Source organism: Sphingomonas donggukensis (assembly GCF_023674425.1).
In the GTDB taxonomy this organism is placed as follows: domain Bacteria; phylum Pseudomonadota; class Alphaproteobacteria; order Sphingomonadales; family Sphingomonadaceae; genus Sphingomonas; species Sphingomonas donggukensis.
The window spans coordinates 560864-617454 of sequence record NZ_CP098401.1 but is presented as its reverse complement, the minus strand read 5'-3'; the positions used below and the strand labels follow the sequence as shown (position 1 = coordinate 617454).

At 69.4% G+C, this 56591-nt stretch carries 56 protein-coding genes and 2 tRNA genes (2 of these 58 running past the window's edge); 31 read left to right on the top strand and 27 right to left on the bottom strand.

Annotation, left to right across the window (positions count from 1 at the left end):
* Together grxC and M9980_RS03070 are read right to left on the bottom strand one after the other, a co-directional pair.
* A protein-coding gene (gene grxC / locus M9980_RS03075; RefSeq protein ID WP_250753205.1) for a glutaredoxin 3 crosses the window boundary here: on the bottom strand, positions 1–38 show its 5' end (the start). The gene continues 217 nt to the left of window position 1, outside the view; 38 of the gene's 255 nt are visible here — the first part of the coding sequence; it begins with the start codon at positions 36–38; its stop codon lies off the left edge, out of view.
* 5 nt (positions 39–43) lie between these two features.
* On the bottom strand, positions 44–808 hold the full coding sequence (locus tag M9980_RS03070) for a ComF family protein (protein WP_250753202.1): 765 nt from the start codon (positions 806–808) through the stop codon (positions 44–46).
* 43 nt (positions 809–851) lie between these two features.
* Here M9980_RS03070 and M9980_RS03065 point away from each other — a divergent pair, with 43 nt between their 5' ends.
* The gene (locus M9980_RS03065; RefSeq protein WP_250753200.1) at positions 852–1676 is read left to right on the top strand and encodes a methyltransferase domain-containing protein; all 825 of its coding nucleotides are present in this window, start codon (positions 852–854) and stop codon (positions 1674–1676) included.
* Here M9980_RS03065 and M9980_RS03060 read toward each other — a convergent pair.
* On the bottom strand, positions 1656–2024 hold the full coding sequence (locus tag M9980_RS03060; protein WP_250755043.1) for a (deoxy)nucleoside triphosphate pyrophosphohydrolase: 369 nt from the start codon (positions 2022–2024) through the stop codon (positions 1656–1658). The genes M9980_RS03065 and M9980_RS03060 overlap by 21 nt on opposite strands.
* An 88-nt stretch (positions 2025–2112) precedes the next feature.
* Here M9980_RS03060 and M9980_RS03055 point away from each other — a divergent pair, with 88 nt between their 5' ends.
* Positions 2113–2313, top strand: a complete 201-nt coding sequence (locus M9980_RS03055; RefSeq protein ID WP_250753198.1) for a Flp family type IVb pilin — start codon at positions 2113–2115, stop codon at positions 2311–2313.
* A gap of 129 nt (positions 2314–2442) precedes the next feature.
* Positions 2443–2610, top strand: a complete 168-nt coding sequence (locus tag M9980_RS03050) for a Flp family type IVb pilin (RefSeq protein ID WP_250753195.1) — start codon at positions 2443–2445, stop codon at positions 2608–2610.
* A 91-nt stretch (positions 2611–2701) separates the two neighbouring features.
* On the opposite strand, the gene M9980_RS03045 is transcribed toward M9980_RS03050, so the two are convergent.
* The 4 genes from M9980_RS03045 to M9980_RS03030 are packed head-to-tail and all read right to left on the bottom strand — an operon-like array spanning position 2702 to position 6465.
* Positions 2702–3649 carry an acetyl-CoA carboxylase carboxyltransferase subunit alpha gene (locus tag M9980_RS03045; protein ID WP_250753193.1) on the bottom strand — a complete coding sequence of 316 codons (948 nt, stop codon included), beginning with the start codon at positions 3647–3649 and terminating at the stop codon, positions 2702–2704.
* 11 nt (positions 3650–3660) lie between these two features.
* A complete protein-coding gene (locus M9980_RS03040) occupies positions 3661–4557 on the bottom strand; it encodes a tyrosine-type recombinase/integrase (RefSeq protein ID WP_250753191.1) in 897 nt (298 codons plus the stop codon).
* Between the two features lie 5 nt (positions 4558–4562).
* The gene (locus tag M9980_RS03035; protein ID WP_250753188.1) at positions 4563–6344 is read right to left on the bottom strand and encodes a hypothetical protein; all 1782 of its coding nucleotides are present in this window, start codon (positions 6342–6344) and stop codon (positions 4563–4565) included.
* Entirely contained in the window at positions 6328–6465 is a 138-nt protein-coding gene (locus M9980_RS03030) for a hypothetical protein (protein ID WP_250753186.1), read from the bottom strand. Before M9980_RS03030 ends, M9980_RS03035 begins: the two co-directional genes overlap by 17 nt.
* A gap of 178 nt (positions 6466–6643) precedes the next feature.
* Between M9980_RS03030 and M9980_RS03025 the strand changes: the two genes are divergently transcribed.
* Genes M9980_RS03025 through M9980_RS03015 form a run of 3 tightly spaced genes read left to right on the top strand, consistent with a single transcriptional unit; the run spans position 6644 to position 8341 of the window.
* The gene (locus M9980_RS03025) at positions 6644–7120 is read left to right on the top strand and encodes a shikimate kinase (RefSeq protein ID WP_250755042.1); all 477 of its coding nucleotides are present in this window, start codon (positions 6644–6646) and stop codon (positions 7118–7120) included.
* Positions 7117–8217, top strand: coding sequence for a 3-dehydroquinate synthase (gene aroB / locus M9980_RS03020; RefSeq protein ID WP_250753184.1), 1101 nt, complete (start codon positions 7117–7119; stop codon positions 8215–8217). The genes M9980_RS03025 and aroB overlap by 4 nt, the downstream gene beginning before the upstream one ends.
* Positions 8201–8341 carry a DUF2256 domain-containing protein gene (locus M9980_RS03015; protein ID WP_250753182.1) on the top strand — a complete coding sequence of 47 codons (141 nt, stop codon included), beginning with the start codon at positions 8201–8203 and terminating at the stop codon, positions 8339–8341. The genes aroB and M9980_RS03015 overlap by 17 nt, the downstream gene beginning before the upstream one ends.
* A gap of 16 nt (positions 8342–8357) precedes the next feature.
* Here the strand turns inward: M9980_RS03015 and M9980_RS03010 are convergent, their stop codons facing one another.
* The 6 genes from M9980_RS03010 to M9980_RS02985 all read right to left on the bottom strand — a co-directional run bounded on the left by M9980_RS03010 (position 8358) and on the right by M9980_RS02985 (position 13777).
* Entirely contained in the window at positions 8358–8684 is a 327-nt protein-coding gene (locus M9980_RS03010; protein WP_250753180.1) for a DUF423 domain-containing protein, read from the bottom strand.
* Positions 8681–10480: a cation:proton antiporter domain-containing protein gene (locus M9980_RS03005; RefSeq protein WP_250753178.1), complete on the bottom strand. Its 1800-nt coding sequence runs from the start codon at positions 10478–10480 to the stop codon at positions 8681–8683. The genes M9980_RS03010 and M9980_RS03005 overlap by 4 nt, the downstream gene beginning before the upstream one ends.
* A complete protein-coding gene (locus tag M9980_RS03000; RefSeq protein WP_250753176.1) occupies positions 10477–10917 on the bottom strand; it encodes an iron-sulfur cluster assembly scaffold protein in 441 nt (146 codons plus the stop codon). Before M9980_RS03000 ends, M9980_RS03005 begins: the two co-directional genes overlap by 4 nt.
* Positions 10918–10956: 39 nt before the next feature.
* Positions 10957–11517, bottom strand: a complete 561-nt coding sequence (locus M9980_RS02995; RefSeq protein WP_250753174.1) for a CvpA family protein — start codon at positions 11515–11517, stop codon at positions 10957–10959.
* Positions 11518–11655: 138 nt separating this feature from the next.
* Positions 11656–13029: a DNA repair protein RadA gene (gene radA / locus M9980_RS02990; RefSeq protein ID WP_250753173.1), complete on the bottom strand. Its 1374-nt coding sequence runs from the start codon at positions 13027–13029 to the stop codon at positions 11656–11658.
* Positions 13030–13072: 43 nt separating this feature from the next.
* Positions 13073–13777: a glutathione S-transferase family protein gene (locus M9980_RS02985; protein ID WP_250753170.1), complete on the bottom strand. Its 705-nt coding sequence runs from the start codon at positions 13775–13777 to the stop codon at positions 13073–13075.
* 71 nt (positions 13778–13848) lie between these two features.
* Between M9980_RS02985 and M9980_RS02980 the strand changes: the two genes are divergently transcribed.
* Entirely contained in the window at positions 13849–14991 is a 1143-nt protein-coding gene (locus tag M9980_RS02980; protein ID WP_250753167.1) for a glycosyltransferase family 4 protein, read from the top strand.
* On the opposite strand, the gene M9980_RS02975 is transcribed toward M9980_RS02980, so the two are convergent.
* A complete protein-coding gene (locus tag M9980_RS02975) occupies positions 14967–15305 on the bottom strand; it encodes a DUF2218 domain-containing protein (protein WP_250753165.1) in 339 nt (112 codons plus the stop codon). The genes M9980_RS02980 and M9980_RS02975 overlap by 25 nt on opposite strands.
* The gene (locus M9980_RS02970; RefSeq protein ID WP_250753163.1) at positions 15302–15883 is read right to left on the bottom strand and encodes a PadR family transcriptional regulator; all 582 of its coding nucleotides are present in this window, start codon (positions 15881–15883) and stop codon (positions 15302–15304) included. The genes M9980_RS02975 and M9980_RS02970 overlap by 4 nt, the downstream gene beginning before the upstream one ends.
* Positions 15884–15986: 103 nt before the next feature.
* Here M9980_RS02970 and M9980_RS02965 point away from each other — a divergent pair, with 103 nt between their 5' ends.
* The 8 genes from M9980_RS02965 (at position 15987) to M9980_RS02930 (ending at position 23518) form a co-directional block, all read left to right on the top strand.
* Positions 15987–17294 (top strand): replication-associated recombination protein A, encoded by a 1308-nt coding sequence (locus M9980_RS02965; RefSeq protein WP_250753161.1) that lies wholly within the window; start codon positions 15987–15989, stop codon positions 17292–17294.
* Positions 17295–17339: 45 nt separating this feature from the next.
* Positions 17340–18734: a serine hydrolase domain-containing protein gene (locus tag M9980_RS02960; RefSeq protein WP_250753158.1), complete on the top strand. Its 1395-nt coding sequence runs from the start codon at positions 17340–17342 to the stop codon at positions 18732–18734.
* Positions 18731–19072: an MmcQ/YjbR family DNA-binding protein gene (locus M9980_RS02955; protein WP_250753156.1), complete on the top strand. Its 342-nt coding sequence runs from the start codon at positions 18731–18733 to the stop codon at positions 19070–19072. The genes M9980_RS02960 and M9980_RS02955 overlap by 4 nt, the downstream gene beginning before the upstream one ends.
* On the top strand, positions 19062–19931 hold the full coding sequence (locus M9980_RS02950; protein ID WP_250755041.1) for a hypothetical protein: 870 nt from the start codon (positions 19062–19064) through the stop codon (positions 19929–19931). The genes M9980_RS02955 and M9980_RS02950 overlap by 11 nt, the downstream gene beginning before the upstream one ends.
* Positions 19932–19949: 18 nt before the next feature.
* Positions 19950–20025 (top strand) — tRNA-Thr (locus tag M9980_RS02945).
* Between the two features lie 31 nt (positions 20026–20056).
* Positions 20057–21835: an aminodeoxychorismate synthase component I gene (gene pabB / locus M9980_RS02940; RefSeq protein WP_250753154.1), complete on the top strand. Its 1779-nt coding sequence runs from the start codon at positions 20057–20059 to the stop codon at positions 21833–21835.
* The gene (locus M9980_RS02935; protein WP_250753152.1) at positions 21832–22293 is read left to right on the top strand and encodes a SixA phosphatase family protein; all 462 of its coding nucleotides are present in this window, start codon (positions 21832–21834) and stop codon (positions 22291–22293) included. The genes pabB and M9980_RS02935 overlap by 4 nt, the downstream gene beginning before the upstream one ends.
* 43 nt (positions 22294–22336) lie before the next feature.
* A complete protein-coding gene (locus tag M9980_RS02930; protein ID WP_250753150.1) occupies positions 22337–23518 on the top strand; it encodes a cation:proton antiporter in 1182 nt (393 codons plus the stop codon).
* Between the two features lie 161 nt (positions 23519–23679).
* On the opposite strand, the gene M9980_RS02925 is transcribed toward M9980_RS02930, so the two are convergent.
* From M9980_RS02925 to M9980_RS02885, 9 genes are all read right to left on the bottom strand, one after another.
* Positions 23680–25167, bottom strand: coding sequence for an MFS transporter (locus M9980_RS02925; RefSeq protein ID WP_250753148.1), 1488 nt, complete (start codon positions 25165–25167; stop codon positions 23680–23682).
* A 104-nt stretch (positions 25168–25271) separates the two neighbouring features.
* The gene (locus tag M9980_RS02920; protein ID WP_250753146.1) at positions 25272–26627 is read right to left on the bottom strand and encodes an MFS transporter; all 1356 of its coding nucleotides are present in this window, start codon (positions 26625–26627) and stop codon (positions 25272–25274) included.
* Complete coding sequence (locus M9980_RS02915) at positions 26624–28075, bottom strand: tryptophan halogenase family protein (RefSeq protein ID WP_250753144.1); 1452 nt, start codon at positions 28073–28075, stop codon at positions 26624–26626. Before M9980_RS02915 ends, M9980_RS02920 begins: the two co-directional genes overlap by 4 nt.
* Positions 28076–28125: 50 nt before the next feature.
* Entirely contained in the window at positions 28126–29022 is an 897-nt protein-coding gene (locus tag M9980_RS02910; protein ID WP_250755040.1) for an alpha/beta hydrolase, read from the bottom strand.
* A complete protein-coding gene (locus M9980_RS02905; protein WP_422921404.1) occupies positions 29022–31061 on the bottom strand; it encodes a glycoside hydrolase family 97 protein in 2040 nt (679 codons plus the stop codon). The genes M9980_RS02910 and M9980_RS02905 overlap by 1 nt, the downstream gene beginning before the upstream one ends.
* A gap of 2 nt (positions 31062–31063) precedes the next feature.
* Positions 31064–32689, bottom strand: coding sequence for an alpha-amylase family glycosyl hydrolase (locus M9980_RS02900; protein ID WP_250753141.1), 1626 nt, complete (start codon positions 32687–32689; stop codon positions 31064–31066).
* Complete coding sequence (locus tag M9980_RS02895; protein WP_250753138.1) at positions 32686–34479, bottom strand: alpha-amylase family glycosyl hydrolase; 1794 nt, start codon at positions 34477–34479, stop codon at positions 32686–32688. The genes M9980_RS02900 and M9980_RS02895 overlap by 4 nt, the downstream gene beginning before the upstream one ends.
* The gene (locus tag M9980_RS02890) at positions 34476–35933 is read right to left on the bottom strand and encodes a tryptophan halogenase family protein (protein WP_250755038.1); all 1458 of its coding nucleotides are present in this window, start codon (positions 35931–35933) and stop codon (positions 34476–34478) included. Before M9980_RS02890 ends, M9980_RS02895 begins: the two co-directional genes overlap by 4 nt.
* 121 nt (positions 35934–36054) lie before the next feature.
* Positions 36055–38913: a TonB-dependent receptor gene (locus M9980_RS02885; RefSeq protein ID WP_422921379.1), complete on the bottom strand. Its 2859-nt coding sequence runs from the start codon at positions 38911–38913 to the stop codon at positions 36055–36057.
* 212 nt (positions 38914–39125) lie between these two features.
* Here M9980_RS02885 and M9980_RS02880 point away from each other — a divergent pair, with 212 nt between their 5' ends.
* The 7 genes from M9980_RS02880 to M9980_RS02850 all read left to right on the top strand — a co-directional run bounded on the left by M9980_RS02880 (position 39126) and on the right by M9980_RS02850 (position 46359).
* Positions 39126–40154 (top strand): LacI family DNA-binding transcriptional regulator, encoded by a 1029-nt coding sequence (locus M9980_RS02880; protein WP_250753136.1) that lies wholly within the window; start codon positions 39126–39128, stop codon positions 40152–40154.
* A 196-nt stretch (positions 40155–40350) separates the two neighbouring features.
* Entirely contained in the window at positions 40351–42669 is a 2319-nt protein-coding gene (locus M9980_RS02875; protein WP_250753134.1) for a VIT domain-containing protein, read from the top strand.
* Positions 42666–43415, top strand: a complete 750-nt coding sequence (locus tag M9980_RS02870; protein ID WP_250753132.1) for an archaeosortase/exosortase family protein — start codon at positions 42666–42668, stop codon at positions 43413–43415. The genes M9980_RS02875 and M9980_RS02870 overlap by 4 nt, the downstream gene beginning before the upstream one ends.
* Positions 43412–43906 (top strand): hypothetical protein, encoded by a 495-nt coding sequence (locus tag M9980_RS02865; RefSeq protein ID WP_250753130.1) that lies wholly within the window; start codon positions 43412–43414, stop codon positions 43904–43906. The genes M9980_RS02870 and M9980_RS02865 overlap by 4 nt, the downstream gene beginning before the upstream one ends.
* A gap of 34 nt (positions 43907–43940) precedes the next feature.
* Positions 43941–44642, top strand: coding sequence for a response regulator transcription factor (locus M9980_RS02860; protein WP_250753128.1), 702 nt, complete (start codon positions 43941–43943; stop codon positions 44640–44642).
* The gene (locus M9980_RS02855; protein WP_250753126.1) at positions 44639–46171 is read left to right on the top strand and encodes a sensor histidine kinase; all 1533 of its coding nucleotides are present in this window, start codon (positions 44639–44641) and stop codon (positions 46169–46171) included. The genes M9980_RS02860 and M9980_RS02855 overlap by 4 nt, the downstream gene beginning before the upstream one ends.
* Before the next feature lie 103 nt (positions 46172–46274).
* A tRNA-Leu gene (locus M9980_RS02850) sits at positions 46275–46359 on the top strand.
* 56 nt (positions 46360–46415) lie between these two features.
* On the opposite strand, the gene M9980_RS02845 is transcribed toward M9980_RS02850, so the two are convergent.
* Positions 46416–47924 carry a YifB family Mg chelatase-like AAA ATPase gene (locus tag M9980_RS02845; protein ID WP_250753124.1) on the bottom strand — a complete coding sequence of 503 codons (1509 nt, stop codon included), beginning with the start codon at positions 47922–47924 and terminating at the stop codon, positions 46416–46418.
* A gap of 491 nt (positions 47925–48415) precedes the next feature.
* Between M9980_RS02845 and rpmH the strand changes: the two genes are divergently transcribed.
* The 7 genes from rpmH (at position 48416) to M9980_RS02810 (ending at position 52765) form a co-directional block, all read left to right on the top strand.
* Positions 48416–48550 (top strand): 50S ribosomal protein L34, encoded by a 135-nt coding sequence (rpmH, locus tag M9980_RS02840; protein ID WP_029724273.1) that lies wholly within the window; start codon positions 48416–48418, stop codon positions 48548–48550.
* A gap of 71 nt (positions 48551–48621) precedes the next feature.
* Entirely contained in the window at positions 48622–48915 is a 294-nt protein-coding gene (gene rnpA, locus M9980_RS02835; protein WP_250753123.1) for a ribonuclease P protein component, read from the top strand.
* Complete coding sequence (gene yidD / locus M9980_RS02830; protein ID WP_250753122.1) at positions 48912–49124, top strand: membrane protein insertion efficiency factor YidD; 213 nt, start codon at positions 48912–48914, stop codon at positions 49122–49124. Before rnpA ends, yidD begins: the two co-directional genes overlap by 4 nt.
* An 18-nt stretch (positions 49125–49142) precedes the next feature.
* A complete protein-coding gene (gene yidC / locus M9980_RS02825; protein ID WP_250753121.1) occupies positions 49143–50849 on the top strand; it encodes a membrane protein insertase YidC in 1707 nt (568 codons plus the stop codon).
* Entirely contained in the window at positions 50846–51490 is a 645-nt protein-coding gene (gene yihA / locus M9980_RS02820; protein WP_250753120.1) for a ribosome biogenesis GTP-binding protein YihA/YsxC, read from the top strand. Before yidC ends, yihA begins: the two co-directional genes overlap by 4 nt.
* Positions 51491–51538: 48 nt before the next feature.
* Positions 51539–52054, top strand: a complete 516-nt coding sequence (locus M9980_RS02815; RefSeq protein WP_250753118.1) for a hypothetical protein — start codon at positions 51539–51541, stop codon at positions 52052–52054.
* A 45-nt stretch (positions 52055–52099) separates the two neighbouring features.
* The gene (locus M9980_RS02810) at positions 52100–52765 is read left to right on the top strand and encodes a glutathione S-transferase family protein (RefSeq protein ID WP_250753116.1); all 666 of its coding nucleotides are present in this window, start codon (positions 52100–52102) and stop codon (positions 52763–52765) included.
* A gap of 147 nt (positions 52766–52912) precedes the next feature.
* Here the strand turns inward: M9980_RS02810 and recN are convergent, their stop codons facing one another.
* Positions 52913–54571: a DNA repair protein RecN gene (recN, locus tag M9980_RS02805; RefSeq protein WP_250753114.1), complete on the bottom strand. Its 1659-nt coding sequence runs from the start codon at positions 54569–54571 to the stop codon at positions 52913–52915.
* A 171-nt stretch (positions 54572–54742) separates the two neighbouring features.
* Between recN and M9980_RS02800 the strand changes: the two genes are divergently transcribed.
* Together M9980_RS02800 and M9980_RS02795 are read left to right on the top strand one after the other, a co-directional pair.
* The gene (locus tag M9980_RS02800; RefSeq protein WP_250753112.1) at positions 54743–55393 is read left to right on the top strand and encodes an RBBP9/YdeN family alpha/beta hydrolase; all 651 of its coding nucleotides are present in this window, start codon (positions 54743–54745) and stop codon (positions 55391–55393) included.
* Positions 55394–55436: 43 nt separating this feature from the next.
* Positions 55437–56396, top strand: a complete 960-nt coding sequence (locus M9980_RS02795) for an alpha/beta hydrolase (protein ID WP_250753109.1) — start codon at positions 55437–55439, stop codon at positions 56394–56396.
* On the opposite strand, the gene M9980_RS02790 is transcribed toward M9980_RS02795, so the two are convergent.
* Positions 56378–56591, bottom strand: the 3' portion of a protein-coding gene (locus M9980_RS02790; RefSeq protein WP_250753106.1) for a hypothetical protein. Its footprint extends 197 nt past the window's final position; only the last 214 of its 411 coding nucleotides appear in the window; its start codon lies beyond the right edge, outside the window; the stop codon is at positions 56378–56380. The two genes, M9980_RS02795 and M9980_RS02790, sit on opposite strands and share 19 nt — an antisense overlap.

Below are 56591 nucleotides of genomic sequence, written 5' to 3'. Positions count from 1 at the left end.
GGGCAGAACGCCTTCGTATAGATTTCGACCTGTGCCATCCCCTTCAGGTGAGTTCGGCGGCGGGCAATGTCAACTCGGCGACCTCCGCTGCGTCATCCTCCGCGACGACCCGCGCCCAGCACAGGATGGTGACCGATGTGGCTCCGGCGCGCATCAGCACGGCGGCGCAGGCGCGGGCGGTGGCGCCGGTGGTGAAGACGTCGTCGACCAGCACGACGCGCTTGCCCTTCACCTCGGCGCGGCGCTGCGGCGCGACCGCGAAGGCCCCGGCAACCGCCTTCGTCCGCCCCCGCCGCCCCAGCCCGCGCAGGATCGGCGTCGCGCGCGTTCGCGTCAGCAGGGCCGGCAAGTGCCGCCGCCCGCCGAGGGACGCCAGCGCACCCGCGATCAGCGCCGCCTGGTTATATCCCCGCCCCCACAGCCGCCAGCGATGGAGGGGTACCGGCACCAGCAGGTCGGTGTCGTCCGGCACCAGCCGCAGCATCAGCCGCGCCGCCGTCCCCGCGAACGCCGTCCGCCCACCGTATTTCAGCCGAAGCGCCAGCCGGCTCGCGACCTCCCCATAGGCGACCGCCGCCCGCGCGCCGGCATGGGGCGGCGGGTCGGCCAGGCACGCGCCGCACATCGCCCCCGCCCCGCGGTCGAACGCGAAGGGCAGCGCACAGCCCGCGCACCACGGCGGCCCGAGGAAGTCGAGCGATCCCCAGCACGCCGCGCAGAACCGGTGGTCAGCCTCCGTCACCGCCCCACAGCCCGGGCACCGCGGCGGCAGCGCAAGCGCGACGATGCGGGCAAACGGGGCGATCACCCCCCCTTGTCCCGCCCCGCGGCTCCGCGCACAAGCGACCCCTGTGGATATTCCCGAAATCTTCGATTCCGCCGCCCGCCGCCTGCGCCGCGACCGCGCCGCCGCGCACTGGGGCGACTTCGCCTTCGTGCGCGAGGCGATGCTGGAGGGGATCCACGATCGGCTGGCGAGCGTACGCCGCGACTTCCGCGACGTGCTCGACCTCGGCTGCGCGGACGGAAGCTTCGCGCTGCCCGGCGCGACGATCACCCGCAGCGATGCCGGCGCGGTGTTCGCGCGCGGCGGAGTCCAGACCGACGAGGGCCGCCCGGCCTTTGCCGACGCCGCGTTCGACCTGGTGGTGTCGGCGGGGGTGCTCGACAGCGTCAACGACCTCCCGGGCGCGCTCGCGCTGATCCGCCGCGCGCTTCGCCCCGACGGGCTGTTCCTCGGCGCCTTCCTCGGCGCGGGCACGCTGGCGACGCTGCGCGCGGCGCTGCGGTCCGCCGATCCGGGTGCGGCGCGCCTGCATCCGCAGATCGACGTGCGGTCGGCGGGCGACCTGATGGTGCGCGCCGGCTTCGCGCTGCCGGTCGCCGATGCGGAAACGCTGGCGGTGCGCTACGGCGACGTCTTCGGCCTGTTCCGCGACCTGCGCGGGATGGCGGCGAGCAATGTGCTGGCCGGGCGCGTGCCGATGAAGCGTGGGACGCTGGCGCGCATCGCCGATGCCTATGCGGCCCACGCCGACGCCGACGGGCGCATCCCCGAACGATTCGAGATCATCTTCGTCACCGGTTGGGCACCCGACCCGTCACAGCCGAAGCCGGCGCGGCGCGGCAGCGCGACCGCGTCGCTCGCCGCCGCGCTAGATCAGCGCATCGAGTAGCCCGATCAGCGGGCGATCGGCCGGCGGCATGTCGATGGCGTACAACTCATGCGGGCGAACCCATCGCAACGCCGTCGCGTGGCGCGGCTCGGGCGTCCCGCGCCATTTCCGGCAGGCGTAGAGCAGCAACAGCAGATGCCGCTCGCCCAGCGCCTCGCTGGCGAACGCCGCCGGAGCCAGGCACGCTTGCTCGACCGACACGCCCAGTTCCTCGTCGAGCTCGCGGATCAGCGCCGCTTCGGGGGTTTCGCCGCCGTCGATCTTGCCGCCCGGGAACTCCCACAGCCCCGCCATCGGCTTGCCCGGCGGACGCTGCTGGATCAGCACGCGGCCATCGCCGTCGATCATCGCGACCGCTACGACGTGCAGCAATTCCAGCGATTTCGCATTGGTCGGTGACACCGCATTAACCCTTCCGCCGGTAAGCCAGCTAACGATGTTTCGCCTGACCGCATCCGCCAGCCGCCTCCTTGCCGCGATTCGCGCCGATCGCAAGGCCGCGACCGCGGTCGAATACGGCCTGATCCTGTCGCTGGTCGTGCTGGTCGTGATGGTGTCGATCATCGCGCTCGGCGGGCAGACGACCAGCATGTGGAACAACGTCAGCACCGCAGTGCGCGCCTCCACCGGCGGCTGATCGCGCGCGTGACAATCGTCGCGACGCTTAAACCTTTTATCAACCTCCCCCGCCTAGACCGGGCGTTGCTGATCCGGGCTCCCCGGCCTCAGCCGGGTGACTGAAGTTTTACGAACAGTGGAGACCATCATGCAGAAGATTCGCACCTTCCTGAAGAATTCCAAGGGCGCCACCGCGATCGAGTACGGCCTGATCGCCGCGCTGATCGCCGTCGCTGCCATCGCTGCCATGCAGGGCCTGGGCAACCAGCTGACCAAGACCTTCGGCAACGTCACGTCGAACATGAAGGCTTCGTAAGCCTTCCTTCGCGATTACAGGAAGGGCGGCGAAGTCACTGACTTCGCCGCCCTTTTTGCGTCGATTTGCTATAAAAACGCAGAAGGGGCCGCTAAAGCCTTCCGATCGCCAGGAATTTCTTTCTGCGTGCGGTGCGCACCTCAGATCCGTCCTGCCCGTCGAATGCCGCCAGCGCCTTGACCAACGCATCGCCGAGCGCATCGATCGCGCTGTCGGGCGCGCGGTGTGCGCCGCCCAGCGGCTCGGGGACGATGGCGTCGATGACGCCCAGATCCTTCAGATGCTGCGCGGTGACCTTCATCGCCTCAGCCGCTTCGGGCGCCTTGTCGGCGGTGCGCCACAGGATCGACGCGCACCCCTCGGGCGAGATCACCGAATAGACCGCGTGCTCGAACATCAGCACAGTATTGCCGGTCGCCAGCGCCACCGCGCCGCCTGAGCCGCCCTCGCCCACGATCGCCGAAATCAGCGGCACGCCGATTTCGAGGCACGCCTCGGTCGAGCGGGCGATCGCCTCCGCCTGGCCGCGCTCCTCCGCCTGCACGCCGGGAAACGCGCCCGAGGTGTCGACCAGGGTAACCACCGGCAGGCCGAATCGGTCGGCCAGCTTCATCAGCCGGATCGCCTTGCGATAGCCCTCCGGCTTGCCCATCCCGAAATTGTGGCGAAGGCGGCTGGCAGTGTCGTCGCCCTTCTCATGGCCGATCACCATGACCTTGCGACCGCGGAGCGTACCCAGGCCGCCGATGATCGCCTGATCGTCCGCAAACGCGCGGTCGCCGCCCAGCGGCATGAAATCCTCGATCAGGCCGGCGATATAATCCTTCAGATGCGGACGCTGCGGATGGCGCGCGACCTGCGTCTTCTGCCACGGCGACAGCTTCGCATAGGTTTCGCGCAGCAGCTTGTCCGACTTGGCCTGGAGCTTGCCGACCTCTGCATCGATGTCGACCTCGCCATTGGCGGCGGTTTCGCGCAGTTCGTCGATTCGCCCCTGCAATTCGGCGATCGGCTTTTCGAAATCGAGAAAACTATCCATGCGTCAGCGCGCTAGGCGCGGCGTTTCGCTACGTCAACGAGGGGGTGGCGGGTGTTGACCAGTTCGACCAGCCGGCTCGTCTCGACATGCGTGTAGATTTCGGTGGTGGCGATGTCGGCATGGCCGAGCATCGCCTGCAGTGCGCGCAGATCCGCCCCGCCGGCGAGCAGATGGGTGGCGAAGGCGTGGCGCAGGACGTGCGGACTGACGCGCGCGGGGGGGATGCCGGCGGCTGCCGCCAGCGCCTTCATCAACTGGTGCAGGCGCACGCGCGACAGATGCCCCTTGCCCGAGGGGAACAGCCAGGCGCCCTCCGCCGTCGCATCGCGCCATGCCGCGACCGCGGCACGTGCCCGGTCCGAAATCGGCACCATCCGCTCACGCCCGCCCTTGCCGCGCAGGATCAGATACGGGCGATCGGGATGGATCGCCCCTCGCGGCAGCGACACCAGTTCGGTCGCGCGCAGCCCCGATCCGTACAGCAGTTCGACCAGCGCGGCGAGCCGCAGGTCGAGGGGGTCGGGCGGATCGCGCGCCAGCCGCGCGGCGATGGCGGCGAACAGCGCGTCGACATCGGCCACCGACAACGTCTTCGGCAGGCCCCGCGCCGCGCCCGGTCGTGGGAGCGCCGCTGACGGGTCGTCGCCCCGCAACCCTTCGTCCGCGAGGAAGCCGTAGAACCGCCGGAGCGACGCCGCCTTACGCGCCACCGTCGCCCGCGCGAACGGCGCCCAGCCGTCGGCCAGCCGCGCGATCCCCGCCGCATCCGCCGTGGACAACCCGCCGCCCAGTGCCTCCGACGCCAGCGTCAGGTCGGTGCGATACGCCGCGACCGTATTCGCCGCCGCACCCGCCTCCGCCGTCATCATTTCCAGGAAGCGGTCGATCAGCGCGCGGTCGTCGCTCACGCCGATCAGATCCGCGCGATCGCCTCGGCAGCGATCATCCGCGCCTCACCCTCCAGCCCGACCTGACGCAGCGCTGCGCAGGCATGGTACAGCACCTCGGGCGGCACCCCGCGCCAGTTGGGCGTCTGCATGCCGACCGCAGTGAGCAGCAGGACGGTGCCCGCCTCGCCCCGCCGCGCCGCCGCGGCAATCGCGCGGGTCCAGCTGTTCTCTGCCCCGAAGCGCACGTCGAGCGGCTCGGCCAGCCCTTGCGCGTCCTCCGCCGACACGCGACCCAATCCGGTCAGCCCGGCGAGCAGCATGCGCGCCTTCAGCCGCCCGTCGCCGCCGTCATATCCGCCGACCTCGTCCCCCGCGACCCGCCGTCCCCGCCGTGGATCGGCTAGCGCGAGCATCGCCCAGGCGTCGCTGCCCGTCGCCGCGACCCGCGACCAGCGCAGCGCCTGGCGGTCGAGCCCCGCGGTCAGCATCGACGCGATCAGGCGCGTCTCGTCGTCGGCCAGATCCTGCGTCGGCGCGATGCGGGATGCGGCGCGCGCGGTCAGCACCAGTCGGGCGAAGCGTCCGCGCTCGGTCGTCGGCTCGGTCCACAACTGACGCAGCGTGCGCATCCGGTCGGTGACCGGCGCATCCGAATAGGCTGTGCGCAGGTCGCGGGCGAGCGCGCCTGCTGTGCTCCCGCTGTCGTCGCTCGCCTCGATCTCCCCATAGAGATCGACCAGCGCCGCGTTCGACAGGATGCCCTGGCTTGCGGCGTAATCCGCGAACGGCGCACGCGCGCTTGCATCGAGCATCGGCGCGGTCGCGCGCCATCCGGCGACCTGCGGGCGCGTGCCCGCAAGCAACGCCGGCGGAATCTCGACGCCCGTCGCGGTCGCCAGGCCGTAGCGCCACGCCGTCAGTCGATCGACGCCGTCCCACTCGATCGTTACCGCCCCGCTCGCCGCCGCGCCCGCGACCTTTTCTGCGAGCAGCGAATCGATCGATCGTCCGGTGCGGCGGCGGGCGGCTTGAAACAGCGCCTTGGAGGCGGCGGGCTTGCCGCCCAGCGCCGCGCACATCGCGCGGGCGAAACCCCAGCCGGCTTCGTTCGAGACCTTCGACGCCGGCTCGACCAGCGGGCAGAGGCCGGCCGGGTCGCCGGTCGCCAGCATCGCCTGCATCGCGACCTGGAACAGCCGCGGCGAATAGTCCTCGACATCGACGCTCTGCACGACGGCGCGCGCCGCATCCGCCTCGCCCATGCGCAGCAGCAGCCACGCGCGGTCGGCGGCGAAATCGGCGCCGTTGATGCCGGCGGGTGTCGTTACCTGCGTCACCAGCGCGCGGCGCAACGCGATCGACAGCCAGCGCGAGGGCAACGGCGCCGACAGCCGCTCCATCAGCAGGCCCGCCATGCGCCCGCCCTGCGTGCCGAAGGCATTGCCGTCGAGCCCGCCGGTATCGGCCCCGATCACCCCCACCGCCGCCAGCGACCGCCGTGCGGACGCGGGCAGTTCATAGGCGGACAGGTCGATCGGGGTCGGCGTCGCGGTCGGGGTCGGCGACGGCGTCGGCTGGTCGGTCGGCGCGACGCCGATCGGCGCTGCCGGAGCCGGCACGCCGGGTGCGGGCGTCGCGCCGGGTGCGGGCGCAGGCGTCGGCGCGGGTGCGGGCGGCACCGGCTCGCCGAAGCCCGGCGGCAGGATCGATTCGGGGCGGTCCTGCCCGGTCGCGGGCAGCCACGCTGCTCCCGCCAGCAGGATCGCGACCGCCGCCGCGGCGGCGCGGTTACGAGAGATTTTCAAGCGCGACCGCCTTCTCCACGCGGGTCGGCTGCTTGGCCGTATCGCGCCCCGCCAGGAAGAACAGGCCGCCGCCTACCACCACGAGCAGGACGATCAGGATTACCAGCGGACGCGACATCATTCACCTTTCGGGCACGGCACAAAAGCTATTCGCCGGCCTTTTGCCCGACGTGGCCCTGCGCTGTATAGCCCCTGTCGACATGCCGCCAGACCGCCCTGCCTCTCCCGATCCCGGCGCGCGCGCGAACGACGGAGCCGTCATCGGCCACGGCGGCAAGCCGATCGTGCTGGTCGGGCTGATGGGCGTCGGCAAGTCCACGGTGGGGCGCCGGCTGGCCCAGCGACTGAAGCTGGCGTTCGTCGATGCCGATGCCGAGATCGAGGCGGCGGCGGGCATGACCGTCGCCGAGATCTTCGAACGCTTCGGCGAGGCCTATTTCCGCGACGGCGAGCGCCGGGTCATCGCCCGCCTGATCGACGGCACGCCGAAAGTGATCGCGACCGGCGGCGGCGCGTTCGTCAACGAGGATACGCGGCGCCTGATCCTGTCGGCGACGACCGCGGTGTGGCTCGACGCCGATCCCGCGGTGCTGGCAGAGCGCGTCCGCCGCCGCGATACTCGGCCCCTGCTGCGCGGACGCGATCCCTTGGCCGTGCTGGTCGAACTCGCCGCGCGACGCAATCCGATCTACGCGATGGCACCGATCCACATCGCCAGCTACCAGGCGCCGCACGACACCACCGTCACCGCCATCGTGAAGGCCCTCGGATTATGACGACCGTCCGCGTCGCGCTCGGCGCACGATCCTATGACGTGGTGATCGAGGCCGGGGGGCTCGCACGCGCGGGCGCATGGCTGCAACCGCTGTCGCGCGGGCGGACGATGGCGATCGTTACCGACGAGAATGTCCGTCCACACCTCGCGACGCTTCAGACGGCGCTGAACGCCGCTGGCGTCGCCAGCGAAGCGATCGTCCTGCCGCCGGGCGAGGGCTCGAAAAGCTGGGCGACGCTGGAGGCGCTCACCGACCGGCTGCTCGACCTGGGCGTAGAGCGTGGCGATCACGTCATTGCGCTCGGCGGCGGCGTGATCGGCGACCTCGTCGGCTTCGCGTGCAGCATGCTGAAACGCGGCTGCGGGTTCGTGCAGGTGCCGACGACATTGCTGGCGCAGGTCGATTCATCGGTCGGCGGCAAGACCGCGATCAACACCCGCGCGGGCAAGAATCTGGTCGGCGCCTTCCACCAGCCCGCGCTAGTCCTGATCGACCCGCAGGTGCTCGACACGCTGCCGCCCCGCGACCTGCGCGCGGGCTATGCGGAGGTCGTCAAATACGGCCTGATCGACGACCCGGAGTTCTTCGCATGGTGCGAGGGTAACGCCGCCGCGCTGCTCGCCGGCGACCCGGATGCCCGCGCCTACGCCATCGCCCACGCCGTCGCCGCCAAGGCGCGCATCGTCGGCGCCGACGAGCGCGAGACGACCGGCACCCGTGCGCTCCTCAACCTCGGCCACACCTTCGGTCACGCGCTGGAGGCGGAGGCGGGGTTCTCCGACCGGCTGCTGCATGGAGAGGGCGTCGCCGCCGGCATGGCGCTCGCCTACGGCTTTTCCGCCGCGCAGGGGCTGGCGCCGGTCGCGGACGCCGAGCGTGTCGCGGCCCACCTCCGCGCCGTCGGCCTGCCCGACAGCGCCGCGAGCGCCGGGATCGACGCGAACGGCACAGCGCTGGTCGCGCACATGCTCCACGACAAGAAGATGGACGCCGGCACCCTGCCCTTCCTGCTCACCCGCGGGATCGGGCGAACCTACCTCGACAAGACCGTCGATCTGGACGCGGTCGCGGCGTATCTCGATGCCCAACGGCGTTAGCAAGCGCGACCTGCCGACGAAGGTCTGCCCGGCGTGCGACCGCCCGTTCACCTGGCGCAAGAAATGGGCGCGGGACTGGGAGAGCGTCGTTTACTGCTCGGATGCGTGCCGGAAGAAGCGGTAAGTCGCCCCACTACTGTTCAGCGCAGCCGCCACGCCAACCACAGCCACCCGCCGATCAGCAGCGCGCCGCCGATCGGAGTCACCGCCCCCAGCCAACGCGGCGCACCCAGCGCCATCGCATACAGCGTGACCGCGAAAACCCCGCCGCCGACCACGAACATCCACCCCGGCCCCCGCGCCTCCAGCCGCAGCGCGACCAGCGCGGCGACCGCGTGGATCAGCTGATATTGCCCGCCCGTGCGCAGCCATTCGGCGGCCTTGCCTTCCGCGCCATGCGCCCCGAACGCCCCCGCGGCGACGGCAAGTGTCCCCGACAGCGCGGCAACCACGCCCAGCCAGTTCATCCGCAATCCTTTGCGATCCCGCCCCGCTCGCGGTCGCGCACGCGTTCCTCGTCGGGCTCGGTAATCATGATGTCGCGCGCCGCGCGCAGGTCGCCGGTTTCGTGCTGGAGGCGCAGCCGCTCACGGTCGTTGGCGCGGTAGCGGTCCTCGGTCTGCGCGATTTCGGCGCCATCGACGCCGACCGCCTCCATCGCCATCCGCGCCATCTTCACCGCCGATTCCATCACCTCGCGCACCACGCCGTTCTGCGGCGCGCGCTTCAGTTTCAGCAGCGCGCGCCGGTCGAACGCGCGGACGAAGATCGCCGCGTCGGGGAAGGCGGCGTGGACCCCCTCGATCAGCTCGGCATCGATCTGGTCGCCGTCGATGCAGAACAGGATAAGCTCGGCCTCCGCCGCGCCCGCCTGGCGCAGCATGTCGATGCGGGTGCCGTCGCCGTAATAGACCTTCGCGCCGAAATCGCCGGCGACGTCGATCATCTCGATGTCGGTGTCGATCAGCGTCACCGCGATGCCTTGCGTGATGAGCATCTGGCCGACGGTCTGCCCGAACCGTCCATAGCCGACGATCAGCGCGTTCGATCCATCGGCGACCGGGCCGTCGCGCTCCTCGGCCTGTACCGGCTCGGCGCGGATGCGGCTGGTCGCCATCATCAGGAACGGGGTGGTCGCCATCGACAGGGTGACGATCGCCCCGAACAGGCTGGCCGCCTCCGGCGCGATCAGGAAAGCGTTCTGCGCCTGCGCGAACAGCACGAACCCGAATTCGCCGCCCTGGCTGAGCAACAGGCCGAGCGCGAGCGCCGCGCGCCATTTCATGCGGAAGGCAAGGCCGATGCCCATGATGATCGCCGCCTTCGTCACCACCAGCACCGCCGCCATGCCGATGACGAAGGCGGGCCGCTCGGCGATCGCGCCCAGGTCGAGCATCATGCCGACCGCGAGGAAGAACAGGCCGAGCAGGATCGAACGGAACGGCTCGACGTCGGCCTCAAGCTCGTGGCGGTAGGGCGAATCCGCCAGCATGATGCCCGCGATGAACGCGCCGAGCGCCGCCGACAGCCCCAGCGCCTCCATCACCGCCGCACTGGCGATGACGGTGAACAGCCCGGCAAACACGAACATCTCGCGCTCGCCCAGATTGCCGATCAGCCGGAACAGCGGGCGCAGCAAATAGCGGCCTGCCGCGATCAGCCCGGCGATGGCGACCACGGTATAGACGAACAGCAGCCATCCCGGCGGCCCGCCCGCATCGGCAGGATTGCGGCTCATTGCGGCGATGATCGTGATCATCGGGACGATCGACAGATCCTGGAACAGCAGGATCGAGAAGGCCCGCTCGCCAAACGGCGTCCGCATCCGCCCCGCCGACTGCAGCATCGGAAGCACCTGCGCGGTCGACGACAATGCCAGCGGCATGCCGAGCGCGAGTGCGGCATAGGGCGAGAAGCGCGCCGCCGCGAACAGGATCGCGGAGATCGCAGCCCCGCACGCGACGACCTGGATCAGGCCGATCGCGAAAATGTCCTGCTTCATCCGCCACAGCCGGGTCGGGTTCAGTTCCAGCCCGACGAGGAAGAGGAGGAGAACGATGCCCAGCTCGGCGATGTCCATCTTGCCTTCGGCCCCGCCGACGAGGCCCAACACCGACGGCCCGACGACCGCGCCGGCGACGAGGTAGCCGAGCGTCGCACCGAGCCCGAGCCGGCGGAAAAGGAGCACGAAGACCAGCGCGAAGCCGAGCAGCGGCACGGCGTCGTGGAGCATGCCGCCGCCTGCGTGTTCGGCGGCGTTCATGCCCTCGCCTGCGTGCGCGCGGCGGCGGCGGCGGCTTCCGCCACGCCTTCGAACGCCAAGCGGATGGAGGCGTGGCGAGCGCTGTGCGGCAAGGCGGGAGTGAAGATGTCGAGCCCCGGCCATTCGGGCGCCGCCTCGCGCTCGCCAGCCAGCCACGCGGTCAGCGCATCGCGCGCCGCGGCCAGTTCGGCGGGCGTCTTGCCCACAGCTTCCGCCGCCATCAGCGACGCCGACGCCTGCCCTAGCGCACATGCCCGCACCAGCAGGCCGAGGTCGGATACGCGCCCCGCGTCATCGACCGCGACGTCCACCGTCACGCGGCTGCCGCACACCGGCGACCGCTTCTCCACTGTCGCCATCGGCGCCTCCAGCCGCGCGTGATTCGGGATGCTGGCGGCCAGGCGGAGGATGCGGGCGTTGTAGAGCGGTGCGGTCACAGCCGCCGATGTAGGCGAGGCGGCGGCGCTTGGCACCCCTCAGCTTTCGTTTGCGAGCGCGGAGCTATTCTGTGCGGGCTCGGGCCCGAACACCGGCTCGCCGCGCCGCCGGCGATCGACGAAATCGGCGATCGACGCGCTGGTGACGTTCAGCAGCGGGTATGTGTGCGAACTGGTGATCCATTTCGGCCGCTTGGTCGGCCCGCCGCCCAATGTGTCGATAACCAGGACGAGGAGCAGGAAACCGAGGCTGGCGAGGATCAGCCCCTTCAGCGCGCCGAACCCGAAACCCAGCGCCCGGTCGACCGGCCCCAGGATCGAGCTGCGCGTGCGGCTGCCGATCGCATTGGCGACCAGCCGCCCCGCGAACCACGTGACGCCCGCGATCACCGCAAACGCCAGCGTCGCCGCGCCCGCCGCAGTGCCGACGCTCTCCGCCAGTATTGCGGTCAACGGCGTGTGGAAGATCTTCAGCGCGAACACGACGAAGATCCACGCCATCAGCGACAGCACTTCGGTCACGAACCCGCGCATCACCCCCGTGATCGCGGCCCCGCCGACGACGATGAACACGATGATGTCGAGTGCCGTCAGGCCCATGCGAAATCTCTCATCCCAAATCCCCACCGTTCGTGCTGAGTAGGGGCTGAGCCTGTCGAAGACCCGTATCGAAGCATCTGCCCTTCGATACGCCATTTCGACAAGCTCAATGGCTACTCAGGGCGAACGGTTGCCGGATTATCCGCGCCCCAGCATATGGTCAACGAACCGCCCGAGGCTGGCGAAACTCGCCATCTCCATCGCCGCGCCTTCGTGGCCCTGCTTGGCGGGCACCATCGCGCGCCCGAAGCCGAGCTTCGCCGCTTCCTTCAACCGCAGCGCGCCGTGCGCCACGGGACGCACCTCTCCCGACAGCGCGAGCTCGCCGAAGGCCACCGCATCGGCCGGGACCGGGCGCTCGCTCAACGCCGACACCAATGCCGCCGCAACCGCCAGATCGGCGGCGGGGTCCTGCACGCGGTAACCGCCGGCGATGTTCAGATAGACCTCACATGCCGAGAAGCTGAGCCCGCACCGCGCCTCCAGCACGGCCAGAATCATCGCCAGTCGCCCGCTATCCCATCCGACCACCGCGCGCCTGGGCGTCGCCCCCGACGCCAGCCGCACGGTCAGCGCCTGCACCTCGACCAGCACCGGGCGCGTGCCCTCCAGCGCCGGGAAAACGACCGTACCTGTCACGTTCTCGTCGCGGCTGGTCAGGAACAGCGACGACGGGTTCGAGACTTCGCTTAGGCCCCCCGTCTCCATCGCGAAGACGCCGATCTCGTCGGTGCCGCCGAAGCGGTTCTTGGTCGCGCGCAGTATGCGGTAGAGGTGGCTGCGCTCGCCCTCGAACGCCAGCACCGTGTCGACCATATGCTCCAGCACGCGGGGGCCGGCGATCGCGCCGTCCTTGGTCACGTGCCCGACCAGCACCACCGCGGTCCCGCGTTCCTTGGCAAAGCGGATCAGCTCGCCCGACGACGCCCGCACCTGGCTGACGGTACCCGGCGCGCCCTCGATCAGATCGCTGTGCATCGTCTGGATCGAATCGATGATGAGCAGGTCGGGCGGCGTCCCCTGCCCCACCGTCGTCAGGATATCGCGCACCGACGTCGCCGCCGCCAGCTGCACCGGCGCATTCCCCAGCCCCAGCCGCCGCGCGCGCAACCGCACCTGGTCCGCGGCTTCCTCGCCCGAGACATAGGCGACCGACTTGCCGGCGAGCGCCAGCTTCGCCGCGGCCTGGAGCAGCAGCGTCGACTTGCCGATCCCCGGATCGCCCCCGATCAGGATCGCCGACCCCTCCACGAACCCGCCGCCCAGCGCACGGTCGAGCTCGGCGATCCCGGTCGCCATGCGGTCGGGCAAGGCAATGTCGGTATCGAGCGACGACATCAGGATCGCCCGACCGCCGGCCTGAAGGTTATGCTTCGCCGCGAATGGCGTCACGACCCCGCCCGCATCTTCGACCAGCGTGTTCCATTCCGAACAGTCCGAACACTGCCCCGCCCACCGGTGGGCGACCGATCCGCAGGACTGGCAGACGTAGCGTTTCTGGGGTTTGGCCATCACCAACTGGTAATTCAGGAACGTATTGGGAACAAGCTCGCTGTCATTCCTTCGACGGGATTGTCAGCCCGCGCTGCACTGCGGGTCGTGCGAGCCCGCGCTCGAGCCACTTGGCAACATTGCCAAACTCGTCGAACCCGACCAGTTCCCGCGCTCCGTAGAAGGTGGTGAGCGTGTTCACCCACCCCAGCATAGCGATGTCGGCGATCGAATATCCGCTCGCCAGGAACCACTCGCGGTCGGCCAGCACGCCGTCCATGACGCCGAGCAGACGTTTCGCCTCGGCGACGTAGCGGTCGCGCGGGCGCTTGTCCTCATACTCCTTGCCCGCGAACTTGTGGAAGAAGCCGAGCTGCCCGAACATCGGCCCGACTCCGCTCATCTGGAACATGACCCACTGGATCGCCTGCCACCGCTCGACCGGCCCCTCGCCCAGAAACCGCCCGCTCTTCTCGGCGAGGTACAGCAGGATGGCGCCGCTTTCGAACAACGCCAGCGGCTCGCCGCCCGGCCCGTCGGGATCGATCATCGCCGGAATCTTGCCGTTGGGATTGAGCGACAGGAACGCGGGCGACTTCTGGTCGTCGCTCGCAAAATCGACCAGATGCGCCTCGTACGGCAGGCCGGTTTCCTCCAGCATGATCGATGCCTTCACCCCGTTGGGCGTGGTGAGCGAATACAGCTGGATGCGGTCGGGATGCCGCGCCGGCCAGCGCGCGGTGATCGGGAAGTCGTTCAGGTCGGACATGCACGTCGCTCCTCATTCGATGTCGTCCAAGAGATAGGCAAGCGCCCGCCCCGTCGCTATGCCCGGCCCCCATGCAGCCGTCCGACATCCGCGTCGCGCTCTTCAGCGGCAATTACAACTATGTGCGCGACGGTGCGAACCAGGCGCTCAATCTGCTCGTCGGCTATCTGCTGGCGCAGGGCGTCACGGTGCGCGTGTATTCGCCGACGGTCGCGGAGCCCGCCTTCGCGCCGACCGGCGACCTGGTCAGCGTGCCCGCCTGGTCGATGCCGGGCGGGCGCGGCGAGTACAAGCTCGCCAAGGGGCTGCCGCGCGCCGTGCAGGAAGACCTTGAGGCCTTCGCGCCCAACGTCGTCCATGTCTCCGCGCCCGAGATACTCGGTCACCGCGCGGTCACCTGGGCGCGGTTGCGCGGCATCCCGGTGGTCGCGTCGTTGCACACCCGCTTCGAGACCTATCCGCGCTACTACGGCATCGGCTTCCTCGAGCCGTTGATCGAGCGCGCACTGACCCGCTTCTACAATCGTGCGAACGCGGTCGTGGTGCCGGGCAACAGCATCGCCGACATCCTGCGGACCTGGGGCGTGACGACGCCGATCGGCATCTGGTCGCGCGGCATCGACCACGCCCGCTTCCGCCCCGAGCGCCGCGACCTTGGCTGGCGCCGGGGATTGGGCATCGCCGACGATGCGGTCGCGATCGGGTTCCTCGGGCGGCTGGTGCTGGAAAAGGGGCTCGACATCTTCGCCGAAGTCGCCGCCGAACTGACGCGGCGCGGCGTGCCGCACCGCATCCTCGTCATCGGCGACGGCCCCGCACGCGAGTGGTTCGCGGAGCAAGTCCCCGACGCGGTCTTCGCCGGATTCCAGACCGGCGACGACCTGGGCCGGGCGGTCGCGTCGATGGACATATTCTTCAACCCCTCCGTCACCGAGACGTTCGGCAACGTGACGCTGGAGGCGATGGCCTGCGCCGTCCCCGTCGTCGCCGCCCGCGCGACCGGCGCGGTCGACCTGATCGAGGAAGGCGTGACCGGCCACCTCGTCCCCCCGCGCGACGTCGCCGCCTATGCCGACGCGATCGAGCGGCTGGTGCGCGACGATGCGACACGCCGCGCAATGGGCGCCGCCGGCCACGCCCGCGCCGCGACCTACCAGTGGGACCGCATCAACCACGCGGTGCTCGACACTTACGCGCGCGTGATCGACGGCTGATCGACCCAGTCGAACGTCAGTGGTGCCTCACGGAACGCGAAGCGATCGAGGTGGCGGGCGACGGCGCCTTTCAGGCCGTCCAGTTGCTCCGCAACGCTGGCATCGATGCGCGTGACAAGGGCGTCGTCCTTCGCATCGAAGGTCACCGTCGCGTTGCCCGGCCAGTCGGCACCGCGCGCATCCTTCGGAAACACCACGGTGCCGTGCTGCGCATCGAACGTCACCGCCAGATTATGCTGCCAATGCTTGCACAGCTGCTGCAGGTATTTGCTCGCCTGCGCGGTCGGCACGCGCGCGGTCGCCGCCACGCTCACAGCCGTTCGATCCGGCGCGCGGCATCGTCCAGTATGTCGGCGATGGCGTGCAGCGTGTCCTGCTCGACCTCACCCCCGCCCAGCCGGTGCTGGAGCACCTGGCGCAGATTGCCCATCGCCCGCTTGACCGGCCCGCGGCTCGACCGTTCGCGCATTGCGCCGAGCGCGCCCAGTCGCTCCATCAGCGCCGCGACTTCCTCCTCGCGTTCGGTCAGGTGGGCTTGCCCCGCGGTGGTGATCGCGAACACCTTCTTGGCATCGTCGCTCGGCTGTTCGCCGATCAGGCCCATATCGGCGAGCATGGTCAGCGTCGGATAGACCACGCCGGGGCTCGGCGCATAGGCGCCGCCGGTGCGCTCCTCGATCTCGCGGATCAGGTCGTAGCCGTGGCGCGGCGTTTCCTCGATCAGCTTCAGCAGCACCAGCCGCAGTTCGTCGCCGGCGAACATCCGCCGCCGCCCGCGACCGCCGCCGGCGCCATCAGCGCGAATGTCCCACTCGACCGTGAACGGCCCCCATTGGCGACGACCGCCGGTGGGCCCGCAGTGGCGATGCATGCGATGATTGTGTCCGAACATGATAGTTTCCTCTCGGATGATTCTTGATGCGTCAAAGATATATCTTAGATCAACTCTATCAAGAGCCGGCTGCAAAATTCTCCACGACCCCTATCTTGGGGGGATGACAGACCTTCTCGCCGGGCTAGAACCACCCGCCGACCTCCTGCCCGACACCGCCCCCCTCGCCGACCGGCTGCGTCCGAGGACGCTGGCCGAGGTCGTCGGACAGGACCATGTCACCGGGCCGGCCGGCGCGATCGGGCGCATGGTCGCCGCGGGTCGGCTGTCGTCGATCATCCTGTGGGGTCCGCCCGGCACCGGCAAGACGACCATCGCGCGGCTGCTGGCCGATGCCGTCGACTTGCGCTTCGTCGCGATCAGCGCGGTGTTCTCCGGGGTCGCCGACCTGAAAAAGGCGTTCGCCGAGGCGAAGGTCGCCGCCCGCGCGGGCCAGCGCACCTTGCTGTTCGTGGACGAAATCCACCGCTTCAACCGCGCGCAGCAGGACGGCTTCCTGCCCTATGTCGAGGACGGCACCGTCACCCTGGTCGGGGCCACCACCGAAAACCCGTCGTTCGAGTTGAACGCCGCACTGCTCAGCCGGGCGCAGGTGCTGATCCTACACCGCCTCGACCGTGCCGCACTCGACCTGCTGCTTGACCGGGCGGAGGCGCTGATGGAACGCCCGCTCCCGCTCGACGATGCCGCGCGCGACGCGCTCGTCGCCAGTGCGGACGGCGACGGGCGCTTCCTGCTCAATCAGGTCGAGACGCTGTACTCGGTCGACCTGCCCGCCCCGCTCGACCCGGCTGGCCTCAGCGCCTTCCTGCAACGTCGCGTGGCGGTGTACGACAAGGATCGCGAAGGGCATTACAACCTCATCAGCGCGCTTCATAAATCGATCCGCGGCAGCGATCCGCAGGCCGCGCTCTACTATCTCGCGCGCATGCTGACCGCGGGCGAAGAGCCGCTCTTCCTGCTCCGCCGCCTGATTCGTGCCGCGGTCGAGGACGTCGGCCTCGCCGATCCGAACGCGCTGGTCCAGTGCATCGCCGCCAAGGACACCTACGACTTCCTCGGTTCCCCGGAGGGTGAATTGGCGATCGCGCAGGCGTGCCTCTACCTCGCCACCGCGCCCAAATCGAATGCGGTTTATGCCGCGCAAAAGGCGGCATGGAAGTCGGCGCGCGAAACCGGATCGCTGATGCCGCCCGACAATATCCTGAATGCGCCGACCAAGCTGATGAAGGACGTCGGCTACGGCAAGGGATATGAATACGACCACGACAGCGCGGACGGATTTTCGGGCGCGAACTACTGGCCGGACGACCTGGGCCCACAGACCTTCTACACGCCGACGGACCGCGGCTTCGAGAAGCGTCTGGCCGAACGGCTGGCATGGTGGGACGACCGTCGCCGCAACCGCTGACCGGGCGGGCTTTCAATGTTGGATTTCGTCTGCTCTTGTACTGCGATGATAGACCCCCGTTTCGGCCGTCAACTTTGTCAACATTCGCGCTGGCTGGCGGCGGCTGCCATCGCTGTCTCCGCCCGGCTCACCGCACAGCAGGTCGCTCCTGCCACCCCCTCCCCCTATCAGCGCGCCGTCGCTGCGGGGTACAAGGCGGCGACCTATTGCTCGGCGATCTTCAACGCCGGTCGCACGCCCGCCGACATCGACCGCGACGAACTGCGCGGCATCTACCCCGAATATGACGCAATCGTCCCGACACTGGCGGCAAGCGTAGATCGGCGCACCGCCAGCGTCACGGTCGCATTCGACCCAAAACTGCCGCCGCGGCGCGCGGAATGGGCGCGAGGCCGGGGCTGCACGACATTGCCCATCGGCGCGCCGGCGTCCGCGCGCGCCCGCCCAGTCGCGCCACCCGCGCCTGCCTCCGATCCGCGTCCGTGGCCGATGGGCGACCGCGGCATCGCCCCGCGTCCCGCTCCGGCGCTCGATCGCACCGTCGCCGCCGCCTTCGACCGCGCGACCTACGGCAAGGATTCCGAGACGGTCGGCGTCGTCGTGGTGCAGGATGGCCGCATCGTCGCCGAACGCTACCGGTCGGGCTTCGGCCCGTTCGTCGCCAATCGCACATGGTCGGTCGCCAAGAGCATCACCGGCAGCCTCATGGGCACCGGTCTCGCGCAAAAGAACATCGGCACCAAAACCCCGCTTGCACTCTGGAGCGGCGAGGGCGACCCTCGCGCGGGCATCACCTACGATCACGCGCTGCGCATGGCCAGCGGGCTGCACAGCGACACCGCCGGCAACCGCACCGACGCGATCTATTTCGGCGGCACGACGGTGGCCGAGCAGGCGCCGGGCTGGCCGCTGGAGGCGCCGGTGGGCACGCGCTTCCGCTATGCCAACAACGACATATTGCTGGCTATGCTGTCGCTCGGACGGGTAATGGGCGCCGGCTTCGGCGACTTCCCGACCAGTGCGCTGTTCGCGCCGCTCGGCATGACCCACACCGTCGCGGAGCGTGACTGGGGCGGCAATTTCGTCATCTCCAGCCAGGTCTGGAGCACCGCGCGCGATTTCGCCCGGCTGGGGCAGTTCTGGTTGCAGGACGGCGTCTGGCAGGGCCGGCGCATCCTGCCGGCGGGCTGGATGCAGTACATGACCCGCCCCAGCGGACCGCAGCCGGCGTCCGGCCCCGGCTATGGCGCAACGATGTGGCTGTTCGGCCCGGCGCAGGGCTTGCCCGCGGGCAGCTACGCCGCGCAGGGCAACCGCGGCCAGTACATCATGGTCATCCCATCCCGGCGGCTGGTCGTGGTCCGCCGCGGCGAAGACCCCGGCCCCGCGCGCTTCGACATCGCGAAATTCGCCGCCGACGTCGCGGCGGCGATCCGGTGAAGGACTGGGCCGAAGTCGTCGCCTTCGCCTGCGCCTTGCCCGACGTGGCGATGGAGAACTTCTACGGCACGCCCTGTCCGAAGGTGAACGGCAAGGCGTTCGTGTCGCAGGGTCGCGAGCCCGGCAGCTTCCACGTGATGAGCCAGCACGAGGAGAAAGCGGTGCTGATCGAGACCGATCCCGACACTTTCTGGCAGACCGATCATTACAGGAACTGGCCGGGCCTGCTTGTCCGCTACGGCTCCGACGACCCCGATCGGGTCCGCAGCGTCATCGCCCGGGCGTGGTGGGACCGCGCGAAGAAACCGCAGCGCGCGAGGTTCGGTGATCGCCCCTGATCGTTTCGCCCGCTTCGTCGCGATCGACTGGTCGGGCGCGGTCGGCGCGCGCCAGCGCGGCATCGCGGTGGCGGAGTGTACGCCCGGAACCGCCGCACCGTCGCTCGTCCGCCCCGGACACATCTGGTCGCGTCACGACGTGCTCGAATGGGTCTTGGCCGCTCCCGCCGCCAGCCTGATCGGTTTCGATCTCGGCCCGTCGCTTCCCTTCCGGGATGCCGGAGCCTTCTTCCCCGGCTGGGACGACAGCCCGCCCGACGCCAAGGCACTCTGGGCGCTGGTCGATCGCCTCTGCGCCGAAGACCCGCACCTCGCCGCCACATCCTTCGTCGATCACGTCGAGGCATCGCGCCATTTCCGCCGCCACGGCGGGCGCACCGGCGACCGCTTCGGCACGGGCCGCGGGCGGTTGCGCGTGACCGAACACGCCCAGCGCGCGCAAGGGATGAGCCCGTACAGCAACATGAACCTGGTCGGCGCGGCGCAGGTCGGCAAGTCGAGCCTGACCGGCATGCGCCTGCTTCACCGCCTCGACGGACGGCTACCGGTGTGGCCGTTCGATGCCGATCCCGGCCACGGATCGCTGGTCGTGGAAATCTACACCAGCATCGCCGCCCGCGACGCCGGCCGTCCGAAGGGCCGCAGCAAGATGCGCGATATCGCCGCGCTCAACGCCGCGCTCGCCGTACTCGGCAGCGAAGCCGTGCCCGGAACCGGCGAAATCGACGACCACAGCAGCGACGCGCTCCTGACCGCCGCGTGGCTGCGCGCGAACGCCCACCGCGCCGAACTCTGGCATCCGCCGGCCCTGACGCCAGCGATTGCGGCGACCGAGGGCTGGACCTTCGGCGTGACCTGACGCATGGGGACGCCGGATGCCGGCTTAGCTCAGTTGGTAGAGCGCCAGTTTTGTAAACTGGATGTCGCGGGTTCGATTCCTGCAGCCGGCACCACCATCTTCGCGCGTGCGCCGCAAAGGGTCCCATGCTGAACGACGACATGCCGTTCGTCCTGCTCGACGATCTGCGCCCGTCGGGCGGACCGGCGCGGCTGTACCGCGCGCCCATCGAAATCATCGTCGCCGCCGACATGGCGTCGGTGCCACCGGCGCTCGCCCGCCTGCGCGCGGCGCTGGCCGAGGGGCGGCACGCCGCGGGCTATATGGCCTATGAAGCCGGCTTCGCGCTCGAACCCGGGCTGGCCGGCATCGAAACGGTCGCGCCCGAAGGGCCGCTGGTCTGGTGCGGCGTGTTCGAGGGCGTCACGCTGCTGTCGCCGGGCGAGGTCGCGGCGTGGCTGCCCGACCCGGCAGGCGCCTATGCCGGCGCACCGGTACCGCGCATCGACGCCGACGCCTATCGCGCCGCCTTCGCCCGCGTCGCCGACTATATCGTCGCGGGCGACATCTATCAGGCGAACCTCAGCTTCCGCGCCGACGTGCCGTTCGCGGGGCATCCCGCGGCGCTCTACGCCCGGCTGCGCACGGCGGGGAGCGGCGGCTGGGGCGGCATCGTCGGCACCGGGGACGCGTGGCTGCTCTCGACGTCGCCCGAGCTGTTCTTCACGCTCGAAGGCGGTGCGCTGACCGCGCGCCCGATGAAGGGCACCGCGCCACGCGGGCGCACCGCGGTGGAGGACCGCGACCGCATCGCCGCGCTGGTCGCCGATCCAAAGGAGCGCGCCGAGAATCTGATGATCGTCGACCTGCTGCGCAACGACCTGTCGCGCATCGCCGAGGCCGGCAGCGTCGCAGTGCCCGCGCTGTTCGAGGTCGAGACCTATCCGACGCTCCACACCCTCACCTCGACCGTCACCGCGCGCATCGCCGAGGGGCGCGACGCAATCGACGTGATCGCCGCGACCTTCCCCTGCGGATCGATCACCGGCGCGCCGAAAATCCGCGCGATGGGCATCATCGCCGAGGTCGAAGGCGATGCCCGCGGCGCCTACACCGGGTCGATGGGCTGGCTGGCGCCGGACGGCGACGCCGCGTTCAACGTGCTGATCCGCACGCTGTCGATCCGGGACGGGCGCGCCAGCGTCGGGCTGGGATCGGCGGTGGTGGCGGACAGCCGCGCCGATGGCGAATGGGCCGAGTGTCTCGCCAAGGGCGGCTTCGTCACGCGCGACATGCCCGTATTCGACCTGATCGAGACGATGTTCTGCGGTGCGGACGGCGGCGTGCGGTACCGCGCGGCGCACCTCGCCCGCCTGCGTGCGTCGGCGCAGGCGCTGGGCTTCGCGTGGGGCGACGTGGACGCAGCCCTCGACGCCGCCGTCGCGGGACTGGGGGAGGACTGCCGCCTGCGCCTGCTGCTGTCGCGCGACGGCACCACGGCGATCGAGACCGCGCCGCTGCCGCCGCCGATGCCGAACCCGGTCGAGGTCGCGCTTGCCCCCCTTCCCGTCGCGCCCGACGACTTCCGCCTGCGCCACAAGACCACCGATCGCGCCTTCTACGACGACGCCCGCACCGCCGCCGGCGCACCCGAAGTCGTGTTCGTTGACCGCGACGGCTTCCTGACCGAGGGCAGCTTCACCACCGCCTTCGTCGAGCGCGACGGTCGCCTGCTCACCCCGCCGCTCGGGCGCGGCCTGCTGCCGGGCGTGCTGCGCCGGGTGCTGATCGACGAAGGCCGCGCGGTCGAGGCCGAACTGACACCCGCCGATCTCGCGGGCGGGTTCCTGATCGGGAACTCGCTGCGCGGACTGATGCCGGCGCGCTTGCAGGCTGCGGGCCTATCCCGCACAGCTGCGCCATGAGACACGTCCTGCTGCTCGCCGCCGCGGTGCTGACGGCGGCGCCCGCGACCGCGCAGACCTATGTCATGCGGCACCTCGACACGCCCGAGGGCCAGCGCGATCCCGACCTGTTGCCGAACGGCCAGGCCTCTGCACGGAAACTGGTGCGCTGGTTTCGCGGCAAGCGCCTGACCGCGATCTACGTCAGCGATTTTCGCCGCACGCGCCAGACCGCGGCGCCGCTTGCTGCCGCGCGACGGATCACACCGACTCTCTACGATCCCGCCAGGACCGCCGACCTGCTCGCCGCCGTCCGCGCCGAGCGCGGGCCCGTCCTGATCGTCGGCCACAGCAACACCGTGCCCGACATCGTCGAGGGTTTGGGCGGGACGCGCCCCGCACCGCTCACCCACCCCGATTTCGGCGACGTCTGGACCGTTCGCGGAACGGGCACGAAACGCACGCGGATCGACCGCTGACGACACTTGCGTTTCGCGGGCGGAACGAAGACGGTCCCCTCCCATGAACACCGCCGAAATCTTCCTGATCGCGATCCTCATCATCTTTGCCGCGCCCTATCTGGTGTGGCGGCTGGGGCGTACCGATTACTGGGCACCGCTGGTAGTGGTGCAGATCGTCGGCGGGATCATCCTCGGCCCCGGCGTGCTCGGCGCGGCGTTTCCCGCCTATTACGCCTATGTGTTCACGCCGCAGGTTATCGGCGCGCTGAACGGCATCGCGTGGTGGGCGGTGATGCTGTTCGTGTGGGTCGCCGGGATCGAACTCGATCTGCGTCAGGCGTGGACGCGGCGGCGCGAGACGGGCGTGACGGCGGGCCTCGCGCTCGCGGTGCCGCTGGTCGCAGGCAGCCTTGCCGCGATGATCCTGCTGCAATGGCCGGGCTGGGCGGGCGTCAACGGCGCGCGGTGGCAGGTCGTGCTGGGCATCGGCATGGCGTGTGCGGTCACCGCGCTGCCGATCCTGATTTTGCTGATGGAGAAGCTCGAGATTCTGCGCGAACCGCTCGGCCAGCGGATCCTGCGCTATGCGAGTGTCGACGACATCGCGATCTGGGGCGTGCTCGCCGTCATCCTGCTCGATTGGGAGCGAATGGGTCGCCAGCTCGCCTTCCTCGCCGCCTTCGCGGTCGCCGCCGTGCTGGTGCGAAAGCTGATGCGGCGGCTGGCCGAGCGTGACCGCTGGTACGTCGGGCTGATCTGGCTGGCGCTGTGCGGGTTCGGGGCCGACTGGTCCGGCCTGCACTTCATGGTCGGCGCGTTCCTGTCCGGAGCGATTCTGGATGCCGAATGGTTCGACCAGCGCGAAATGGACGGCTTCCGCGGCAACATCCTGCTCGCGGTGATGCCGGTGTTCTTCCTCTCGACCGGCCTGCGCACCAGTTGGGAGGGCGGCGGCCTGGTCGTGTTCGGCGCCGCCGCGCTGCTGCTGGTGGCCAGCGTCGGCGGCAAGCTGGTCGGTGTCGGCATCGCCGGGCGTATCCTCGGCTGGCCGAAGCGCGAAGCGTGGGCGATCGGCTGGCTGCTCCAGACGAAGGCGCTCATCATGATAATCTTCGCCAACATCCTGCTCGACAAGGGCATCATCACGAGTGCGACCTTCACCGCGCTGCTGCTGATGGCGGTGGCGAGCACGATGCTGACGATTCCCGTCGTCTCCCCGATGCTGCGGCGGGGGAAGGTTTAGGGAGGCAATGGTTCGGGGAAGGCGCGAAGGCGCGAAGGTGTTGCGTCTCGCGTGACCTTCCCCGCGCAAGCGGGCTTCAGTGCGAGAAGGTCTCGCTGGCGCGAGACGCTGGCATAACGCGAGACACCTTAGCGCCTTCGCGCCTTCCCTGAACCCCCTGCCTACTCCTCCCGAACCCGCAGCATCGCGACCGCCGCCAGCCCCATCACCCCCGCCGCGAAGGCCATTGTCCACACCGGCTCGGTCGGAAAGAAATGGCGCACGATCGTGCCCATCACGGTCGCGACCAGCAGCTGCGGCACGACGATGAAGACGTTGAACAGCCCCATGTAGATGCCGAGCTTCGCCTGCGGCAGCGCCGACGCCAGGATCGCGTAGGGCATGGCGAGGATCGACGCCCAGGCGATGCCGATCGCGATCTCGCTGACCAGCAACGCATACGGATCGCGCACCACCAGGAACGAGCAGTAGCCGAGCGCGCCGATCCCCAGGCACAGCGCGTGCGTGCGCACCTTCCCGATCCGACGCGCCAGCGGTTGCAGCACGAACAGCGCGGCGATGGCGGCGACCGCATTGTACGTCGCGAACATGATGCCGACCCAGTTGCCGCCGGCGTTGTAGGCCGCGCTCGCCGGATCGGCCGATCCGAACGCATATTGGGCGACGACCGGCGTGGTATAGATCCACATGATGAACAGCGCCGACCAGGTGAAGAACTGGACCAGCGCCAGCTTCTTCATGATCGCCGGCATCCCCGCGAAATCGCCGACGATGTTGGTCAGCAGCGTGTCGGTATGTCCGCGCGCATACAGCACCCCCGCCGCGATGCGGGCGACGCCGTATAGCGCGACCAACCCACCCAGCAGGTAAAGCTCTTTCTCGACGTCGGCGACATAGACGACGGCGGCGATCGCGAGCCCCGCGCCGATCCACGCGAGGCCCGCGCCGGTCGAGGCCGGCGGCACCGGCGGCGCGTCGTGGACCGCGGGATCGCGCCCGTCGAACGCCGCGACTTCCTCAGGCGCATATTCGCGCGTCGTCAGCACCGTCCACAACACCGCCGCGAACAGCGCCGCGCCGCCGAAATAGAAGCTGTAGCGCACGGTATCGGGCACCCCGCCGCCGCTCGCAACGTTGGCGACGCCCAAGTGGTCGAGGACATAGGGCGTCACCGATCCCACCACCGCGCCGACGCCGATGAACGCGGTCTGGATCGCATAGCCGGCGGTATGCTGGTCCTTGTCGAGCATGTCGCCGACGAAGGCGCGGAACGGCTCCATCGAGATGTTGAGCGACGCGTCGAGCATCCACAGCAGTAGCGCGGCGGCGAGCAATCCGCCCGCGTTCGGCATGCCGATCAGCGCCGCTGCGGCGAGCACCGCGCCCGCAAAGAAATACGGCCGCCGCCGCCCGAACCGGCCCCAGGTCCGGTCCGAATAATGGCCGATGATCGGCTGCACCAGCAGCCCGGTCAGCGGCGCCGCGATCCACAGGATGGCGAGGTTGTCGAGGCTCTCCCCCAGCGACTGGAAGATGCGGCTCATGTTCGCGTTCTGGAGCGCGAAGCCGATCTGGATGCCGAAGAATCCGAACGAGATGTTGAACAGCCCCGCCCATCCCTGGCGCGGTCGGCGCGTTGCTTGGTCCATCCTATCCCTCCCCTTATTCCCCGTTCGCACTGAGCGTGTCGAAGTGCGTGTGATCGAGCGCGGCGCCCGGATCATGTGCTTCGACACGCTCAGCACGAACGGGTTTAGCTATCTTGACTCGTCCGCGTGCGCCCGACCAGCAGCGTCGCGCCGCCGGCGATCAGCATGAACACGCCGCCGAGCATCAGCACGTTCCGCGCATCGCCGCCCAGCAGCGGGCCGTAGATCAGCGGCATGGTCAGCGTCTCGACCAGCATCGGCAGGACGATGAACATGTTGAAGATGCCCATATAGATGCCCGTCCGCGCCGGCGGGATGCTGTTCGCCAGCATGATGTACGGGCACCCCATCAGGCTCGCCCAGCCGAGGCCGATGCCGATCATCGGCAGCACCAGCGCCGCTTGCGTAGTCATGTGCGGGATCGCCAGCATCGCGCAACCCGAGCACGCGACGCACACCGCGTGCACTCGCCGCGGGCCGACCGCGCGGGTCAGCGGGATCAGCGCGAAGGCGGCGACGAACGCGACGAAATTATAGAGCCCGCCCAACTGCCCGGTCGCGAGCACCGCCTGGCGAAACCCCTCCGACCCAGCATCCGCCGTGCCGAACAGCGACCGCGACAGCGCGTGGCTGATGTACTGCCAGTACGCGAACATCGCATACCATTGGAACAGCATCGCCACCGCCAGCTTGCGCATCGCCGGCGGCATCTCGACCACCGCATCGCGAATGTCGGCCAGCGCCGCGCCGAACGACAGGCGGCGGCTCTGCATCTCGGCGACTTCCGCGGGCGTCAGCGGCAGTTCGGGCACGCGGATCACCGACCACAGGATCGACCCCAGCGACAGCACCGCACCGATCAGGAACGCGATGCGCGTCACGTGCGGGATGCCGTTGGGATCGACCGCGTTCAGGTCCATTCCCCACCACACCAGGATCGACGGCGACAGGTAGGACAATGTCTGCGCAAGGCCGGTGAACGCACTCTGCGTCATGAAGCCGATCGGACGCTGCGACGCGTCGAGCCGATCGCCGACATAGGCGCGGTACGGCTCCATCGTCACATTGTTGGCCGCGTCCAGAATCCACAACAGGCTAGCCGCGACCCACAGCGCCGGACTGTAGGGCATCGCCAGCAGGCACAGGCTGCACAACACCGCGCCGATCAGGAAATACGGCGTCCGCCGCCCCCAGCGCGTCACCGTACGGTCGCTCAGCGCGCCGATGAACGGCTGCACCAGCAGGCCGGTCATCGGCCCTGCCAGCCACAGCAGCGGCATCGTCGCCTCGTCCGCGCCGAGGAAGCTGTAGATCGGCCCCATGTTCGCCTGTTGCAGTCCGAAGCTGAACTGCAGCCCGAAGAACCCGATGTTCATCTGGACGATGCGCGCCAGCGACAGGCGCGGCTTGGGCACGCCGACATAGACCGGGTTGCCGAGATCGATCGCCGCTGCGGTCATGCGTCCTCCCTCACGCGTTGCGACGCGAGCACCGCATCATGGCCGGCAAAATTCGATCCGCACGCGCTCAGGAAACGCGCGATCCGCGCCGGGTCATCAGGCTCGGCAACCGCGCGCAACCGTGCGGCATCAGGATAGGTGCCGTATCCGGCGAACAGGCATCCCCAGGACAGCGGCGCATAATATTTACCGATGTCCTGCGCCGCGATTTCCGCGACCAGGTCGCCGCCGGTGAACCAGCAGGTCATGATCGATTTCAGGCTATCACTCAGCGTGTCCATCGCCGCGGCATCGCGCCAATACTCGCCGCCGCCGCGCTGGTTCAGCCGGTAGTGCGCGACGATGTAATCGCGGATACCCTCGTACCGGCGGGCAATGACGGTGTTGAACTGGTCGCGGTGTGCCGGCGTGAAGCCGCCGCCTTCCCATGCCGCGATGAAGCCCTCGACGGTCGCCTGGACGATGTGCAGCGCGGTCGCCTCCAGCGGTTCGATGAACCCCTGCGACAGGCCGACCGCCAGGCAGTTGCCGGTCCACGTCGTCTCGATCCGCCCGACCTTCATCGTCAGGTGACGCGCAGTCCCGGCATCGCCGACGCCCAGTTGCGCGCGCAGCTCCGCCTCCGCGGCATCGGCGTCGATGTAGCGGCTGGAATAGACATATCCGTTGCCGACCCGGCTGGTCAGCGGAATGTGCCACGCCCAACCGCTCGACAACGCGGTGGACGTCGTGTGGACGTTGGTGCCGGTCGGGTCGGACGGCGTCGGCATCACGACCGCGCGGTCGTTGAACAGGTTCGACGCGAACGGCAGGAACTTGGCACCCAGCGCCGCCTGCGCGATCACCGATCGGAAGCCGCTGCAATCGACGAACATGTCCGCCGCGACCGTGTCGCCGCCGTCGAGCGCCAAATGGCGGACCGCGCCGTCCTCCCCCACCACGACCTCGGTCACGGTGCGCGCCACGTGCGTCACCCCGCGCCCGACCGCGTGGTCGCGCAGGAACGCGCCGACCAGATGCGCATCGAAATGATAGCCGTAGCTCGCATCGAACGGAAAATTTGCCGCCGGCAGCGGCGCGCGGGCGTTGGCGATCAGCCAGCTGTTGAGGAAGAACGCATCGGGATGCGCGGGCACGTCATGCCCCGTCCGACGCGCGCGGGCGGCGTGGTGGAACGCGCCCTCGCTATGGACATCGACGTCGCTGGCGAAGGGGTGGATGTAGTCGCCGAAGCCGCTTGCATCGGACCAGCCGACGAAGCGGATGCCCGCCTTGTACGTGGCGTTGCACGCCGGCATCCATTCGCTCTCCGCGATGCCCAGGTCGCGGAAGAACTGGCGGAGTTGCGGGGTCGATCCCTCGCCCACCCCGACGATGCCGATGTCGGGGCTTTCGATGACGGTGATGTCGGCGGCGGGCCACGCCTTTGCCATCAGGCACGCGGTCATCCACCCCGCCGTGCCGCCGCCCAAGATCGCGATTCTAGGGTGCGGCTCACTCACGCGAACAACCAGGCGAGGATGTCGTCGAGCCGCGCCGCCCAGGCGTTCTCCTCATGCGCCGCGCCCTTGTATTCGCGGCTCGCGAAGTCACGGTCACGGACCCAGCCGGCCCGCGTCACCGCCGCGTCGATCCGCGCCTGCCACGGGGCGTAGTTTGCGTCGAGCGTCTCGGTGCCGTGGTCCATCCACAACCGCCGCCCCGCCGTCTTGCCGAGGTTCGCGGCAAGATATGTCTCCCACAACCCCAGCACGTCGGCGTCGGGCGGCAGGTCGGCCGGCATCGTCAACAGCCAGTGGGTCGATACGCACCCCGCCCGCCCGAACACCCTGGGCCTGCGAACGAAGGCGTAGCACGAGATCAGCCCACCCATGCTCGACCCTATGATGCCGGTGTGCGCAGCATCGCGGCGGGTGCGGTAGGCGCGGTCGATCATCGGCTTCAGCGTGTGCGCGAGGAGATCGACGTAGGCGTCGCCCGTGATCGGCCCCTCCGCTGCCTTGTCGAACACCGCGCGCACCGCGGGCGTCGCCGCCGCGTACAGCGCCTGCGGAAAATACTGGCGATAGCGCGCCTTGCCGGGATGATCGATCGCGACGACGATCAGCGGCGCGATGCGGCCCGCCGCGACCAGCCGCGTGACCGCCTTGTCCGCGCCCCACACCTTGTTGAAGCCCGACCGCGCGGGCACGAACACATTCTGCCCATCCTGCATGTACACGACGCCGTAGCGCTGCTTGCCCGCGTCATAGCCGGGCGGCAGCCACACCGTCGCATGGACCTCGCCGATCGGCGCGCCCGCGGTCACGAACATCTCGTCGAACCGCCCGCCCTGCTGCGCCTGCGCGCTGCCGGCAGAGGCGAACGCGAGCAGCAGGGCGGCGATCCAGCGCATCACTTGCGGCGCTTGCCCGGCGCGACGAAACGGATCGCCTGCCCACCGCCCGGCGCCAAGGCCAGCTTCAGCGTGTCGCCCTTGCGCACAGGCTTGCTCTCGATCGTGATCGCATGGCGCGTCGGCGTGCGGTAATCGGCGCCCGGCCCGTCGCGATAGATCTGCGCGGTATAGGTCTTGCCCGCATCGAGGAAATCGAGCGCGATCGTGCTGGCGCGCGCCTGCTCATCGCCGACCGCGCCCAGGAACCAGTCGCTCGATCCCTTCTGCTTGCGAACGATCGTGACATAGTCGCCGACCTCGCCGTTCAGAACGCGCGTCTCCGACCAGTCGGTTGGCACGTCCTTGATGAACTGGAACGCGCCCGGCACCTTGGCATAGGCTGCGGGCGTGTCGGCGACCATCACCACCGGCGAGTAGATCACGACGTAATTCGCCAGCTGCTTGGCGAGCGTGGAGGGCAGGTCCGAATTCTCCGACCCCTTCAGGCTGACGATGCCGGGGGTGAAGTCCATCGGCCCACCGAGCAGCTGGGTGAAGACCATATTGGCTTCATGCTCGGGCGGGTTCTTCCCCGCCCAGCTCATATATTCCATGCCGCGCCCGCCCTCGCGCGCGACCCAGTTGGGATAGGTGCGGCGGAGCCCCGTGTCCTTGACCGGTTCGTGGCTGTCGATCGACACCTTGTACTTCGCTGCGGCCTGCACGACGCGCAGGTAGTGGTTCACCATCCACTGCCCCTCATGCCATTCGCGGTGCGTCGTGCCGTCGGCGTCCACCCGCTCGATCTGGCCGGCGTCGGTGACGTAGCCGGTCTTCACCACCGGCTCGCCGTGGTCGGCCGCGAATTTGAACGCGGTGTCGAGCTGCTTGTCGTAGTGGCTCGCCGACCCGCCGGTTTCGTGATGACCGATCAGGTACACGCCCTTCGACTTGGCGTAGGCGGCGAGGCCCGCGGCGTCGAAATCGGCGGTCGGCTGGGCAAAGTTCATGTCGTTGCCGTTGCCGAACCAGTCGCCGTCCCAGCCGACGTTCCAGCCCTCGACCAGCACGCCGGGGATGCCGTTCGCGGCGGCGAAGTCGATGTACTGGCGGACGTGCGCGTTCGTCGCGCCGTGCTGCGGCCCACGCGCCCAGCTCCAGCGACCGGTAATCATGTTCCACCAGACGCCCGCGAACTTCCCCGGCTTGATCCAGCTCGACACGTTGCCGAGCTTGTTCGGCTCGTTCAGGTTTAGCGTGATCTGGCTGGCCTTGTAGAGCCCCGGCGCATCGTCGGCGATCGCGATGGTCCGCCACGGCGTCGAGAAGCCGGCGTCGCGGCTGACCTTCGGCGCGCCCGATCCGGGCGTCAGGTTCGCGCGCAGCTTCGTGCCCTCGAACCGCGCAAGGTTCATCGCCGAATAATCCACCAGCGCCGCTTCATGGATGGCCAAGTGGGTGCCCGACGCGAGCTTCATCGTCAGCACGGTCTGGGCGGTGCCGATGCTGCTGATCGGCGTCGTATTGTAGAGATATTCCTCGCGGTTCCAGCCGTATGCAGGCTTCCACCACGCGGTGCCCTCCTCGGCGATCGCGAACTCGGTCAGCTCCTCGGCGATGTTGGCGTGGTGCAAATTCGGCTGGTCGGGCAGCGTGTAGCGAAAGCCGACGCCGTCATCGAAGACGCGGAAGGTGACCGTCATCTCGCGCTGCTGGCGCACCTTTTCCTTGAGGCGCACAGTCAGGTCGACGTGGTTGTCGCGGATCGTCGTCCATTCGCCGAACGGCTGGGTCCAGCTGGTATCTGACTTCGCGGTCTTCGCATCGACCAGCGCGAAATAGCGGTCGAGCTTGGGCGCGTCGGTGAACAGGAAGCCGAGCGCGCTGTCGTTCACCAGCGGCTTGCCCTTGCGCGTAATGGCATAGGTCGGGCGCCCATCGTTATCGATCGACACCGCGACGCTGATCGACTTGTCGGGCGATTCCGCCTTCGCGACCACTTCCGCCAACGCGGGCGTCGCCGCCACCAGCGCGAGCACGCTCGCCATCATCCGCATCATCATGCCATTCTCCTCGCGACCAGGCCCGACAGGCCGGCCAGATTCCATCGATCGACTGTGCCGACTTGCTCTACCACGCGCCAGCGCCCCGGCTGCGCGGGCGTGCAGTCGGCGGCCTCGCTTCCCAGGTTGAACGCGCACAGCAGCACCTCGTCGGCGCTCGCGCGTTCGAACACCAGCAGCGTGTCGGTCGCAACCCGGACGGTGATGCCGCCGGTCAGCAACGCGTCGTTGGTGTTCCGGAACGCCAACAACCGCCGCGTCAGCGCCAGCATCGAGCCCGCATCGCCCTGCTGCACATCGACGGCCAGCGCGGCGTGGTCCGGCCCGGTCGGCAGCCACGGCGTCGCCCCCGAAAAGCCCAACCCCGCCGCATCCGACCGCCACGGCATCGGCGTGCGCGCGCCGTCGCGCGACAAGGTGAGCGGCCAGTTCGCGATCGCCTCGGGATCCTGCAGGCTTTCGAACGGCACGTCGACCTGAGTCAGGCCCAGCTCCTCGCCGTAATAGAGGATGATCGACCCCCGCAGGCAGACCAGCAGCAGCATCTTGACCGCGGCGAACGCCTCGCGCTGGTCGGGCGCCGCCCAGCGCGAGATCGCGCGCGGCGCGTCGTGGTTCTCGAACGCCCAGCTCGGCCAGCCGGTGCCGGGCGTGTCGGGCCAGTTCTCGACCGCCTCGGCCACCACTTTCGGGTTCAGTTCGGCGGCGTAGAGGAAGTCGAAGCCATAGGCGCTGTCGAGCCGCCGGCGATCGGACGTGAACGCCTTCATCTCGCGGTCGCTGTCCGCCCCGCCGACTTCGGCCACGGTGAACTTGCCGCCATAGCTGTCGAGCAGCGCGCGGAGCCGTTCGAGGAACAACGGGATGTCGGGATGCGACTGGTTGTGGACGTGCAGCTGGAAATCGAACGGCCGCGTGCGGACTCCGTTGCCGGTCGGCGCCGGCGGATTGTCGGTGAGCGCAGGGTCATGCATCGCGAAGTTGATCGCGTCGACACGGAACCCGTCGACGCCGCGATCCAGCCAGAAGCGCGCGACGTTCAGCAACGCCGCCTGCACGTCGGGGTTATGCCCGTTCAGCTGCGGCTGGCTGCTGAGGAAATTGTGCAGATAATATTGCCCGCGCCGCGCGTCCCACGTCCACGCCGGGCCGCCGAACACCGACTGCCAGTTGTTGGGCGGCGCGCCGTCCGCCTTCGCATCGGCCCAGACGTACCAGTCGGCCCGCGCGTTGGTGCGGCTCGCGCGGCTTTCGGTAAACCACGGGTGCTCGTCGCTGGTGTGCGAATAGACCTGGTCGACGATCACCTTCAGCCGCAGGTCATGCGCCCGCGCGACCAGCGCGTCGAAATCGTCGAGCGTGCCGAAGATCGGGTCGACCCCGCAGTAGTCGGCCACGTCGTAGCCGAAATCCTTCATCGGCGAGGTGAAGAACGGCGACAGCCAGATCGCATCGACTCCCAGCGCCGCGACATAGTCGAGATGCCCGGTGATGCCGGGCAGGTCGCCGATGCCGTCGCCGTTCGAATCGGCGAAGCTGCGCGGATAGATCTGATAGATCGCCGCGCCGCGCCACCATTCGCGGGTCGGCGCGGTCGCGGGCACGCGCTGCGGATCGGTCATCGGGCACGCTCCGCGGCGCAAACTGCATAGCCGAGCGGCGGCAGAGTCACGGTGACGCTGCCGGGCGCGGTCGCGCGGGCTGCGCAGCGGGCACCGGCGAGGGTCTCGAACTTCGCGGACGTCACATCGACCTCGACCGCGCGGGAGAGCGGCGCGGTGGACGTGTTGAACGCCAGCAGCACCTCCGCCCCGGTCACGGGATCGAACCGAGAGATCGCGAGCAGCCCCGGCGTCTCCTGCCGCGCGCGCAGCATTTGCCGCCCGCGGGTCAGCGCCGGTGTCCGCGTGCGCAGCTTCGCCAACGTCGCTAGGTCGCGGAACAGGGGATTGTCGCGTCCGAAGTTTGCCGTCGCCGTCGTCGCGCTCGTCCCGATCAGGCGATTGTCGTTGTACGTCGCGACCCGGCTGGCGAACATGTCCTCGCGCGCGTCCTGATCGCCGCCGTCGCCGACGAAACCCTGTTCGTCGCCCGAATAGATCGTCGGCACGCCGCGCAGGGTCAGCAGCATCGCGTTCGACAGCTTCACCCGGTCGAGGATCTCGGCATCGCTTGCCTGCGGGAATGCCCAGCGTACCGACGTGGCGAAGCGGCCATCGTCATGGTTGCCGGTGAAGGTTGGCAGGATACGCGCCGTGTCGTACCCCTTGGCATACAGCACGTCGCCGTCGAACAGAGCCTCGAAAATGTCGGTGCCGCGCGTGCCGGCGACCGTCGCCACCACCGCTTCCTTGAACGCGAAGTCGAGGACGGACGGCAGCTTGTCGACAATCGTATGCTGCGCCAGTGCTGCGGGGCGAATGTCATGCTCCGACACTTCGCCGAAGATGTGGAAGTTCGGGATGCCCCTGGCCACGGCACGCGCCTGCATCGCCGGCACGAACGCTGCCCAGAATTCCGGATTCACATGCTTGGCGGTATCGATGCGGAAGCCGTCGATGCCATAGCGGTCGATCCACCCGCCGAAAATGTCGATCATGCCCGCCAGCACCCGCGGATTTTCGGTCATCAGGTCGTCGAGCCCGACGAAATCGCCCATCGTCGAGCTTTCGTTCCGGTACGTCGTGTCGCCGCGATTGTGGTAGAGCGTGACGTCGTTCAGCCACGCCGGCACCTTCACGGTCCGCTCCGCCGCCGGCACGAAGGGGGTGTAGGCGTAAGTGGGATCGGTCAGCTTCGCGAAATTTTCCGCCGTCTGCACGCCATCGCCGGCAAACCCGCGGTTGATCATCGTCTTACCGCGCCGCTGGTAGGGATAATCGGCGCGGCTGCGATAGACGCACTCCGTCTTCCCCACGCATTCGCGGTTCTGAATCACGTCGGCGGTGTGGTTGGCGATGATGTCCATATAGACCTTCATCCCCCGCGCATGCGCCGCAGCGACCAGCGCGCGGAAATCCTCGGCGGTGCCCAGATGCGGGTCGACGCGGGTGAAATCGGTGATCCAGTATCCGTGATAGCCCGCGGTCTCGCGACCCGGCCCACCCTGCACCGCCTTGTTCTTGAAGATCGGGCCGACCCAGATCGCCGTCGCGCCGAGCGCCTGGATATAGTCGAGCCGCGCGGTCAGCCCCTTCAGGTCGCCGCCGTGGTAGAAGCCCTTGTGCGTCGGGTCGTAGCCGGTGGTCAGCCGGTCGCCAGACAGCCCGCCGCGATCGTTCGACCGATCGCCGTTCTCGAACCGGTCTGGCAGCACGAAGTAGATGACCTCGTCTTCCGGCAGGCGCGCGCGGAAATCCTGCGCGGGTGCGGGTGTGGCGGCGGCGGCGAGCAGCGCCAGCAGCAGGCTCATGCCGCCACCGCCGTCGGCGCCGCACAGTGCGCGACAATGAAATCGGCGTGGGTCGGCATCTGCGCCACCTCCCGCATGTTCAACTGGGCCAGGATATCGAGATACTCCGCGATCTGCGCGCGCGGCGGGGTGTCGGCGAGCGGGTGGTTGCCCTCCGGCATGATCCCCTGCCCCACCAGCACCTGAAGCCAGCCGACTTCGGTGAAGAGTTCCTCATGCTCGCGCACGATGTGGCCCGAACCGCGCCACAGCTCGAGCTTCGCGCGCAGCGTGTCGGGCAGTTCGGTCGCCCGCCGCTCGCGCCAGAACGGCGCCTCGCGATCGTTGGCGACGTAATGGAGGATCAGGAAATCGCGGATACGGGCATATTCGAAGTCGGCTTGGCGGTTGTACTCGTCGCGGTCGGCCTGGCGGATGCAACGTCCGGGGAGCAGCTTCAGGATGCGCTCGATCGCCGACTGGATCATGTGGATGCTGGTCGATTCCAGCGGCTCCATGAAGCCCGAAGCAAGGCCGACCGCGATGACGTTCGCCTTCCACAATTCACGCCGCTTGCCGGTGGTGAAGCGCAGCGGACGGGGTTCTGCGAGCGGGGCGGTATCGAGGTTGGCGAGCAACCGCGCCGCCGCCTCGTCATCGCTCAGATGCGCGCTCGAATAGACGATGCCGTTGCCGGTGCGATGCTGCAGCGGGATACGCCACTGCCACCCGGCATCGTGCGCGGTGGCGCGGGTGTAGGGGGTCAGGTCGGCGGCGCGTGCGGAGGGCACCGCCATCGCCCGGTCGCACGGCAGCCAGTGCGTCCAGTCCTCATACCCGGCCTTCAGCGCGCCCTCGATCAGCAACCCGCGAAAACCGGTGCAGTCGATGAAGACGTCGCCCTCGACCCGGCGATCGCCGTCGAGCACGAGCGCGGCCACGTCGCCGGTCTCGCCGTCGCGCACGACTTCGCCGATCTTCCCCTCGATCCGCTCGACGCCCTTGCCCTCGGCGAAGCGGCGCAGGAACGCGGCGTACAGGCCGGCGTCGAAATGGAAGGCATAGGGCATGTCGGGCAGCACCTGCGCCGTGCGCGCAGGCCCGCGCTGCATCCGTCCGGCAAGCGCCGCCTGGTTGTTCAGCGAATAGGCGCCGAGGTCCGCCGCCACGCCCTCACGCCGCCCCCGCAGCCAGCTGTGGTGAAAAGCGAGCAGCCCGGAATCGCGCCCGATGTTGCCGAACGCGTGCATGTAACGGCTGTCAGGACGCAGCCAGTCGAGGAACTCGATGCCCAGCTTGAACGTCGCCTGCGTCGCGCGGACGAAGGCGTCCTCGTCGATGCCCAGCGCCTGATTGAACAGCCGGATCTGCGGGATCGTCGCCTCGCCCACGCCGACGATGCCGATCTCCTCGGATTCGACCAGCCGGATGCGGAAGCCCTGGCCCAGGAAATGCCCGAGCGCCGCCGCGGTCATCCATCCGGCAGCACCCCCGCCCGCGACGACGATTGTGATCGGTGTGTCGGGCGCCACGCGCAATCTCCCACAAGCCTCCGCCCGCCCGCGACCTGTGCCGCGGGCGGGCGGGATGCCGCAATCAGAACTTGTAGGTCACGCCGACATAATAGTCCCGGCCGTAGCGCTGGTATTCGCGGACCAGGCGCTGGTCGCCCGCCTCGGTCGTGACGAACGGCTGGTCGGTCAGGTTCTTGCCCTGCGCCAGGATCGACAGGCCGGTCAGCGGACCCGACTTGAACTCGTAACCGATCTGCGCGTCGAGGATGCCCTCTGCCTTGCCGGTGCGGAATTCCGGGTTCGCCGACAGGCCGGCGAGCTCCGCCAGGAAGTCCGAGCGATAGCGGTACGTCGCCCGCGCCTGGAAGCCCCATTTCTCGAAATAGGCGGTGCCGGAGGCGACCCATTTCGACTGGCCGGGCAGCGTGATCGTCTGCGACGGGTTCGACCCGTATTTGATCTGGCTGTCGACATAGGTGCCGGTCGCGAAGATGCCGAACCCGTCGAGGCTGCGGCTGAACATCCGGAACGGCAGCGATGCCGTCGCCTCCACGCCCATCACGTCGCCGCCGCCCGAGTTGGTCGGCCGAGAGAACAGGCCGAACTGCGCGTTCTGGCTGCGCACCGTCGCCTGCTGCGCGGGCGTCAGGGCCGACAGCAGCGCCGAGAAGTCGTACAACTCGCTGCTGCTCGGATCGACGAAATCGGTCAGGTGCTTGTAGAAGCCGGTCAGCGCGACATAGCCGCCCTCGTTGAAGTATTTTTCCAGCGAGATGTCGACGTTGGTCGACTGGTACGGACGCAGGTTCACGTTGCCGCCGTTCGAGCTGAACGGGCTGTTCTGGGGCAGGCTGCCGCGACCGATGTTGGCGGTGTTGATGCCGACTGCCTGGTTGATCCGCTCCTGGTCCAGACGCGGACGCACCATCGTCTGTGCGGCGCCGAGCTTTACGTAGAAGTTCGGCTGGAGCTCGACCGACATCGTCGCCGACGGCAGGACATGCGTGTATTTGGTCTTGCCGCTGACGTTGGCGGTGGTGACCACGCCGTTCAGCAGGCTGGCGATCGCGCCGTCGGAACTCTGGTCGGTGTGCACGACCTGCACGCCGAGCGAGCCCTTCAGCGGCTTGCCCCCGGCCAGACCGTCGATCACCAGCTTGGCGTAGCCGGTCCACACCTTCTCGGTCACGTCGTTGTCGCGGACCAGCGAGTCCGGACGGTTGTCGAACACCGAATTCAGCAGGCCGTACACCTTCAGCGGGTCGTAGGTCAGCATCTTGGGCACGCCGAGATAGGCGAGCGCCACCTGCTCCTTCAGCAGCACGTCGGACGGCACCGCCAGGCTGGTCGGCGTCCCGCTCGACACGGTGCAATTCGTCCCACCACCCTTCGGGCACAGGAAGTAGGAGGTGTAGCGGCTTTCCTTCTTGCGCTGGCTGTAGTTGGCGCCGACTTCCCAACCCTTGATGACGCCCAGGTTGCCGAATTCGCCGTCCAGGCTGGCACGCAGCGACTTCAGGTCGTCGGTGAAGTCCGGACGGTTGAGGAAGCCGGCCTGCACGACGGCGGTGGTGCCGTTATAGCCCCAGCCGCGCGGATCGGTCAGGCGGATGATGCTGGTGTTGGTGTAGTCGAGCGTCGGGACGATATCGAAGGTGCCGTCGCCGTTCTGGGTGATGCGGATCGAATCCTTCGCGCCCGTCTGGTTGTAGCCGGTGCCCGAATAGGTCTCGAGCAGGAAGTCGGTGCGCGTCGCGCGGCTCCAGCTCGCATCGATCTTCAGATGCGTGGTCTCGCCGATCGTGATGTCGTTGTTCCAGCCGAGCGACAGATTCTCCGCCTTGCGCTGGTTGTAGTCGTTGCGCTGCACCGCGACGACGTTGTTGATCGTCGCCGCCGTCACCAGACCGTTGGTCACGGTGTAGCCCGGCGCGATCGTGGTGTTCGCGCCCCAGCCCGGATTGATCGGGAATTCGATGCCGCGCAGGCGCTGCGTTTCTTCGAAGTTCGAATAGAGCGCGTCGAAGGTCGAGTGGAAATTGTCGCTCGGCTGCCATTCCAGCGTGGCGACACCGCCGTAGCGCTTGAGCAGGTTCGACTGGACGTAGGGCTTGGCGCCGCCGAGGATCAGGTTGTTGCCGACCTCGGGCGCAGAGGGGAAGCCCCAGGCGTTGTAGCGTTCGATTTGGGTCGGGGTCTGCGTCGCCGAGACGCCGATGGCGATGCCGAGCGTGTCGTTGGCGAACTTGTCGACGAACGTCGCCGAGCCGCGATAGCCGTAGCGCGTGCCGTCGGGGTTCAGCTTGTCCTTCTCGTTCATCTGGCCGCGCGCGGACAGGACGATGGTGCGGTTGCGCTGGTCGAGCGGGCGCAACATGCGCAGATCGACCGTGCCGGAAATGCCCGCCGCGATCAGGCCGGCGTCGGCCGACTTGTACACATTGACGTTCTGGAAGAATTCCGAGGGATACTGGTCGTATTCGACGCCGCGGTTATCGCCGACGGTCACCTGTTCGCGCCCGTTCAGCAGCGTGGTCGAGAAATCGGGGCCGAGGCCGCGGATCGACAGGCGCTGGTCGCGACCCTCCAGACGCTGGGCGGTGACGCCCGGAATGCGCGCGAGCGAGTCGGCGATCGAGACGTCGGGCAGCTTGCCGACATCTTCCGCCGACACCGAATCGACGATCATCGCCGAGGTGCGCTTGGTCCGTGCCGATGCGTCGAGCGAGGCGCGGATACCGGTGACGACGATCTCGCCGTCGTCCTGCGTCGTGCCGGGCGCGACCGGGCCGGTGCTGGGCGATTCCGCGGGCACGTTCGTGGCGTCCTGCGCGAATGCGGGCGCGGCGCCGACGAGCAGCACGGCCAGCGTCGCGGCGCTGGAGCCGATCGACAGGCGGTTGCGGCTGCGGGCCGAAAGGCGGTTGAAAACGGTCATCATGTCCTCCCCATTGCCCGTCCCGCGTCGTACCGCGCGGTGGGGCGCCGTCCGCACAGGACGGCCTCGCGATCCTGTCTGGGTCCAGGCGCGCTGCAAAGGAAGCGGACGGCATACGTATTCAGCCATGCGGTTCCCCCGGCGTGACATTCGCGGTACAGCCTGTAGCGGCCGCGCAACGAACCGGTGCCGGGCAGGGACGCACAGCAACACCAATGTCGACCGACAAGCCGACATCCTTCGACATCGCCGAACGCGCCGGCGTCTCGCAGCCGACGGTCAGCCGGGCGCTGCGCGGCGACCGCACCGTCAGCGAGGCGACGCGCAAGCGGATCGAGGCGATCGCGCTGCAGCTGAACTACAAGGTCGACAAGAACGCATCGTCCCTGCGCCGCGGGCAGACGCGCACGCTGGCGCTGCTGTTCTTCGAGGATCCGACATCGGACGATTCGGGAATCAACCCGTTCTTCCTGTCGATGCTGGGGTCGATCACGCGCACGTGCGCCCGGCGCGGCTACGACCTGCTGGTGTCCACGCAGCAGCTGTCGGCCAACTGGCACGTCGATTACGAGGACAGCCGCAAGGCCGACGGCATCATCCTGCTCGGCTACGGCGATTTCGAGACGTATCGCGCGCGCATCGACCAGCTGGTCGAACAGGGCACGCATTTCGTGCGCTGGGGGGCTGTGCGCAGCGGCGAGCCCGGCCAGCCGCGCGCCACGATCGGCTGCGACAATATCCAGGGCGGGCGGCTGGCCGCGGAGCACCTGATCGCGCAGGGGCGCACCCGGATCGCGTTCCTGGGCGACGCGTCCGAACATTATCCCGAATATGCCGACCGCTACCGCGGCCTTTGCCTCGGCATGCGCGACGCCGGCCTGTCGCCCGACATCGGCCTGCAGGTCGATGTCGCCGCGTTCGAGCATGAGGGCTATGTCGCCGCGCAACGCCTGATCGCGCGCGGCATCGCCTTCGACGCGATCTTCGCGGCATCGGATCTGATTGCGGTCGGCGCGATGCGCGCGCTCGCCGATGCAGGACGGCAGGTGCCGCGCGACGTCGCCGTCATCGGCTTCGACGACGTCCCCGCCGCCGGCCTCGCCAGCCCGCCGCTGACCACGGTCGCGCAGGATTACGGCCACGCCGGATCGGTGCTGGTCGATGCGCTCGTCGCGCAGATCGCGGGCAATGCGGCGGAAACGCGCGCGCTGCCGGTGCGGCTGGTGGTGCGCCAGTCGACGTGACGGGCGCCCCCGGCGTGCGTGAGCACGATGAGAAGACGCCGCGTCGGGCAGCGGGTCGGCGAAGCCGTCCGGTCTGACGACTAGGGGGCACGGGCCGCCTGCACGGTTCCTGCACGAACCCGCCACCGCATAACCATCCGCGCGCGATACCCGGTCCTCACCAGCGGCGCATCCAGCCTCCGTCACAGGAGCGCCCATGTCCTATCGCAACCCGTTCGTCCCGGCCCGCACCGCGTCGCTGGTCGTCGCCGTCCTTTTCCCCGCGCTGGTCATCGCGATCGAGTTCGCGACCGGCATCTGCGCCGACGCCTTCTTCGATCCGATGCCGACGCTCGGTCACCTGCTGCTCGTCGCGGCGGTGCCGGGGGTGAATTTCCTGCTGTGGCGCGCCGCGGGGCGTGAGGACGGCGGGCCGGCGTGGCTGCTCGTCGCCGGCGGCGCGGGCATTGCCATCGCGATCAGCTATGCGCTGCTGTTCCTGCCGATGCTGCCGTTCGCGCTGATCGCGATCCTGTTGCTCGGCATCGGTCTGTTGCCGTTCGCCCCGCTGGCGGCGCTGGTGTGCGCATGGCGTTGGATCGCGGAACTGAGCGTGTGTCACGCCCATGCCTGGCGCCGCGTTTCCGCGGGGGTTTCGATCGGGATCGTCGCGCTCAGCATCGTCGACCTGCCCGCCACCGCCACCCAGATCGCGCTTGCCCGCTACGCCGGCGACGACGCCGAACAGGCGAGCGCGGTCGGGCTCATGCGCCGGCTCGGCGACCGCGAGCTGCTGCTACGCCTTTCCTACGGCGATGCCGCGCGGGCGACCGGCATCGCCAGCCTGCTGGTCACGGTGTGGAGCGACGGGCCGTTCGGCAACACCCTGCCGCCGACCGCGCCGGCGCGCGAACTCTACTACCGGGTCACCGGCACCGCGTTCAACGTCGCCCCGCGACCCGGCCACGGCCCCGCCGACCGCATGCGCTGGTCGGGCTGGGACGAGGATCAGGGCGGCGAGGCGGTGGGCGGCCGGGTGGAGGGGCTGACGCTCGCCGGGTCGCGCATCGACGGCTCGGTCGCGGGGCGCGACAACCTCGCCTATCTCGAATGGACGATCGACCTCGCCAACGCGCAACCGGTGGTGCGCGAGGGGCGCTTCACGCTGGCCCTGCCCGAAGGTGCGGTGGCGTCGCGCGCGACGCTGTGGGTGAACGGCGAACCGCGCGAGGCGAGCATCGCCCGCCGCGCCACCGCGCGCGCCGCCTACACCAGCGTGGTCCGCGCATCGCGCGACCCGCTGCTCGTCACCACCGACGGCGCGCAGCGGCTGCTGGTGCAGGCGTTCCCGATCCCCGCGAACGCCAGCCTGCGGCTGCGGATCGGCATCACCGCGCCCTTCGCGATCGGTGCGGACGGCGCGCGGTCGCTCGCCCTGCCCGCGATCGTCGAGCGCAACTTCGATATCCCCGACACGGTCACCCATGCCGTATGGATCGACGGCGACCAGCCGATCGGAGGCGCCGCGCACGGCAGCATCCGCGACGCCGACCTGCTGGCGCGCCGCCCGGTCGTCACGCTGCTGCGCGCCGCCGCGCCTTGGTCGGTCGTCGGCGGCTCCCCCGCGAGCGGGACCGCGCCGGCGCTGGCGGTCGAGCAGCGCGTCGCCCGCGTCGCTGCCCGGCCCGCGCCGTTGATGATCGTGGTCGATGCCGCGACCGATACGGCGCAAGCCGCCGCGGCGCTGCCCTCTGCCCTCAACGGCGTGGCGCCCGGCGTTCCGGTCGGGCTGGCGATAGCGGGCGACGCAGTGACGTTGGTCGATCCGCGCCCGTGGTCGCCGGACCAGGCGAGCCGCATTCGCACGGCGCTTGCCCAAGCCAGATTCGTCGGCGGGGCGGACAGCCGCGCTGCCCTCGCCCGCGCGGTCGCGGCAATGCCGGACCGTGATGCGACATTGCTGTGGGTCCACGGCGCACAGCCGGTGCGCTTCGCCCGCCCCGAACCGGCGCTGGAGCAGGTGCTCGATCGCTCGGCGGCGCTCCCCCGTCTGATCCGCTATCAAACGGTGCCGGGCCGCGCGATGACGGTCGCCGACCACGGCTGGTTCGACACCGCCCGGATGCCGCGCGCCAGCGGCGACCCGGTGGCGGACCTGCGCGCGATCGTTGCCGACGCCGCCGGAGCGGCACCGCGCTGGCAGGTTGCGCGCGGGATGGCGAGCGCGCCTGCGACCGGCTCCGAACACATCGTCCGCCTCTGGGCCGCCGACCGCCTCACCGCGGCGTCGGGCGAGCGAGGTAAGGCGCGCGACGCGTCGATCGACCTCGCCCATCGGCTGAACATCGTCACCCCGGTCAGCGGCGCGGTGGTGCTGGAAACCGACAAGGACTACCGCGCGAACGGCCTGCCCGTCCCCGATGCCGATGCCGTGCCGACCGTGCCCGAGCCTGAGACCTGGGCGCTGCTGATCTGCGTCGCCTTCGCCGCGGCGTGGATGCTCCACCGCCGTCGCCGCGCGGAGGCGTGGGCGTGATCGCCGCGCGGTGGGCGATGCTGCTCATCGCCGGCGCGGGCTGGCACGGCATCGTGCTGCTTGCTGGTCGGGCGGAGGGGGTCGGGCTGGCAACGACGCTGGCGCTGGGCGCCGCGCTCGGCTGGCTCTCGGTGCGCGCGCGGCACGATGTGGCGCCCGCCCGCCTGGTCGCGGGCCTGCTGCTGATCGCCGCCGCGCCGCTCACCGGCGTTGCTCTGGTCGAGATCGGCGCGGTGGTCGCCGCTTTGCTGTGGTGCGCGATGCCGCGTCTGCGCTGGCCGGCGCTGGCGCTCGCCTTGCTGGCGCTGCCGATCCTGCCGACGCTCGACGTGCTCGCCGCCTATCCGCTGCGCCGGGTGTCGGCGATGCTGACGGTCGCGATGCTGCGGCTGAACGGCATCGGCGTCGGGCTGGAGGGCGTCGCGCTCCGATGGCACGGGCGCGAGCTGCTGTTCGACGGGCCGTGCAGCGGGGTGCGGATGCTGTGGGCGACGCTGGTGCTTGCGTGCGTGCTCGCGATGGTGCGGCGCGCGCGCCCCGCTGCCTTTGCCGCGATCCTGGCCGGGGCAGTCGGCGTCGCGATCCTCGGCAATGCGCTCCGCGCCGCGAGCCTGTTCTACCTCGAGGAAGGTTTCGTCGCCCTGCCCGGCGACGCCGCGATGCACGAGGTCGTCGGCCTCGCCGCCTTCGCCCTCGTCGCCGCGGCCGCGATGGCGCTGCCGATGCGCCGGAGCGCCCGCACATGATCCGCCTGATCGCCGGCATCGCACTCCTCGCGGCGGCCATGCCCCTGCTGCCGAGCAAGCCGCAGGCCAGCACGGTGCTGCGCCCCTGGCCGGCCCGATTTGACGGTCGCGCGATCGTCCCTGTTCCGCCCGGCCCCGGCGACGCGATGCTCGCGCGCGGTTTTCCCGGCCATGTCGCGCGGTTCAGCGACGGGCGGCGGCAGGTCGTGCTGCGCCAGGTCGCCCGCGCCACCCGCCAGCTCCACCCGCCCCGCGACTGTTTTGCAGCACTCGGCTACGCGATCGATCCCCTGCCGATGCAGCGCGTCGCGGGCGGCCTGGCGTCGTGCTTCGCCGCACGGCGCGGCGGCGTCACGCTCCGGGTCTGCGAACGCATTACCGACGCCCGGGCGCGCGTCTTCTCCGACGTTCCCGGCTGGTACTGGCCCGCGCTCACCGGCGCCAGCACCGGGCCTTGGCTGGCGGCGATGACGGTCGAGCGCACCGGTTGACGAATCCCTCACGCAGGCGCCAGCAATGTACGCGATGACCCACCACATCCTCGTCGTCGATGACGATCCGCACATCCGCGACCTGCTCGCCTTCGCGCTCGGCAAGGCGGGGATGACCGTCGCCGAGGCCGCCGACGGGGAAGCCGCACTCGCATCGGTCGCCGCGGCGATGCCCGACCTGATGATCCTCGACATCACCATGCCGCGGCTCGACGGGCTGGAGGTGTGCCGCCGCCTGCGCGCCGGTGGCGGGCCGGGCGCGGCATTGCCGATCCTGTTCCTGTCCTCGCGCGACGACGAGATCGACCGCATCGTCGGGATCGAGATCGGCGGCGACGATTATGTCGTGAAGCCGTTTTCCCCGCGCGAAGTGGTCGCGCGGGTCGGCGCCATATTGAAGCGCGGCGTCCCCGCGCCGCCCCCGCTGCTTGCCCCCACCATCCGCCACGGACGCCTGACGCTCGACACCGACGCGTGGGAAGCGCGGGTCGGCGACGCCGCCGTCGCCACCACCGCCACCGAATTCCAGATGCTGGCACTCCTCGCCAGCCTGCCGACGAAGGTGTTCAGCCGCGACGCGATCATCGACCGGCTGCACGGCCCCGGCTTCGCGATCACCGACCGCACGATCGACAGCCACGTCCGCAACCTGCGCGCGAAATTCGCCGCGGCGGGCCTGGACGAACTGATCGAGACGCGCAGCGGGGTCGGCTACCGCATCGGGCGCTGCGGTTGATCGCTGCACTCAAGCGGCTGGCGAAGCGCCACTGGCCGGCGCTGTCGATCCGCGCGATCCTGCTCGCGACATTCGTGTTCGTGGCCGCCCTGCCGGGCGTCGGCGCGGTGTTCTTGCGCGTGTACGAAAACACGCTCGTCCAGCAGACCGAGGCGGAGCTGACCGCGCAAGGAGCCGTACTCGCCGCCGCCTATCGCGCCGCATGGGGGGCGCCCGCCGCGCCGCGCGACGATCCCGTCGCCGATCCGCCGCGCATCGACCTGCGCGCCGATCCCGTCCTTCCCGCCGCGCCCGCCCCGGTCCGCACCCGGCCGGCCGATCCCCGCGCGGCGCGCGTCGGGGCACAGTTGGCCCCCATCGTCCGCGACGCCGCCGCGATGACGCTGGCGTCGACCCGCATCCTCGACGCGGCGGGCGTGGTGGTCGCCGGGCGCGGCGACGTTGGTCTGAGCTACGCAGGGCTGGTCGAAGTGCGCCGCGCCGCATCCGGACGGCCCGCCACCGTGCTGCGGACGCGCTTCGACGACCCCTACAACCTGCACTCGCCGCTCGAATGGCTCAGCCGCGCGGTCAATATCCGCGTCCACCACGTCCAGCCGGTGACCGCCGACGGCGCGGTGATCGGCATGGTGATGGCGTGGCGGTCGCCGCGCGGCCTGTTCGTCGGCATTGCGCAGGACGGCGGCAAGATCGCGATCGGCATCGTCCTGATCTTCGCGACTTTGATGGTGCTCGCCGGGCTACTGTCGCGCGGTATCGCCCGCCCGATCCGCGCGCTCACCCGCGCCAGCGACGCGGTGGCGCGCGGCCAGGTGTCGATCCCGGAGTCGCCCGCGACCGCCGCGATCGAGATTCGCGAGCTGTATTCGAACTTCGCGGTGATGGCCGAGCGCATCGACGCGCGGAACCGCTACCTCCGCGACTTCGCCACCGCAGTCAGCCACGAATTCAAGACGCCGCTGACCGGCATCCGCGGCGCGCTGGAGCTGCTGGCCGAGCATGACATGGGCGAGGACGACCGCCGCCGCTTTCTCGCCAACGCGACCGCCGATACCGAGCGGCTGTCGCGGCTGGTCCAACGCCTCCTCGATCTCGCCCGCGCCGACATGGCCGATGCGTCGGATGCGCATTGCGATCCGGCGGCGGTGGCACGTCAGGCGGGCGTGCCGGGCCTGACCGTTACCGTCACCGGAGAGGCACCGCGCGCCGGCATCGCCGCCGAGGCGCTGGCGACGGTGCTGGCGGTGCTCGCCGACAACAGCCGCCAGGCGGGCGCCGGGTCGGTCGCGGTCGGGATCGTCCCGCTCGGGGATCGGATCACACTGACGTGGCACGACGACGGCCCCGGCGTGCCCCCCGGCGACCGCGACCGCATCTTCCTGCCCTTCTTCACCGACCGCCGCGAACAGGGCGGCACCGGCATCGGCCTCGCCATCGCCCGCTCGCTCCTGTCGGCGAGCGGCGGCACGATCGGCCTCACGCCCTCAGCGACCGGCGCGGCCTTCGCGATCGACCTGCCGGTGGCCTAGTCTGCATCGTGCAGCCCTGCGCAATTGCGGTCTGGCACTCCGCAATCTGCCTGCGTATAGGCACGCACGTCGATCGAGAGCCGCGCGCTCCGATGATCGCGATGCGGGCGTGGTGGAACTGGTAGACGCGCCGGACTCAAAATCCGGTTCCGAAAGGAGTGTGGGTTCGATTCCCACCGCCCGCACCAGAATGTCGATGAGGACGGCAATCACACAGTCGATCGGGACTCGCCGACCTGCCCGGTCAATTGCGCGGCGCCTGGCGGCGATAGCTGAGCGCCTCGGCCACGTGGATGCGCCCGATAGTTTCGGCGCCCGCCAGATCGGCGATGGTGCGCGCGACGCGGAGGACGCGGGTGTAGCCGCGTGCGGACAGGCGCATCGCCTCTGCGGCCTGCGCCAGCAGCTTGCGGCCCGCCTCGTCCGGGGTGGCGTGCGCGTCGAGCACCGGGCCGTTCGCTTCGGCGTTGGTGCGGGCATCGTCGCCGGCGTAGCGCGCGGACTGTACGCGGCGTGCCGTGGCCACCCGAGCCGCGACGTCGGCGGAGGATTCGGTCGGCGGGGGCAGGATCAGGTCGGCGGCGCTCACCGCGGCGACCTCGACGTGCAAATCGATGCGGTCGAGCAGCGGCCCCGACACCTTCGCCTGATAGTCCGCCGCGCATTTCGGCGCGCGCGAGCAGGCGAGCGCGGGGTCGCCCAGATGCCCGCACCGGCACGGGTTCATCGCCGCGACCAGCTGGACGTTCGCGGGGAACGTGACGTGCGCATTCGCCCGCGCGACGCTGACCGTGCCGGTTTCGAGCGGCTGGCGCAGCGAATCGAGCACCGCGCGCTGAAACTCGGGCAGCTCGTCGAGGAACAGCACACCGAGATGCGCAAGGCTGACCTCGCCCGGCTTAACCCTGAGGCCGCCGCCGGTCAGCGCCGCCATCGACGCCGAATGATGCGGCGAACGGAACGGTCGCGTCCGCGTCAGCCGCCCGCCGGTCAGCGTTCCCGCGACCGACTGCACCATCGACACCTCGAGCGCCTCCGCGGCATCCAGCGGCGGGAGGATGCCGGGTAGGCACGATGCGAGCAGCGATTTGCCGGCGCCGGGTGGTCCGACCATCAGCAGATTGTGCCCACCCGCCGCCGCGATCTCCAGCGCGCGCTTGGCGGTCTCCTGCCCCTTCACCTGCGCCAGATCGGGGCCGAAGCCCGCTTCCTCGACAACCCCCGCAGACGGCGGCGACAGCAGTTGCTGGCCCTTCAGATGGTTCAGCAAGCCGATCAGGTCGGCAGCCGCCAGCACTTCCACAGAGCCCGCCCACGCTGCCTCCGCCCCTTGCGCGGCGGGGCAGATCAGGCCCTTGCCTTCCGCCCCGGCATGGATCGCCGCGAGCAACACACCGGGCGACGGCTGCACGCGCGCATCGAGGCCGAGTTCGCCGACGACGACATACTCGCTGATCGCCTCGGCATCGACGACACCCATCGCCGCCAGCAACGCCAGCGCGATCGGCAGGTCGAAGTGCGATCCCTCCTTCGGCAGATCAGCGGGCGACAGGTTGATCGTGATGCGCTTGGGCGGCAGCGACAGGCCGAGCGCGGCGATCGCCCCGCGCACCCGCTCGCGGCTTTCGGCGACCGCCTTGTCGGGCAGGCCGACGACGACGAACGCGGGCAGCCCGGCGACGAGCGTGCACTGCACCTCGACCCCGCGCGCCTCCAGCCCAAGATACGCCACTGTCGAGACGATCGCGACCAAGCCTGTTCCCCCTGCGTCATCAGGCCGTTGCCCCGACCTGCGTTGCATAACCGATCCTGCGCGGCGCGCCAGCGTACCTGCCACGTGTCTTGCATCGGCAACACGCTGAGCCCACATGGCGCGTGTGGCCCGTTCGTCCCCCCGTCACCCCGCCCTGCGCACCGCATTTCTCGTCATCGGCGCCCTGCTAATCGTCGCGACGCCAGCGGTTGCCTTGCTGCCGTGGCCAGGCGGCATCTTCACGTTCGCCGGAGGGCTCGGTCTGGTGCTCCAGAATTCGCTGTGGGCACGGAGGCAGTTCGTGCGGCACAAGCGGCGGTATCCGCGGATCGGCAACCTGGCGGATCGCGGCATGCGGCGGGCCAGCGCGAAGCGGCGGCGGACGCGTCCGTTGACTAGGACGGCCCCCTCGCCTATGGGGTCCGCCGACGCGGTCGTCCCCCTTGCCAAAGGGCGTGGCGGCCTTTTGACATTTGAATTGGGAATGACCGATGAAGCGGACCTTTCAGCCGAGCAACCTGGTGCGTGCACGCCGTCACGGCTTCCGCTCGCGCATGGCGACGGTGGGCGGTCGCAACGTGATTCGCGCCCGCCGCGCCCGCGGTCGCAAGAAGCTGTCGGCGTAAGCACGACCGCGCTGGCGCGACTCACGAAGCGCGCCGACTATCTGAAAGCGAATACCGGACGCCGGGCAGCGATGCCCGGCTTCGTGCTGTTGGCGCGCCCGCGTGGCGATGGCGACCCCACAATGCGAATCGGCATAACCGTGTCGAAGAAGGTCGGCGGATCGGTCGTGCGGTCGCGCATGAAGCGCCGGTTTCGCGAACTCGCCCGCGCGATCCTGCCCGAACAGGGCGTCGCCGGCGCCGATCACGTCCTGATCGGTCGCGCGAGCGGGATCGAGCGCGACTGGGCGGACCTTCAGGCCGATCTGGTGAAGGCGTGCGCGAAGCTGCGCCGCCCTGCCCCGCCCCGCGATCCACGCCCGTGATCGCGCGCCTGCTGATCCTCCTCGCGCGCGGGTGGCAGCTTGGGCCGTCGCTCATCCTGCCGCCATCGTGCCGGTACAACCCGTCATGTTCGGCCTATGCAATCGAGGCGCTTCGCCGCTATGGCGCGGCCAAGGGTGGCTGGCTCGCGGCGAAGCGGATCGCGCGGTGCCACCCGTGGGGCGGACATGGCCATGATCCGGTGCCCTAGGATTTTCGGGGAAGACGCTTGAACAACGACAAAAACAATTTCGTGCTGTTCGCGGTGTTCGCGGCGCTGATCCTGTTCGGCTGGCCGTACATCACCCGCACCTTCTTCCCCGCCGCCAATCCGCCGGTGACGAAGATCGAGGGTGGCAAGACGAAGGCTATCGCCAACCCGAGCGCAGACCCGACCGCCTATTCGCCCGCCGCCATCCGCGACCGCAACGTCGTGCTGGCCGAAGCCCCGCGCGTGCGGATCGAGACGCCGACGCTCAAAGGTTCGATCAACCTGCGCGGCCCCCGCATCGACGACCTGATCCTGACCAAGTACGACGAGACGATCGCGAAGGATTCGGCGCCGATCCGCCTGCTGTCGCCGTCGGGCACGCAGGACGCCTATTTCGCCGGCTTCGGCTGGCGCGGCGCGGGCAGCTTCGCACCGCCTGCCGCCGATGCCGTCTGGCAGGCGAGCGGCACCGTGCTCACCCCGTCGTCGCCGGTGACGCTCACCGCGTCGAACGCGACCGGCCAGCGGTTCGCGATCCGGATTGCTGTTGACCAGAACTATATGTTCACGGTGACGCAGACCGTCGCCAACGCCGGCACCACCGCGGTCCCGGTCGCCCCCTACAGCTTCGTCAATCGCACCGGCGTGTCGAAGGATCCGGACAGCTGGACCATCCATACCGGGCCGATGGCGTCGCACGGCGGCGCTGCCGACTACGGCATCAATTTCAAGGACATCGACAAGGCGCCTGCGAACCTTATGTCGAAGGGCGGCTGGTACGGCTTCGTCGACAAATACTGGCTGACCGCGGCGATCCCCGATCAGGGATCGGACGTTACCGCCCAATTCCGCGCCGGCGCGAACAAGAGCTATCAGGCCGATTACACCGTCGCCGCCAAGCCGCTGGCCCCGGGCGCCGCGATCACCACCACCGCGCGCTTCTTTGCGGGCGCCAAGGAAGTGAACCTTCTCGACAACTACGAGGACCGCTTCGGCATCACCCATTTCGGCAAGGCGATCGACTGGGGCTGGTTCGAGATCATCGAGAAGCCGATCTTCAAATATCTCGACTGGCTGTTCCGCATGATCGGCAACTTCGGCGTCGCGATCATCCTGCTGACCTTCACCGTCCGCCTCATCATGTTCCCGATCGCGCAGAAGCAGTTTGCGTCGATGGCGTCGATGCGCGCGATCCAGCCGAAGCTGAAGACGCTGCAGGAGAAGTACAAGGACGACAAACCGCGCCTGCAGCAGGAGATGATGGCGCTGTACAAGACCGAGAAGGTCAATCCGCTCGCCGGATGCGCGCCGACATTGCTCCAGATCCCGATCTTCTATGCGCTGTACAAGGTGCTGATGCTGACGATCGAGATGCGGCACCAGCCGTTCGTTGCCTGGATCAAGGATCTGTCCGCGCCCGATCCGCTGACCCCGGTCAACCTGTTCGGCCTGCTCGCCTTCACGCCCCCGCACTTCATCGCGATCGGCGTCGTGCCGATCCTGCTCGGCATCAGCATGTACTTCCAGTTCAAGCTGAATCCGGCACCGATGGACGACACGCAAAAGCAGATTTTCGGCCTGATGCCGTGGGTGCTGATGTTCGTCATGGCGCCGTTCGCGGTGGGTCTGCAGGTGTACTGGATCACGTCGAACCTGCTGACGATCGCGCAGCAGCAGTGGCTGTATTCGCGCCACCCGGCGCTGAAAACGGCGCCGGCCAAGTGACCGACGCCCCGTTCGATCCCGAACTGGTGGAGGCCGCCCGGAAGCTGTTTTCCGGGCCGGTCACCTTCCTGAAGTCGGCGCCCGCGCTGCAGCATCTGCCCGACCCGGTGGTGCCGGAGGTCGCGTTCGCCGGGCGATCGAACGTCGGCAAGTCGTCGCTGCTGAATGCGCTGACCAACCGCAACGCACTCGCCCGAACGTCGAACACGCCGGGGCGCACGCAGGAGCTGAACTTCTTCGACGTGGGCGAGCCACTGCGCTTCCGGCTGGTCGACATGCCCGGCTACGGCTTTGCCGAGGCGCCAAAGGATCTCGTCAAGAAGTGGCGCTTCCTCATCAACGACTTCCTGCGCGGGCGGGTGGTGCTGAAGCGCACGCTGGTGCTGATCGACAGCCGCCACGGTATCAAGCCGGTGGACCGCGAGATCATGGACATGCTCGACGCCGCTGCCGCCAGCTACCGCATCGTCCTGACCAAGGCCGACAAGATCAAGGCGACCGAGCTGACCGCGGTGGCCGAGCGCACCGCCGAGGAAGCGCGCAAGCGCCCCGCCGCGCATCCCGACCTGATCCTCACCTCGAGCGAAAAGGGCATGGGCCTGCCCGACCTGCGCGCCGCGGTAGTCGAGGCGATCGGCTGACACCACCGCGCGAATCGTGTAGGCACGGCGCGTCCGAGGAGACCCGCCATGAGGTACCTGCCCGCCGTCGCCGCGCTGCTGTGGACGTCCTGTGCCATCGCCCAGCCGTCGCCGTGGCCCGCCGCGGTCCGTGGTGCGGTCGCCAAGGCGACGCAGGTCTGCCGTGAGGCGGGCGGGCGACCCGGACGATCGCCCGAGCTCGTCAAGACCGTCGACCTGACCGGCGACGGCATCGCCGATTACCTCGTTGACTGGTCGCAGTACGACTGCGTCGGCGCGGCATCGGCGATGGCCAACGGCCAGGACGGTAGCGCGATCGAGGTGCTGGTCGGTCTGCGCGGCAATGCCGCAGTCAGCGCCTATGGCAACAGCGTGTACGGCGCTAAGGTGGAGACGGCGGGCGGCCGCAACCGCCTGTGGATAGACCTGGCCGCGATGGACTGCGGCCAGAACGCGCGCGGCGTTCCGTTCGCCAACTGGCAATTCTGCTCGCGCGAGCTGGTCTGGAGCCCCGCCACCCGCAAATTCGCGCTGGCACCGATGGCGCAGAAGCGGCGCATCTGACGCGCGCCGGTTGCCCGACCGCGCCGTGGCGGCTACCCCGCCGCCATGCTCAAGCTCATCATCGGTAACAAGGCCTATTCCTCCTGGTCGCTGCGCGGCTGGCTCGCATGCAAGCAGGCCGGGTTGCCATTCGAGGAAATGGTCGTGCCGCTGTACGACCAGGACTGGGAGAAGCGGCGTGAGGGCGACGAATTCGCGCCATCCTCGGGCAAGGTGCCGATCCTTTGGGACGGCGACTGCGTGGTCTGGGATTCGCTGGCGATCATCGAATTCCTGAACGAAGCGAGCGGCGGCGACAAATTCTGGCCGCAGGATACCGCGGCGCGCGCGATGGCGCGGTCGATGGCGGCGGAAATGCATTCCGGCTTCGCCGCGCTGCGTCGCAAGCACAGCATGAACATCCGTCAGGTCTATGCGCCGCAACAGCCCGACTCGGATGTCCTCGCCGACCTGACGCGCATCATGGAGCTGTGGGCACAGGCCCGCGCCCGGTACGGCGGCGACGGCCAGTTCCTGTTCGGCGAATTCGGCGCGGTCGACATCATGTTCGCGCCCGTGGTGACGCGCATCGTCACCTATTCGCTCCCCGTCGCGCGCTTCGCGCCGGCCTACATGAACGCGGTGCTCCAGCATCCCTTCATGCAGGACTGGATCGCCGCTGCGAACGAGGAAGAATGGGTGATCGAGCAGTTCGAGCAGCCGACGGCGTAGAGTGCCGGGCGCCATAATCGGGCCGCTCGCCCTAAGCGTGTCGAAGGGCGTGCCGGGGGCAGTTGTTTCGACAAGCTCAGCACGAACGGGATTTGGCGGTACGGATTTCGGCTAAGGCGCACCGACCGCCCCTTGCTTAATGGCGCGTCAGGCCGCGAGCAGCCGTTCTGCCTGCGCGCGCGCTTCGTCGGTCACTTCCGCGCCCGAGAGCATCCGCGCGATTTCCTCGCGGCGCTCGTCGTCCCCCAGGGTGCGGACGCCGGTGCGGGTGACGATGCCGTCGTGGCGCTTGGCGATCAGGAAATGGCCGTCGCCCCGCGCCGCAACTTGCGGGCTGTGCGTCACCACCAGTAGCTGCGCCCCCTGCGCGAGCCGCGCCAGCCGGTCGCCGATCGCGCTCGCCACCGCGCCGCCGACGCCGCGGTCGATCTCGTCGAAGATCAACGTCGCCGCCCCGCCTTCCTCGGCCAGCGCGACCTTCAGCGCCAGCACGAAGCGCGACAATTCGCCGCCGCTGGCGATCTTGATAAGCGGTGCGAACGGCGCGCCCGGATTGGTCGACACCAAGAATTCCACCCGGTCGCGCCCGCTGGCGCTCCACTGATCGTCCGGCAGGCGGGCGACCTGGGTGCGGAAGCGCGCGGCGTCGAGCTTCAGCGGCGCGAATTCGGTCGCGACCACCGCGTCGAGTCGTTCCGCTGCCGCCTCGCGCGCCGCCGACACTGCCGCGGCGGCGGCTTCATAGGCGCGCGCCTTCGCCGCCAGGTCGGCCTCCAGCGCGCCCAGCCCCGCCTCGCCATTGTCGAGCCGTTCCAGCCGCCCGCGCAACTCGTCCGCCAGCGCGGCGAGGTCGTCGGGCTGCACGCGGTGCTTGCGCGCCATCGCGCGCAGCTCGAACAGCCGCGCCTCGTCATCCTCCAGGCTGCGTGGATCGAAGCTCAACGCCCGTGCCGCCTCGGCCAGCCGATGCTCGGCCATCGCGCCCTCGATGATCGCGCGATCGATCGCGCCCAGCGCGTCGGCGAGAGCCGGGTGGTCGGGAGCGACCCGTTCGAGATAGCGCGCCGCCTGACGCAACTTCGACAGCCCGCCCTCCCCGTCGCTCACCAGCGTGTCGATCGTGGACAGGTCGTCGGCGATCTTTTCCGATCGCTGCATCAGCCGTCGCCGATCGGCGAGCGTCTCCTCCTCCCCGGCTTCGGGCGCCAGGGCGTCGAGTTCGCTGACCGCATGTTCGAGCCAGTCGCGGTCCCGCGCCGCTGTCGCGATCTCCGCGCGCGCCGCCGCCAGTACCCCCTCGGCATCGCGCCACGCCCGGTGAGCGACAGCGACCGACCCTGTATCGACCTTGCCGAACACGTCGAGCAGCGCGCGGTGGCCGGCGGGTGCCAGCAGCCCGCGGTCGTCGTGTTGGCCGTGGATCTCGACCAGATGGCGGCCGAGTTCGCGCAGCAGCCCGGCGGACGCCGGCTGGTCGTTGACGAACGCGCGGCTGCCGCCGTCGGCCTTGACGATGCGGCGGATGATGAGCGGTTCGCCGGCATCGCGGTCCAGCCCGTTCTGCGCCATCAGCGAGGCGACGGCATGGTCGTCGGGCAGCTCGAAGGTCGCGGCGACGCTCGCCTGCGTCGCCCCATGCCGGACCAGCCCGCTATCCGCCCGCGCGCCCAGCGCCAGCCCCAGCGCGTCGAGCAGGATCGACTTGCCCGCCCCCGTCTCCCCGGTCAGCACGCCGAGCCCGCGCGTGAAATCGAGGTCGAGCGCCTCGATCAGCACAACGTCGCGAATGGCCAGCGCGGTCAGCATATGTTCCGCCCTTTGCCACGCCCGCGCGTCGGGCGGAAGGGTTTGCGCGCCCGATCGGCAAACCCTTTTCGGATCGGCGCCGCCCGCCGTCCGGTCGTCGCATCGCTATTGCCTAGTCAATGGGTAGGAATATTTTGAGTGGCATCGGGGACTGGCAATGGAGTGACCGACATGGCGTCTTTCGCGACCGATACGGCGATCGTTCCGACCATCCTGACCGTGCCTGGCCTCGGCGGATCGGGCGACAGCCACTGGCAGACCCTGTGGGAGCAGGCGCGCGCCGATACGGTCCGCGCCGAGCTTGGCATGTGGGACGCGCCGCACCGCAACAGCTGGATGACGAAGCTCGACCAGGCGATCCGCACCGCGCAAGCACCGGTGGTGCTCGTCGCGCATTCGTTGGGATGCCTGGCCGTCGCATGGTGGGCGGCGTTGTCGGGCCAACCCTATGGCTGGCCGGTGGCGGGTGCGTTACTGGTCGCTCCGGCCGACGTCGATCGCCACGGCGCGCCGCCCGAACTCGCCGGCTTCGCCCCCGCCCCGACGACGCCGCTGCCCTTCCCCTCGCTGGTGGTGGCGAGCAGCGACGACCCCTGGATCACGCTGGAGCGCGCCCGCGCCCTCGCCGGCGGCTGGGGCAGCCATTTCGTGGGTGCCGGCGCCGTCGGCCACATCAACGCGCTGAGCGGGATCGGCGACTGGCGTGAGGGACAGGATCTGCTCGCCGAGCTGATCGACGGCGTGGGTCTGGCCCACACCCCGTCGCAGGGCCGCGCGCTGCTCGCCGAGCGACTGGCGCGGGAGCCACGCATCGGCGCGTGAAGGGCCGTTTCGCAACCGTACTGCCTGTGCCATCCTTGTGGCGATGACGATCGACCGCCGCACCCTGCTTGCCGCCTCACTGGCCGCCGTCCCCGCAAGTGCCGCAGCAGCAAGCGTCACCCCGGCTACCACCATCGCGCTGTGGCCGGGCGAGGCGCCGGGCCTGATAAACCGCAGCCTGACCGAAATCGTGCTGGAACGCAGCAAGAATCCAGCCGTCCGCGACCGCGCGCTGACCAACATCCGGCGCCCCCGCCTCGACGTCTTCCGCCCCGCGCGTCCGAACGGCGCGGCGATGCTCGTCATCCCTGGCGGCGGCTACCAGCGCGTCGTGATCGACAAGGAAGGGTATGAGATCGGCCCGTGGCTGGCCGAGCGCGGGATCACTGCCTTCGTTCTGTTCTACCGCCTGCCGGGCGAGGGGTGGCGCGATCCGGCCAACACGCCGCTTGCGGACGCACAGCGGGCGATGCGGCTGATCCGGGCGCGGGCGAGCGAATATGCGATCGACCCTACCCGCGTCGGCGCGATGGGGTTTTCCGCTGGCGGGCATCTCTGCGCGGACTTGGCCGTCCGCCACATGCGTCGGGTCTATACGCCGGTCGATGCCGCCGACACGCTCGACGCGCGCCCGATGCTCGCCGCGCCGATCTATCCGGTGGTGTCGATGGACGCGGCGATCGCCCACGCCGGATCGCGCGACGCGCTGATCGGGGCGTCGCCCGCCGACAGCTTCGTGACCGAACATTCGCCCGACCTGCAGGTGACCCGCGCGACGCCGCCGATGTTCCTGTCGCATGCCGCCGACGATAAGACGGTGCCGGTCGCCAACAGCATCGCGCTGCACGCCGCCTTGCGCGACGCGGGCGTGCCGGTGGAGATGCACCTGTTCGAACGCGGCGGCCACGGCTTCGGCTGGGGACGGCGCACCGCGGGGCTGTCGGCGCATCTATGGCCGGAGTTGTTCCTCGCCTGGGCGCGCACTCACGCCTCCGTCAGGTGAGCGCGGCCTCGTTTGATGTAATCGGCAAGGTCGGCGACGGTAGCGAGCGGCGGGATCTGCTCCTGCTCGACCGGGGTTACCCCGAGCCGGTCGAACAGGCGCGCGACGATCTCCGTCAGTTCGTCCACATCGATCCGCAGCAGTTCCGCCAGATCGTCCTCAGGCCGCGGCGCGAGGTCGGCGTAATAATGGGGC

Coding starts and splice junctions, on each gene's coding strand:
- M9980_RS03060 (WP_250755043.1), bottom strand. CDS start 2,024: ATGATCGACGGCGATGGCCGCGTGCTGATCCAGCAGCGTCCGCCGGGC.
- M9980_RS03055 (WP_250753198.1), top strand. CDS start 2,113: ATGTTTCGCCTGACCGCATCCGCCAGCCGCCTCCTTGCCGCGATTCGC.
- M9980_RS03050 (WP_250753195.1), top strand. CDS start 2,443: ATGCAGAAGATTCGCACCTTCCTGAAGAATTCCAAGGGCGCCACCGCG.
- M9980_RS03045 (WP_250753193.1), bottom strand. CDS start 3,649: ATGGATAGTTTTCTCGATTTCGAAAAGCCGATCGCCGAATTGCAGGGG.
- M9980_RS03030 (WP_250753186.1), bottom strand. CDS start 6,465: ATGATGTCGCGTCCGCTGGTAATCCTGATCGTCCTGCTCGTGGTGGTA.
- M9980_RS03025 (WP_250755042.1), top strand. CDS start 6,644: ATGGGCGTCGGCAAGTCCACGGTGGGGCGCCGGCTGGCCCAGCGACTG.
- aroB (WP_250753184.1), top strand. CDS start 7,117: ATGACGACCGTCCGCGTCGCGCTCGGCGCACGATCCTATGACGTGGTG.
- M9980_RS03015 (WP_250753182.1), top strand. CDS start 8,201: ATGCCCAACGGCGTTAGCAAGCGCGACCTGCCGACGAAGGTCTGCCCG.
- M9980_RS03010 (WP_250753180.1), bottom strand. CDS start 8,684: ATGAACTGGCTGGGCGTGGTTGCCGCGCTGTCGGGGACACTTGCCGTC.
- M9980_RS03005 (WP_250753178.1), bottom strand. CDS start 10,480: ATGAACGCCGCCGAACACGCAGGCGGCGGCATGCTCCACGACGCCGTG.
- M9980_RS02995 (WP_250753174.1), bottom strand. CDS start 11,517: ATGGGCCTGACGGCACTCGACATCATCGTGTTCATCGTCGTCGGCGGG.
- radA (WP_250753173.1), bottom strand. CDS start 13,029: ATGGCCAAACCCCAGAAACGCTACGTCTGCCAGTCCTGCGGATCGGTC.
- M9980_RS02985 (WP_250753170.1), bottom strand. CDS start 13,777: ATGTCCGACCTGAACGACTTCCCGATCACCGCGCGCTGGCCGGCGCGG.
- M9980_RS02980 (WP_250753167.1), top strand. CDS start 13,849: ATGCAGCCGTCCGACATCCGCGTCGCGCTCTTCAGCGGCAATTACAAC.
- M9980_RS02970 (WP_250753163.1), bottom strand. CDS start 15,883: ATGTTCGGACACAATCATCGCATGCATCGCCACTGCGGGCCCACCGGC.
- M9980_RS02965 (WP_250753161.1), top strand. CDS start 15,987: ATGACAGACCTTCTCGCCGGGCTAGAACCACCCGCCGACCTCCTGCCC.
- M9980_RS02960 (WP_250753158.1), top strand. CDS start 17,340: ATGATAGACCCCCGTTTCGGCCGTCAACTTTGTCAACATTCGCGCTGG.
- pabB (WP_250753154.1), top strand. CDS start 20,057: ATGCTGAACGACGACATGCCGTTCGTCCTGCTCGACGATCTGCGCCCG.
- M9980_RS02935 (WP_250753152.1), top strand. CDS start 21,832: ATGAGACACGTCCTGCTGCTCGCCGCCGCGGTGCTGACGGCGGCGCCC.
- M9980_RS02930 (WP_250753150.1), top strand. CDS start 22,337: ATGAACACCGCCGAAATCTTCCTGATCGCGATCCTCATCATCTTTGCC.
- M9980_RS02925 (WP_250753148.1), bottom strand. CDS start 25,167: ATGGACCAAGCAACGCGCCGACCGCGCCAGGGATGGGCGGGGCTGTTC.
- M9980_RS02920 (WP_250753146.1), bottom strand. CDS start 26,627: ATGACCGCAGCGGCGATCGATCTCGGCAACCCGGTCTATGTCGGCGTG.
- M9980_RS02915 (WP_250753144.1), bottom strand. CDS start 28,075: ATGACCGCGTGCCTGATGGCAAAGGCGTGGCCCGCCGCCGACATCACC.
- M9980_RS02910 (WP_250755040.1), bottom strand. CDS start 29,022: ATGCGCTGGATCGCCGCCCTGCTGCTCGCGTTCGCCTCTGCCGGCAGC.
- M9980_RS02905 (WP_422921404.1), bottom strand. CDS start 31,061: ATGCGGATGATGGCGAGCGTGCTCGCGCTGGTGGCGGCGACGCCCGCG.
- M9980_RS02900 (WP_250753141.1), bottom strand. CDS start 32,689: ATGACCGATCCGCAGCGCGTGCCCGCGACCGCGCCGACCCGCGAATGG.
- M9980_RS02895 (WP_250753138.1), bottom strand. CDS start 34,479: ATGAGCCTGCTGCTGGCGCTGCTCGCCGCCGCCGCCACACCCGCACCC.
- M9980_RS02890 (WP_250755038.1), bottom strand. CDS start 35,933: ATGACCGCGGCGGCGCTCGGGCATTTCCTGGGCCAGGGCTTCCGCATC.
- M9980_RS02885 (WP_422921379.1), bottom strand. CDS start 38,913: ATGATGACCGTTTTCAACCGCCTTTCGGCCCGCAGCCGCAACCGCCTG.
- M9980_RS02880 (WP_250753136.1), top strand. CDS start 39,126: ATGTCGACCGACAAGCCGACATCCTTCGACATCGCCGAACGCGCCGGC.
- M9980_RS02875 (WP_250753134.1), top strand. CDS start 40,351: ATGTCCTATCGCAACCCGTTCGTCCCGGCCCGCACCGCGTCGCTGGTC.
- M9980_RS02865 (WP_250753130.1), top strand. CDS start 43,412: ATGATCCGCCTGATCGCCGGCATCGCACTCCTCGCGGCGGCCATGCCC.
- M9980_RS02860 (WP_250753128.1), top strand. CDS start 43,941: ATGACCCACCACATCCTCGTCGTCGATGACGATCCGCACATCCGCGAC.
- rpmH (WP_029724273.1), top strand. CDS start 48,416: ATGAAGCGGACCTTTCAGCCGAGCAACCTGGTGCGTGCACGCCGTCAC.
- rnpA (WP_250753123.1), top strand. CDS start 48,622: ATGCCCGGCTTCGTGCTGTTGGCGCGCCCGCGTGGCGATGGCGACCCC.
- M9980_RS02815 (WP_250753118.1), top strand. CDS start 51,539: ATGAGGTACCTGCCCGCCGTCGCCGCGCTGCTGTGGACGTCCTGTGCC.
- M9980_RS02810 (WP_250753116.1), top strand. CDS start 52,100: ATGCTCAAGCTCATCATCGGTAACAAGGCCTATTCCTCCTGGTCGCTG.
- recN (WP_250753114.1), bottom strand. CDS start 54,571: ATGCTGACCGCGCTGGCCATTCGCGACGTTGTGCTGATCGAGGCGCTC.
- M9980_RS02800 (WP_250753112.1), top strand. CDS start 54,743: ATGGCGTCTTTCGCGACCGATACGGCGATCGTTCCGACCATCCTGACC.
- M9980_RS02795 (WP_250753109.1), top strand. CDS start 55,437: ATGACGATCGACCGCCGCACCCTGCTTGCCGCCTCACTGGCCGCCGTC.